55 protein-coding genes and 1 tRNA gene are annotated in these 52910 nt (G+C 64.4%); 12 read left to right on the top strand and 44 right to left on the bottom strand.

Annotated features, from left to right (window positions below):
* Nucleotides 1-197: 197 nt before the first annotated feature.
* From Q1J79_RS06670 to Q1J79_RS06635, 8 genes are all read right to left on the bottom strand, one after another.
* A complete protein-coding gene (locus Q1J79_RS06670; protein WP_300298260.1) occupies nt 198-1349 on the bottom strand; it encodes an aromatic ring-hydroxylating dioxygenase subunit alpha in 1152 nt (383 codons plus the stop codon).
* Between the two features lie 9 nt (nt 1350-1358).
* Entirely contained in the window at nt 1359-2018 is a 660-nt protein-coding gene (locus tag Q1J79_RS06665) for a TetR/AcrR family transcriptional regulator (protein ID WP_300298258.1), read from the bottom strand.
* 70 nt (nt 2019-2088) lie between these two features.
* Complete coding sequence (locus Q1J79_RS06660; protein WP_300298255.1) at nt 2089-3408, bottom strand: cytochrome P450; 1320 nt, start codon at nt 3406-3408, stop codon at nt 2089-2091.
* A complete protein-coding gene (locus Q1J79_RS06655; protein WP_300298252.1) occupies nt 3368-4153 on the bottom strand; it encodes a DUF502 domain-containing protein in 786 nt (261 codons plus the stop codon). Before Q1J79_RS06655 ends, Q1J79_RS06660 begins: the two co-directional genes overlap by 41 nt.
* A 5-nt stretch (nt 4154-4158) precedes the next feature.
* The gene (locus tag Q1J79_RS06650) at nt 4159-5037 is read right to left on the bottom strand and encodes an alpha/beta hydrolase (protein ID WP_300298250.1); all 879 of its coding nucleotides are present in this window, start codon (nt 5035-5037) and stop codon (nt 4159-4161) included.
* Between the two features lie 32 nt (nt 5038-5069).
* Complete coding sequence (locus tag Q1J79_RS06645; protein WP_300298248.1) at nt 5070-6731, bottom strand: glycosyltransferase family 39 protein; 1662 nt, start codon at nt 6729-6731, stop codon at nt 5070-5072.
* Nucleotides 6728-7051 carry a lipid-A-disaccharide synthase N-terminal domain-containing protein gene (locus Q1J79_RS06640; protein ID WP_300298245.1) on the bottom strand — a complete coding sequence of 108 codons (324 nt, stop codon included), beginning with the start codon at nt 7049-7051 and terminating at the stop codon, nt 6728-6730. Before Q1J79_RS06640 ends, Q1J79_RS06645 begins: the two co-directional genes overlap by 4 nt.
* Before the next feature lie 12 nt (nt 7052-7063).
* Entirely contained in the window at nt 7064-7864 is an 801-nt protein-coding gene (locus Q1J79_RS06635) for a glycosyltransferase family 2 protein (RefSeq protein WP_300298242.1), read from the bottom strand.
* Between the two features lie 209 nt (nt 7865-8073).
* Between Q1J79_RS06635 and Q1J79_RS06630 the strand changes: the two genes are divergently transcribed.
* A complete protein-coding gene (locus Q1J79_RS06630) occupies nt 8074-8832 on the top strand; it encodes a glucose 1-dehydrogenase (protein ID WP_300298239.1) in 759 nt (252 codons plus the stop codon).
* Between the two features lie 47 nt (nt 8833-8879).
* Complete coding sequence (locus Q1J79_RS06625; RefSeq protein ID WP_300298236.1) at nt 8880-9344, top strand: hypothetical protein; 465 nt, start codon at nt 8880-8882, stop codon at nt 9342-9344.
* Nucleotides 9345-9347: 3 nt separating this feature from the next.
* Here the strand turns inward: Q1J79_RS06625 and Q1J79_RS06620 are convergent, their stop codons facing one another.
* The 6 genes from Q1J79_RS06620 to Q1J79_RS06595 all read right to left on the bottom strand — a co-directional run bounded on the left by Q1J79_RS06620 (nt 9348) and on the right by Q1J79_RS06595 (nt 12174).
* Nucleotides 9348-9884, bottom strand: a complete 537-nt coding sequence (locus Q1J79_RS06620; RefSeq protein ID WP_300298233.1) for a hypothetical protein — start codon at nt 9882-9884, stop codon at nt 9348-9350.
* Nucleotides 9881-10081, bottom strand: coding sequence for a hypothetical protein (locus tag Q1J79_RS06615; RefSeq protein ID WP_300298230.1), 201 nt, complete (start codon nt 10079-10081; stop codon nt 9881-9883). Before Q1J79_RS06615 ends, Q1J79_RS06620 begins: the two co-directional genes overlap by 4 nt.
* A gap of 124 nt (nt 10082-10205) precedes the next feature.
* The gene (locus Q1J79_RS06610) at nt 10206-10541 is read right to left on the bottom strand and encodes a hypothetical protein (RefSeq protein WP_300298226.1); all 336 of its coding nucleotides are present in this window, start codon (nt 10539-10541) and stop codon (nt 10206-10208) included.
* An 18-nt stretch (nt 10542-10559) separates the two neighbouring features.
* Nucleotides 10560-11204 carry a hypothetical protein gene (locus tag Q1J79_RS06605; RefSeq protein WP_300298224.1) on the bottom strand — a complete coding sequence of 215 codons (645 nt, stop codon included), beginning with the start codon at nt 11202-11204 and terminating at the stop codon, nt 10560-10562.
* Nucleotides 11205-11324: 120 nt separating this feature from the next.
* Nucleotides 11325-11516 carry a hypothetical protein gene (locus Q1J79_RS06600; RefSeq protein ID WP_300298221.1) on the bottom strand — a complete coding sequence of 64 codons (192 nt, stop codon included), beginning with the start codon at nt 11514-11516 and terminating at the stop codon, nt 11325-11327.
* Between the two features lie 94 nt (nt 11517-11610).
* On the bottom strand, nt 11611-12174 hold the full coding sequence (locus Q1J79_RS06595) for a hypothetical protein (RefSeq protein WP_300298218.1): 564 nt from the start codon (nt 12172-12174) through the stop codon (nt 11611-11613).
* A gap of 38 nt (nt 12175-12212) precedes the next feature.
* On the opposite strand from Q1J79_RS06595, the gene Q1J79_RS06590 reads away from it, so the two are divergent.
* The 4 genes from Q1J79_RS06590 (at nt 12213) to Q1J79_RS06575 (ending at nt 14318) form a co-directional block, all read left to right on the top strand.
* Complete coding sequence (locus Q1J79_RS06590; RefSeq protein WP_300298216.1) at nt 12213-13124, top strand: tetratricopeptide repeat protein; 912 nt, start codon at nt 12213-12215, stop codon at nt 13122-13124.
* A gap of 149 nt (nt 13125-13273) precedes the next feature.
* Nucleotides 13274-13349 (top strand) — tRNA-Lys (locus Q1J79_RS06585).
* A gap of 82 nt (nt 13350-13431) precedes the next feature.
* Nucleotides 13432-13926 (top strand): PAS domain-containing protein, encoded by a 495-nt coding sequence (locus Q1J79_RS06580; RefSeq protein ID WP_300298213.1) that lies wholly within the window; start codon nt 13432-13434, stop codon nt 13924-13926.
* 122 nt (nt 13927-14048) lie between these two features.
* Nucleotides 14049-14318: a hypothetical protein gene (locus Q1J79_RS06575; protein ID WP_300298211.1), complete on the top strand. Its 270-nt coding sequence runs from the start codon at nt 14049-14051 to the stop codon at nt 14316-14318.
* 139 nt (nt 14319-14457) lie between these two features.
* Here Q1J79_RS06575 and tgt read toward each other — a convergent pair whose 3' ends face one another.
* The 16 genes from tgt to dusB form a co-directional block, all read right to left on the bottom strand.
* Nucleotides 14458-15582, bottom strand: coding sequence for a tRNA guanosine(34) transglycosylase Tgt (gene tgt, locus Q1J79_RS06570; protein WP_300298209.1), 1125 nt, complete (start codon nt 15580-15582; stop codon nt 14458-14460).
* Between the two features lie 18 nt (nt 15583-15600).
* Entirely contained in the window at nt 15601-16653 is a 1053-nt protein-coding gene (queA, locus tag Q1J79_RS06565; protein ID WP_300298206.1) for a tRNA preQ1(34) S-adenosylmethionine ribosyltransferase-isomerase QueA, read from the bottom strand.
* 30 nt (nt 16654-16683) lie between these two features.
* Entirely contained in the window at nt 16684-17166 is a 483-nt protein-coding gene (locus tag Q1J79_RS06560) for a peptidylprolyl isomerase (protein ID WP_300298204.1), read from the bottom strand.
* A gap of 16 nt (nt 17167-17182) precedes the next feature.
* Entirely contained in the window at nt 17183-17743 is a 561-nt protein-coding gene (locus tag Q1J79_RS06555) for a peptidylprolyl isomerase (RefSeq protein ID WP_300298201.1), read from the bottom strand.
* Nucleotide 17744: 1 nt separating this feature from the next.
* Nucleotides 17745-18266, bottom strand: a complete 522-nt coding sequence (gene coaD, locus Q1J79_RS06550) for a pantetheine-phosphate adenylyltransferase (RefSeq protein WP_300298198.1) — start codon at nt 18264-18266, stop codon at nt 17745-17747.
* Entirely contained in the window at nt 18266-21001 is a 2736-nt protein-coding gene (gyrA, locus tag Q1J79_RS06545) for a DNA gyrase subunit A (protein ID WP_300298195.1), read from the bottom strand. The genes coaD and gyrA overlap by 1 nt, the downstream gene beginning before the upstream one ends.
* 317 nt (nt 21002-21318) lie before the next feature.
* Nucleotides 21319-22149, bottom strand: a complete 831-nt coding sequence (locus Q1J79_RS06540) for an inositol monophosphatase family protein (RefSeq protein WP_300298192.1) — start codon at nt 22147-22149, stop codon at nt 21319-21321.
* The gene (gene hflX / locus Q1J79_RS06535) at nt 22146-23474 is read right to left on the bottom strand and encodes a GTPase HflX (RefSeq protein WP_300298189.1); all 1329 of its coding nucleotides are present in this window, start codon (nt 23472-23474) and stop codon (nt 22146-22148) included. The genes Q1J79_RS06540 and hflX overlap by 4 nt, the downstream gene beginning before the upstream one ends.
* A 65-nt stretch (nt 23475-23539) precedes the next feature.
* A complete protein-coding gene (gene hfq / locus Q1J79_RS06530; protein ID WP_300298186.1) occupies nt 23540-23815 on the bottom strand; it encodes an RNA chaperone Hfq in 276 nt (91 codons plus the stop codon).
* Nucleotides 23816-24033: 218 nt separating this feature from the next.
* Nucleotides 24034-24930 carry a D-amino-acid transaminase gene (locus Q1J79_RS06525; RefSeq protein WP_300298184.1) on the bottom strand — a complete coding sequence of 299 codons (897 nt, stop codon included), beginning with the start codon at nt 24928-24930 and terminating at the stop codon, nt 24034-24036.
* 28 nt (nt 24931-24958) lie between these two features.
* Nucleotides 24959-26335, bottom strand: coding sequence for a Trk system potassium transporter TrkA (gene trkA / locus Q1J79_RS06520; RefSeq protein WP_300298181.1), 1377 nt, complete (start codon nt 26333-26335; stop codon nt 24959-24961).
* Between the two features lie 18 nt (nt 26336-26353).
* On the bottom strand, nt 26354-27745 hold the full coding sequence (locus Q1J79_RS06515) for a sigma-54 dependent transcriptional regulator (protein ID WP_300298178.1): 1392 nt from the start codon (nt 27743-27745) through the stop codon (nt 26354-26356).
* Nucleotides 27735-30068: a PAS domain-containing sensor histidine kinase gene (locus tag Q1J79_RS06510; protein WP_300298175.1), complete on the bottom strand. Its 2334-nt coding sequence runs from the start codon at nt 30066-30068 to the stop codon at nt 27735-27737. Before Q1J79_RS06510 ends, Q1J79_RS06515 begins: the two co-directional genes overlap by 11 nt.
* A 75-nt stretch (nt 30069-30143) precedes the next feature.
* Complete coding sequence (gene ntrC / locus Q1J79_RS06505; protein WP_300298173.1) at nt 30144-31592, bottom strand: nitrogen regulation protein NR(I); 1449 nt, start codon at nt 31590-31592, stop codon at nt 30144-30146.
* The gene (locus Q1J79_RS06500) at nt 31589-32713 is read right to left on the bottom strand and encodes an ATP-binding protein (RefSeq protein ID WP_300298169.1); all 1125 of its coding nucleotides are present in this window, start codon (nt 32711-32713) and stop codon (nt 31589-31591) included. The genes ntrC and Q1J79_RS06500 overlap by 4 nt, the downstream gene beginning before the upstream one ends.
* Nucleotides 32713-33699 (bottom strand): tRNA dihydrouridine synthase DusB, encoded by a 987-nt coding sequence (gene dusB / locus Q1J79_RS06495; protein WP_300298166.1) that lies wholly within the window; start codon nt 33697-33699, stop codon nt 32713-32715. Before dusB ends, Q1J79_RS06500 begins: the two co-directional genes overlap by 1 nt.
* A 155-nt stretch (nt 33700-33854) precedes the next feature.
* Here dusB and Q1J79_RS06490 point away from each other — a divergent pair, with 155 nt between their 5' ends.
* The 3 genes from Q1J79_RS06490 to Q1J79_RS06480 are packed head-to-tail and all read left to right on the top strand — an operon-like array spanning nt 33855 to nt 35994.
* Nucleotides 33855-35024, top strand: coding sequence for a bifunctional 2-C-methyl-D-erythritol 4-phosphate cytidylyltransferase/2-C-methyl-D-erythritol 2,4-cyclodiphosphate synthase (locus tag Q1J79_RS06490; protein ID WP_300298163.1), 1170 nt, complete (start codon nt 33855-33857; stop codon nt 35022-35024).
* The gene (locus Q1J79_RS06485; protein ID WP_300298269.1) at nt 35024-35479 is read left to right on the top strand and encodes a phosphatidylglycerophosphatase A; all 456 of its coding nucleotides are present in this window, start codon (nt 35024-35026) and stop codon (nt 35477-35479) included. The genes Q1J79_RS06490 and Q1J79_RS06485 overlap by 1 nt, the downstream gene beginning before the upstream one ends.
* 5 nt (nt 35480-35484) lie before the next feature.
* The gene (locus Q1J79_RS06480) at nt 35485-35994 is read left to right on the top strand and encodes a CinA family protein (RefSeq protein WP_300298161.1); all 510 of its coding nucleotides are present in this window, start codon (nt 35485-35487) and stop codon (nt 35992-35994) included.
* Here the strand turns inward: Q1J79_RS06480 and Q1J79_RS06475 are convergent.
* The 9 genes from Q1J79_RS06475 to Q1J79_RS06435 form a co-directional block, all read right to left on the bottom strand.
* Nucleotides 35991-37430, bottom strand: a complete 1440-nt coding sequence (locus Q1J79_RS06475; protein ID WP_300298158.1) for a malonyl-CoA decarboxylase — start codon at nt 37428-37430, stop codon at nt 35991-35993. The two genes, Q1J79_RS06480 and Q1J79_RS06475, sit on opposite strands and share 4 nt — an antisense overlap.
* Before the next feature lie 42 nt (nt 37431-37472).
* Nucleotides 37473-37949: a type II toxin-antitoxin system RatA family toxin gene (locus tag Q1J79_RS06470; RefSeq protein WP_300298155.1), complete on the bottom strand. Its 477-nt coding sequence runs from the start codon at nt 37947-37949 to the stop codon at nt 37473-37475.
* 7 nt (nt 37950-37956) lie between these two features.
* Nucleotides 37957-38916 (bottom strand): lipoyl synthase, encoded by a 960-nt coding sequence (gene lipA, locus Q1J79_RS06465; RefSeq protein ID WP_300298152.1) that lies wholly within the window; start codon nt 38914-38916, stop codon nt 37957-37959.
* Between the two features lie 91 nt (nt 38917-39007).
* Nucleotides 39008-40429 (bottom strand): dihydrolipoyl dehydrogenase, encoded by a 1422-nt coding sequence (gene lpdA / locus Q1J79_RS06460; protein ID WP_300298149.1) that lies wholly within the window; start codon nt 40427-40429, stop codon nt 39008-39010.
* A gap of 11 nt (nt 40430-40440) precedes the next feature.
* Nucleotides 40441-41145: an SDR family oxidoreductase gene (locus tag Q1J79_RS06455; protein ID WP_300298147.1), complete on the bottom strand. Its 705-nt coding sequence runs from the start codon at nt 41143-41145 to the stop codon at nt 40441-40443.
* Between the two features lie 10 nt (nt 41146-41155).
* Nucleotides 41156-42448, bottom strand: a complete 1293-nt coding sequence (locus Q1J79_RS06450; RefSeq protein WP_300298144.1) for a pyruvate dehydrogenase complex dihydrolipoamide acetyltransferase — start codon at nt 42446-42448, stop codon at nt 41156-41158.
* A gap of 14 nt (nt 42449-42462) precedes the next feature.
* Nucleotides 42463-43818, bottom strand: a complete 1356-nt coding sequence (locus Q1J79_RS06445) for a pyruvate dehydrogenase complex E1 component subunit beta (RefSeq protein ID WP_300298141.1) — start codon at nt 43816-43818, stop codon at nt 42463-42465.
* 22 nt (nt 43819-43840) lie between these two features.
* Entirely contained in the window at nt 43841-44788 is a 948-nt protein-coding gene (pdhA, locus tag Q1J79_RS06440; protein WP_300298266.1) for a pyruvate dehydrogenase (acetyl-transferring) E1 component subunit alpha, read from the bottom strand.
* 221 nt (nt 44789-45009) lie between these two features.
* Entirely contained in the window at nt 45010-45321 is a 312-nt protein-coding gene (locus Q1J79_RS06435; RefSeq protein ID WP_300298138.1) for a septum formation initiator family protein, read from the bottom strand.
* 157 nt (nt 45322-45478) lie between these two features.
* Between Q1J79_RS06435 and Q1J79_RS06430 the strand changes: the two genes are divergently transcribed.
* The 3 genes from Q1J79_RS06430 to Q1J79_RS06420 are packed head-to-tail and all read left to right on the top strand — an operon-like array spanning nt 45479 to nt 47725.
* On the top strand, nt 45479-46117 hold the full coding sequence (locus Q1J79_RS06430; RefSeq protein ID WP_300298134.1) for a DUF1190 domain-containing protein: 639 nt from the start codon (nt 45479-45481) through the stop codon (nt 46115-46117).
* 14 nt (nt 46118-46131) lie between these two features.
* Entirely contained in the window at nt 46132-47262 is a 1131-nt protein-coding gene (locus tag Q1J79_RS06425) for a glutathionylspermidine synthase family protein (protein ID WP_300298131.1), read from the top strand.
* 37 nt (nt 47263-47299) lie between these two features.
* Nucleotides 47300-47725 carry a DUF350 domain-containing protein gene (locus tag Q1J79_RS06420; protein WP_300298128.1) on the top strand — a complete coding sequence of 142 codons (426 nt, stop codon included), beginning with the start codon at nt 47300-47302 and terminating at the stop codon, nt 47723-47725.
* A gap of 1 nt (nt 47726) precedes the next feature.
* On the opposite strand, the gene Q1J79_RS06415 is transcribed toward Q1J79_RS06420, so the two are convergent.
* From Q1J79_RS06415 to mtnA, 5 genes are all read right to left on the bottom strand, one after another.
* Nucleotides 47727-48065: a hypothetical protein gene (locus Q1J79_RS06415; protein ID WP_300298126.1), complete on the bottom strand. Its 339-nt coding sequence runs from the start codon at nt 48063-48065 to the stop codon at nt 47727-47729.
* The gene (eno, locus tag Q1J79_RS06410) at nt 48065-49342 is read right to left on the bottom strand and encodes a phosphopyruvate hydratase (RefSeq protein ID WP_300298123.1); all 1278 of its coding nucleotides are present in this window, start codon (nt 49340-49342) and stop codon (nt 48065-48067) included. The genes Q1J79_RS06415 and eno overlap by 1 nt, the downstream gene beginning before the upstream one ends.
* A gap of 186 nt (nt 49343-49528) precedes the next feature.
* Nucleotides 49529-50107 carry a septation protein A gene (locus Q1J79_RS06405; RefSeq protein ID WP_300298120.1) on the bottom strand — a complete coding sequence of 193 codons (579 nt, stop codon included), beginning with the start codon at nt 50105-50107 and terminating at the stop codon, nt 49529-49531.
* Between the two features lie 9 nt (nt 50108-50116).
* Nucleotides 50117-52171, bottom strand: coding sequence for a bifunctional aldolase/short-chain dehydrogenase (locus tag Q1J79_RS06400; protein WP_300298117.1), 2055 nt, complete (start codon nt 52169-52171; stop codon nt 50117-50119).
* 19 nt (nt 52172-52190) lie between these two features.
* Nucleotides 52191-52910: S-methyl-5-thioribose-1-phosphate isomerase (gene mtnA / locus Q1J79_RS06395; protein ID WP_300298115.1), on the bottom strand; the 720-nt coding region annotated here is incomplete at its 5' end.

Raw genomic sequence — 52910 nt, 5'->3', positions numbered from 1 at the left:
CGCCGAGCGCCGTGTTGATCAGCAGGAATGCCGGTATCTGCAGCAGGCCGATCAGGATGCCGGCCGCGTAGGGCGACCAGGCTTTTTCACGAAGCGAGTACATGTCCACCTCCCTGGCCGAATCAGGGCATCGGCCATCTGAAGGTATTTTATACACTAAATTTGTGTTTTAGCTTGACCTAAATCAAGCCGCCTGATCACCTTCCATGGCCGGCCGCCAGCACGCGGTCCATTTCCTCATGGAACCATGTGCAGCCCTGCTCAAAGCGGCCGAAGGTGACATGGCTGTTGGCGCCCGAGCGAAAGCCGGGCTGGATCGCCTGGGCCATCTGGAAATCCTCGTCCAGCGCATCCCAGAAAATCTTCACGTTCCTGTCCCAGTGTTGACGCGCCTTGTCGCTCTGCGGCGGTTCGGGGATCAGCGCGCCGCCCTGCACGATGCTGGCATCGGTGCCCTGCGGAAACACCGCCATCACCGTGGCATGGTCGGGCTGCACCAGGATGACCAGGTTGGGAAAGATGTAATAGAGCGGGTTGCCGTAGTCGCGCACCGACCTGCCCTCCAGTGGTTGCCCCTGCAGCTCGGTCGCGTTGCGTTTGGTGAAATACAGCCGCGCATGGCGGCCGAGCCGATCAGCCACCGCGACATTGTCGGCGAACATCGGCGCTATGGTGGCGCGATGCGCCTGGCGGACGTGATAGGTCTCCAGGCCGCCTTCCACCACCAGCTTCCAGTTGCCGGCGATGCCGATCTCGCGTTCGTCATAGAGCACATGGCTGCCGAGGCCAAAGCCTTCGAGATCGCCGCGCACCGAGGCGAAGAAGCCGTTGAAGTCGTAGCTGTCGCCAGGCTGCGGCACGACGAAGACGATGCCGAAGGCTTCCGCCACCGGCAGGCGAACCAGGCCGTGGGTCGCCTTGTCGAGCTGGGCGAAACCGGCCTCGTGCGGAATGCCGCGCAGGCTGCCAGCCAGATCATAGGTCCAGGCATGATAGGGGCAGGCCAACGCGCGCTGGCCGCAGGCTTCGCGCTGCCAGACCAGTTTCGCGCCGCGATGGCGGCAGACATTGAGGAAGGCATTCAGCCGGCCCTCGCGGTCGCGGGTCAGCAGGATCGGCAGGCCGAGCAGGTCATGCGTCACCACATCGCCGGGCCGGGCCAGCTTGGAGGAAAAGCTCACCGCGATGGGATGGCGCCGGAACAGCAGGTCCTGCTCGGCGGCCAGCCGAACCGGATCGGTGTAGCGCACCACATCGACACGGGCGATGTCGTCCGCCATGTCGGTGGTGCCGGCCGCGATGTTGCGCCGGGTGCGCTCAAGCCATTCGATCTGCTGGGCGGGCTGCATGGCGTTTCCCTATCTGCTTTTTCTTTTTGTTGCGGCCCTGAACCGCGCCGTGCCGGCGATGAACTGCCAGAGCTGCTCGGCCAGCCGCGCCTGCGTCGGCCGTTTCGGCGCGGCCAGAGCCTGCCCGATCGCCTGGCGCAGGCCACCCAGGATCATGGCGCCGAGCAGATGGGCGTCGAGTTCATCAGGAATCTCGCCGCGTTTTTGCGCGATCTCGATGTTGCGGGCGGCGAGTTCGATATGCCGGGCCAGCCGGGTGGCCTCCACGGCCGCAACTTCCGGCGTGCGGCTCAGCCGCGTGAGGATCAGCGAGGCCAGCGGTTCGGCATAATGGAAGGCGACCATGCGCTCCAGCCGCAGCTTCTCGCGCTCGCCCCAGCTGACGCCCGGCTTCGGATTCACGTCCATCACCGCGGCCTCGAAGCGGTCGTAGAAAGTCTCGACGACGGCAGCGATCAGGCCGGCCTTGGAGCCAAAATAGTGATAGCTCAGGCCTGCCGAGATGCCGGCGGCGCGCGCCACGTCGGCGATCTCGCATTCGCCCTGCCCGGCCAGCAGCACTTTTGCGGCGGCGGCGAGAATGCGCTGGCGGGTATCGCCGCCACGCGGAGTGGCGGGCAGTTCGGGCGGCAGCAGCTGGGCGGCAGAAACACGGAGACGCGGAGGCATGGCGACACCTTAATTGAATTCAATTCAATGTCGAGGGCAAAAATACCACCCTCCCCGTAGGGCGGGCGCCTCAGAATTCGACCGGATAGCTCAGATACCCCCGGAACCGCGCCCTGCCACCGCGCACCGGCTCGCCGCTGCGGCGATAGTTCGGGAAGCGCGCCAGCAGGCGACCGATGGCGATCAGTCCCTCGATACGCGCCAGCGACATGCCGGCACAGGCATGGATGCCGGCACCGAAGGCGAGATGGCGGTTCGGCTGGCGGCCGACATCCAGGCGGTCAGGATCTGGAAACTGCGCCGGGTCGCGGTTGGCCGCGCCGATGCACAGCGTGACCAGCGTACCGGGCTCAAATGTCACGCCGCCGACCTCCACCTCTTCCACCACGCGGCGGTTGCCGAGCTGGTTGGAGGATTCAAAGCGCAGGAATTCCTCCACCGCCGTTTTCATCAGGCCGGGATCGTCGATCAGGCGCTGCTTCTGGTCGGGCCAGTCCAGCAGCGCGGCAGCGCCATTGCCGATCAGGTTGGCCGTGGTTTCATGGCCGGCATTGAGCAGGAAGATGCAGTTCTGCACCAGTTCGTCGGCAGTCAGGCGCTCGCCATTCTCGCCACGGATCAGGCCGGCCAGCACGTCACCGAAACCATCGCTGCCGGCATTCGCATCCTGCTCGACGCGGCGGTGCCATTCGGCCAGATGGCCATCGAGATAGGCCTCGAATTCCAGCATGGCCCTGTTGCCGGCCGCCGCGCGCTCCGGCGTCAGCACCGGCTCCAGAGCGCCCAGGATGGCCAGCGACCAGTCGCGCAGCAGGTGGCGATCAGCCGGCGGCACTGCCAGCATGTCGCCGATGATCTCTACCGGCAGCGCGGCGGCGTAATCAGTCACCACATCCATGCCGCCCTGCTTCGCGGCGCGATCCAGCAGCCGGTCGACCAGGGCGGCGAAGCGCGCCTCCAGCAGTTTCAGCGCACGCGGCGTGAAGGCCGGCGCCAGCAGGCGGCGTACCCGCGTGTGCAGCGGCGGATCGTTGAATACCAGGCTGGTGGTGTGATGGCGATAGAGCGGCGTGTCGCCGAATTTCGGCTTGAACTCGATCTTCTTGTCGGAGCTGAACCGCCTGTTGTCGCGATAGACCGCCTGCAGGTCGTCGTAGCGGGTCAGAAAATAGCTGCCGTCCGGCATCCGCCGCACCGGATCGTAATGGCGCAGCAGGTGATAAAGGGGATAGGGATCGTCAAGAAAGCCCTGATCCAGCGCGCGCAGGTCGAAAGCCGCGACGGCCGCGCGTTGCGCCGCCTCGCCGGTCCCGGCAAAGCGGCCAAGATGCAGGGCATTCAGAGCGGCTTCAGGGCGTGAAGCCGCCGTTGCCATTCCCGGGTTGGACATTGCCGTTTCCTCCGTCGGCCGTCTTCGCGGCCGTTTTACCCGCCGCCAGTTCTGGCGGCACGATCACGCCGCAGGAAATGATCAGCTTCATCGCCTGGTCGACCGAGGTCGACAGGATCACGATATCCTTGCGGCGGTAATACACCATGTAGCCGCCGGTCGGGTTCGGCGTGGTCGGCACATAAACGGTGACCATGTCCTCGCCCAGATGCCGGGAGACCTCATCGCCCTGCACGTAATTGGTGACGAAGGCGACGGTCCAGGACCCCGGCGAGGGCCAGGGCACCAATGCGACCTGGCGGAAGGACTGGCCCGACTGGCTGAACACGGTTTCGAAAATCTGCTTCAGCGCCGAATAGAGGCCACGGATCACCGGCATGCGGGCGACCAGCCGTTCGCTCAGCCGCAGCAGGGTTCTGCCGAGCAGGTTGGTGGCGAGGAACCCGATCAGCGTGAGCAGCACGAGGGCGGCGATGACACCCAGGCCGGGCAGGCCATAAGGCAGGTCGTAGGGAATGAAGCGTTCCGGCTGATAGCCTTCCGGCACCAGGCCGCGCACATTGCGGTCAATCGCCTGGATGGTGATGACGACCAGATAGATGGTGAGGCCGATCGGCGCCGTGACGATGATGCCGGCGAGGAAATAGTTCCGCAGTCGCGCGAACAGGCTCAGCTTCGGCACCGGCGCGATGATCGGCGGCAACTCGTGTTGGGGCTGTTCACCGGGTGGCGGCGTCTCGTTCATCGCTGTCAACTCGCAAAGAAACGGCGCAGGGCCGCATAGGTTTCCCCGGGCGCTTCCTCGGGCAGGAAATGCCCGCTCGGCACCGCATGGCCTTCCACGCTGCCCGCGGCCTTGTCGCGCCAGGTGTCGAGCACATTGTAGGCCTTGTGCATCAGCCCCTTCTCGCCCCACAGCACCAGCAGTGGACAGCGGATGCGCTGGTCCTCGTCGGCGCGGTCATGCTCAAGGTCGATGCCGGCGGCGGCGCGATAGTCCTCGCAGGAGGCATGGATGGTGGCCGGATCGCTGAAGCAACGCAGGTATTCCGCCATCGCCTCGTCGTCGAATTTGTGGCCGGCGGCCGACCATTGGCCGGTCTTCTTGCGGAAATAGTATTCCGGATCGGCGCCGATCATGCGCTCGGGCATGTCGAAGGGCTGGATCAGGAAGAACCAGTGGTAATAGCCGGTGGCGACCTGCTGGTTGACGGTCTCGAACAGCGTGCGGGTCGGAATGATGTCCAGCACCGCCAGCTTTTCCACGCGCCCGGGGAAATCCAGCGCCAGGCGGTGCGACACGCGGCCGCCGCGGTCATGGCCGGCCAGCCGGAAGGTTTCGAACCCCAAAGTTGTCATCACCGTCGCCATGTCGGCGGCGGTGGCGCGTTTGGAATAGGAGGAATGGTCGGGCAGCGTGGCCGGCTTGGAACTGTCGCCATAGCCGCGCAGGTCGGCGCAGACCACGGTGAAATCCTCGGCCAGCTTTGGCGCGATCCGATGCCACATCGCGTGGGTCTGCGGATAGCCGTGCAACAGCAGCAAAGCCGGCCCCTTGCCGCCGATGCGCAGATTGATTTCGGCGCCGGCGCCGTTTACCCGCTTCTGCTCGAATCCCGGAAACAGCACGCCCTCGCCTCCTCTGCGGCCGACCCTGCCGGCTAGCGTGGCTGGCGGAAAAACTCCGGGTTGCCAGTCGGAGCCGCTGCATCCCAGATCACCATCATGCGACCACGCTTCTGTTGTGCGTATACCGGTTTGGGGGCGCTGTCGAGATGCTCCTCCCGGTAGCGCGCCACCACCCAGCCATTCGGGTGCGTCGCCAGCCAGGCGGGAATCGCCGCATAGTCGATTTCCTGCAGCGGCTTTTCCAGCCGGCCGAGAAACTGGTATTCGCCGTGATAATCGCCGGCATAGGCAATCGGCCGTCCCTCATCCTGCCCGCGCCTGATCACCGCGCCGGCTGGCGCCAGGTCATAGGCCGGCCGGGCCGGTATGAAACCGAACAGGTGCACGGCGAGGAACAGCAGCGTTGCCGGCACCACCATGGCGCCCAGCGATGCCAAAAAACTGCCGCGCCGGCCCAGCCACAACGCGGCAAGCAGCCCCAACAGCAGCAATGCTGCAATCTCGAGCAGGTTCTCCAGCGCCCAGTCAGGCAGGTCGAGCTTGGCCGCGAGTTTCGGCAGCGCCGCCATCCCGACCGGGAGAGCCAGTATGGCTGCCGCTAGCAGGACAAAAGCGGCCGCCAGCCACCAGGCATCGCGGGCTTTCGCCGGCGCGGCCCATTCGGCCGTCAGGCTGCGGGCCAGCACAAGCATGAAGGCCGGCGCCAGCGGCAGCAGGTAATGCGGCTGCTTGCCGCTGATCATGGAAAACACCAGCAGGCCGGTCAGGCTGGCCACCAGGCCAAAACGCAGGCCCGGCTCGGCCGCCCGGCGCCACAGCGCCAGCGCCCGCCAGGCCGGTGGCCACAGCGACCATGGGAACAGCAGCAGCGGCAGCAGCGGCAGATACCACCAGAAGGGCCGGCGATGGGCGAAGCTGTCGCGCACCCGGCCGGCCGTCTGGCCCCAGAGCAAAGCCTGCTTGTAGGCCGCGCCGCCGGCTTCGGCCGCCGGCAGGGCCCAGGCCAGGCCGATGGCAGCCCCGATCACCATCGAGAGCAGCACGCCGCCATACCAGCCGAGCCAGCCGGGTTTCGTCTCGCGCCGCATCCATAACGGCGCGAACAGGGCTGGCGGCAGGATGTAGACCAGGATCACCGGGCCCTTGCCCAGCACGCCCAGCCCGATGGCCAGGCCGGTGATCAGGATGCCGGTCCAGCGTTTGCGGTAATGCAGGTTGAGCGTCAGGCCGATCCAGCCCAGCACGGCGAAGAAGGCCATGATCAGGTCGAACATGCTGAGCGTGGCAAACAGCATCCACCAGGCCGCCGTCAGCAGCAGCAGGGGCGCGACATTGCCGGCAGCCCGGCCCTGTTCGCCCGGCCACAGCAGACGGCCAAGCCATGCCGTGAGCCCCAGGGCGCCCAAGCCAAACAGCGGGGCCACCAGCCGCGCCCAGGTCTCGCTCACGCCAAAGGCCAGCCAGCCGAGCCGGATGATCCAGAACAACAGAGGCGGCTTGTGGTGATAGGCCTCGCCATTCAGCAGCGGCACCAGCCAGTGATCGGCCAGATGCATCTCCCAGGCGACGGTGACATACCGCGTCTCGTCAATCGGCATCAGCGGCCGCGCATAAAGCGCGGCAGCGACCACGACAAGCCAGAGCAGCGCCGTGAAGGTGAAGGCGTTGCGGTTGCCCAGCGGCGACGCAGTCATACGGCGGCTTCCCGGCCTTCGCGCCGCGCCTTGTAGATCAGGTGAAGGTTGCGCAGATAGACCACCAGCCCGGACACCTGGCCGATGATGAACACCACGTTGGCGATATGGATGGCATAGGCCAGCAGAATGATGCCGCCGGCGATGCTGATGTACCAGAAGATCACCGGGATCTCGCTGCGCTTCACCCGCTCGGCATGCAGCCACTGGATGATGAACCGCGAGGCGAACACGGCCTGACCGAGAAAGCCGATGACAGCCCAGAAATTCAGGCTGTCCTCAAGGCGGTCCCAGTATTCGGCCAGCAATTGCGCAATCATGACACTCTTTCCTTACACAAGCGGGTCACTGCCGCCGCTGTCACGCCAGCGGCGCTTCAGCCACATCACGCCGGCCAGATCGACCAGACCGACTTTCAGCCGCCCCCAGGTGCCGTAATGCGAGACGCCGCCACGGCGATGCCGGTGATGCACCGGCACTGAGCGCACTTTGCCGCCGGCGCGCAGCACCAGGGCGGGCAGAAAACGATGCATGTGATCGAAGGCCGGCAGGCGCAGGAACAGGTCGCGGCGCAGCATCTTCAGGCCACAGCCGGTATCCGGCGTGGCGTCGCCCAGCAGGCGCGACCGCACCGCATTGGCAATCTTCGACGACAGTTTCTTCACCCAGCTGTCCTGCCGCCTCACCCGATGACCGGCGAGCAGCAATCCGGCGCCGCCATCCGGCGCTGCCTGCAAAGCCGCCCAAAGCGCCGGAATATCGGCAGGGTCGTTCTGGCCATCGCCGTCCAGGGTCACCAGTACGGCGCCACGGGCGGCATAGGCGCCGGTGACGACAGCCATCGACTGGCCGGCATTGCGGCGATGCCGCAGCGGTCGAAGTTCCGGCATCGCCGCCGTGCAACTGCGCAAAATCGCCGGCGTCTCGTCGGTCGAGCAGTCGTCCACCGCCAGGATCTCGAAGCTCATCCTGCCCCGCAGGGCGGCGCAGATTTCCTCCAGCAGGACCCGGATATTCGCCGCCTCATTATGCACGGGAATCACGACCGACAGGTCGCAGGCCTCGGCTGGTTGAGTCGGGGGGCTGGCCGAAGCGGAATTCTGCCCGGCAGGGATTGGGGAAACGCCATTCATGATGGGGGGTGTTTATGGCAGGGGGTCACGGAGGAGGCCAGTAAAATCGCGCAAGTTTGTTACTGGCGCAAGCTTACCGCCCGCTTTCAACCGGCCGAATTGTCGCCGGAAAGGCGATTTTCCGCCGTCTGCGAATCACTTGCGCGGGCTTGCTGCCGGGCTAGAGTGGCCCGGAACCGTTCAACATAGGCTTCCGGGAGGATTTGAGCATGCGTCTGGCGAACAAGGTGGCAATCGTGACCGGTGGTGGCTCGGGCTTTGGCGAAGGTATCGCCAAGCGATTCGCCCTGGAAGGCGCCGCCGTGGTAATCGGCGACCTGAACCTCGCGGCCGCCGAGAAAGTCGCTGGCGAAATCAACAAGGCCGGCCACAAGGCGCTGCCCGTGGCGGTCGATGTCTCCCAGAACAAACAGATGAAGAGCCTGGTCGACAAGGCGGTGGAGGCCTTCGGCGGTCTCGACATCATGGTCAACAATGCCGGCATGCCGCAGCGCAATGCGCCGTTGCTGGAAACCGACGAAGCCACCTTCGACAAGATCTTCGCCGTCAATGTGAAGAGCATCTACAACTCGGCCATGTATGCCGTGCCCGCGATGCGCAAGCGCGGCGCCGGCGCCTTCATCAACATCGCCTCCACCGCCGGCGTGCGGCCCCGCCCTGGCCTGGTCTGGTATAATGGCAGCAAGGGCGCGGTGATCACCCTGACAAAAGCAATGGCGGTGGAACTGGCGCCGGAACAGATTCGCGTCAACGCGTTGAACCCCGTGGCCGGCCTCACCCCGATGCTGAAGGAATTCATGGGCGGCCAGGAGACCGAGGAGATGAAGGCCAAGTTCGTCAGCACGATCCCGATCGGCCGCTTCTCGACGCCGCAGGATATCGCCAACGCAGCGCTCTATTTCGCCTCCGACGAGGCGAATTTCATCACCGGCGTCTGCATGGAGGTCGATGGCGGCCGATGCATATAACAAAATCCTTTCCGCTGATGGCGGCCCTGCTTCTGGCAGGGCCGGCCATGGCCCAGCAACAGGCCCCGGCTGCCCAGCCGCCAGCCAAGATGCAGGGCTCCACGCCGTCGACGCCCAGCACCACCGATCCGCGCGCGGCCGCCGAGCCCGAGACGCAGCCGATCAAGCCTAAAGCCGCGCCTAAACCGGCGGCGAAAAACCCCAATGCGCCGCGCAACCAGACCATGGCTTTCACCCTGCCCGATCTGGTGCCGATCGCGGAAATCCCGCGCGGCAAGGCGGTGATGCTGCAGGGCGTGGTGCTGTCGCCACAGGCCACCACCTTCGTGCTCAACGACGGCAATGCCAGCCAGGTGATCAATCTGGGGCCAAGCTGGCGCGAGTTGACAAAAGTGAAGGCTGGCGACCGCGTGCGCGTGATCGGCCAGATGGACCCCTATGGCTCGTCGGTATTCCGGGCCGGCAGCGTGGTGCTGGAAAACAACAAGATCGTGGTGGTGCCGAACGGGTGAGCGTTATTGTCCGGCCGCAGCACCCGCGCGTTTCTTCGGGCACAGCTTGAACGCCGTCTTCACCTGCCCCAGCACCGTCGTGCGCACATGCCGCATGAAGGCATCCCAATCGTTGAACGAGCCGACCAGATCGGCCAGCGCCATGCATTCCTGCGGCGCGAATTCGCTCATCTGGCGCGAAGCCAGCACCTCATTGGTCGCACGCTGCTCGGCATAGGGGTCGTCAGGATAGTTGAGTTTGTAAGCCTCTGACCGCAACTGCACGGCATCGCGGAACCGCTGCGCATTGGCCTGATCGAAAGCCCCCCAGAGCGGCAGGATGGTGGCATCATGTCCCAGTCGCGCGCAGTCGCGCGCATAGGCGCGGATGATCATGCCGGCACGCACAATCGCCTCGGCCTCCATTTGCGGTGGTGTCATGCAGATCCGCGGGGCCTGGGGACGGCGGCCCGGTCCCAGGCCGTCCTGGGCCAGGACCGGCAGCGCGACAGCCGCAACGACCAAAGCGGCGATGCCGCGCAACAGCAGCAGCGGTGTCACCGTTTATGCGTGATCGCCGCCACGAAGGTGGCTGCGGCATCGGCGGCCTGATCGACATGGGCAGACGGCACGGCGGGCATCTGGTCAAGCGCCTGACGCACGGCGAGAGCCTCCTGCGGCGGCAACCGCTTGAGTATCTCGGTCGTGCGCTCTGGCCCTGCCACGCGCAGGAAAGCCACCAGCTTTTCCCGGCTCATCCCTGTGTTCCATTCCCTGCCATGGCTGGCAGTATAACGTCGCAACGCCTTTAGCAGAACCGGATTAAAGACCGGTTATTCCGCGACCAGCCGCTGCCAGTCCCAGCTGCTCAGCCCCGGTTGCTCAACCCTTGGGCTTCGGCGCCGACTTCATCATGGCGAGATACATCGGCATCACCACGTTGGTGAAGCGGTTCTGGCCGTATTGCAGTTCATCCATCGCCGCCTTCACCATCTCGACGGTGGGATAATACGGCACGATCACGTAGCCATGCTTGCGCAGGGCCGCGATCACCGCATTGGCCTGCTTGGTGTAGTTCTCGAAAAAATAGCTTTTGTCGGCATCCTTGATGGCGTCCGAGATCACCTCGACGGCCGGGATCGGCTTGATCGCCTGCGGCCGCCAGTTATACCCCTCGGGTGGGCCATTGGGATTGTTGCGATCGTCGGAAGATGCCATGGCGTGTAAACCCGCTGCTCAATTGGCCGGCAGGCGCACGCCGTTCGGCCATTGCCGGCCGGTTTCCTTCAGTTCGGGCTGTTTGACCGGCGCGCCACGCTTGCTGTCAAGCTGGCGCACCGCGCTGGCCACCTTGTGCTCGACGGCCACTTCCGACGGCGCGCGCAGCCGCATCTTCACATAGGCTTCGCGCAGGGCTTCGGCAACCCGGCGTTCCAGAACGCTGCCCGGCCCGGTGATGCGGCGACGGATAATGATGTTCAGGGCATCAACATTCAGGCCAATGATGGCATGCAGCCGTGGCGTCGGACTGGTCAGGCCACCGCAGAGATTCTTCAGGTTGTCGGCATAAAGTGTGACCAGCGGATAACCGAACAGGCTGCCCTGCCCTTTCAGTTCCAGCGCCAGATCGTGAATCCATTCGTAGTACCGGGCGCGGCCAATGGAGTTGAACGCCGCCGATCCCCAGGCTTCCTTGATCGTCTGCATGGTGTCACGCGCGGCGCGTTCGAAATCCGCCTGGTTTTCGACAATCACCTTTTCGATCTGGCCGCGCAGTTCTGGCGTCAGGCGCAGATCCTGTCCGCGCTTGTAATTCACAGCCTTGCGCTTCAGATCACCCCGGTTGGCGATCAGCCGGCCGGCGGCGTGGGGATCGAACATCGCTTCCTCGCTCCGTGCAGGCCGAATCGGGCCGACCTGCCATGAAATCATCGTGGCAGGCGAAACAGTTAGCAACTGGGAAAGCGCAGGCCCGACCGGGTGAGCGGGGCGGGCCGGCCATCAGGCGTCGCGCTGGATGACCCGCAGGCGGTGATTGCAGATATCGATCTTGTCGGCCATGCGGGCGCGCCAGATCTGGTCGGCCTCCCGCTCGGTCTGGAACGGACCGTAGCGCTCCTCGGTACCCGCGATCGGCGCCGGGTCGGCCAAGTCCTTGAAAATACCGCCTTCAACGTAAAACACGGGCATCATCCTCATCCTCCGGCCTTCTTCCGGATGCAGGACATTATTCCGCAACTGCGAAGCAAAAAACAGGCCCCCGAAGGTTGTAATCTGGTAACGGACGCTACGGTTTCGGCCCGAACCGGGCCTTCAGGGCCATGGCGACCAGCCCCACCGGTCCGGTCCAGTCGCCGGGCCTCTCCTGCCGAAAACATTGCAAACTGGAGTAAAACGGACTGTCTGGCCGATCCAGGAACCAGTACCAGAGCAGCCCGTAACCCGGCGCCGGCAGCAGCAGCCAGACCGGCAGGCCCAGCGCCCCGGCCAGATGGGCGGCGGTGTTGCTGGTGGTGATCACCAGATCGAGGGCGGCATACTGGGCCGCGGCGGCATCCATGTCGCGCAGCGGATCGATGGCGGGATCGCGCCACAGGGCAATGTCCTGCCCGGCCTGCAGGGCCGTCCGTTCAGCAGTCGTGTCGCCGTATTGCAGGTCGACCCAGAACGCATCGACGGCGGCGAACAGCGGCGTGAAATCGTCGAGGCGCAGTGATTTCTGCGGGCCGAAATCGGCATTGGCGCTGCGCCAAGACAGGCCGATGCGGGGCCGTCCGCCGGCCATGGCGCCCATACGGCGGCGCTGGGCGTCGATGGCGGCCGGATCAGCCTGAAGGAATCCGGAAAGCATTGCGGCAGCTTAAGCATCCCCTCATGCTGGCGCCAGAGATGACACCACTTCCGCAAAACTCCGCCGCCGCGCTGACACAGGTCGGCCTTGCCGCCTTGCAGGCCGGCGATGTCGGGGCCGCGATATCGCACTTCGCCGGCGCCCGACGGCTGGCGCCGGCCGATGCCGGCCTGCTGCGCAGCCTGGCCATGCTGTACCGGCAGGACCGCCGCTGGGCCGAAGCCTGGTCGGCGGCGGAAACCGGCCTGCGGCTTTATCCTGCCGATGTCGGGTTTGCCGCGGCCCGCGCGGCCGCGCTGGGCAGCCTGCTGCTGCAACAGGGCGCCGCGGCGGAAGCTGGGCCCTGGCTGGAGCAGGCGCTGGCCCTGCATCCCGACTGGCCGGAAATGCTCAGCCAGGCTGCCGAAGCCGCTTACCGCTGCGGCGATATGCCCCTCGCCCGCGCCCGGCTGGATCGGGCCGTGACGCTGGAGCCAGACAACCGCAGCCTGCGCATGGCGCGGGCCACCATGCTGCTCAGCCTGGGCATCTGGCAACCCGGGCTGGATGACTATGAATACCGCCTGCGCCCCGATGCCAATCCGGAGGTCATCCGCACCGGCCTCACCGCGCCGCGCTGGCAGGGCGAGGATATGGGCGGACGGTGCCTGCTGGTGACGGCGGAGCAAGGAATCGGCGACCAGATCCGCTTCGCCAGCGACCTGCGTGATCTGCAGCCGCTCTGCGGAAAACTGGTTGTGGAATGCGAGGCGCGGCTGGCCCCCCTGCTGGCCCGCAGCTTGCCCGGAGCCGTCGTCGTTGCCAGCCGGCAGGAACGGGTCGGGCAACGACATGTCCTTGACTACGCCTGGCTGAAGGATCATGGGCCGGTGGATGCCTGGATCGAGATCGGCAGCCTGCCCCTCAGGCTGTTCGCGCGCGGCCTGCCGCCGGACCGCAGCCGGGTCTGAAACCCGGTCCGGCTGGCGCAACATCCTGATTTTTCGCGAGATCGAGTAGGTTGACGGGGACGGACGACCGACCTATGGTCGCCGCGCTTTCGGGCGCGGCATGCCCGCCCGAAGGATCACTGACAGACTCCTGTCTGACAGACCTCTGTGAGCCCGTAGCTCAGCTGGTAGAGCAAGCGACTTTTAATCGAGAGGTCCCGGGTTCGAATCCCGGCGGGCTCACCACTTCTGCCTCCCCACAACCAGCAATTCTTTCGCCCTCCGATTGCCCTTTCGGCTATGCTGACGGCAAACAGGAGGAAACTCCGTGAACCGGCAGATCGTCGAGAGCAGATTCCGCCTCGATCCCAGCCTGCGTTTCATCCGGCCCGAGCTGCATGAGCTGGCGGCTTTATGGGAGGAAAAACGCGCCGGCCGGATTGCGCCTGACCGCGCCGACCTCTCCCCCTTCGTGCTGCGCCCCTACCTGCCGCGCATCCTGATTTACGAAGTGGTGCGCACCGAAACGGGCCAGCGGTTCCGCATCCGGCTCTATGGCACGCTGATCAGCCAGTATTCCGGCCGCGACCCGACCGGCAGATTCGTCGACGAGATCATGAGCGAGCCGGCCTATGCCGATTTCAATCAGGGCCTGTCATGGATCGCCGATGAGAAAAAACCGCTCCGCGCGGTCGGCAGCTATTATTTCGTCGATCGCAGCTTCGTGCAGTTTGAGTCGATCACGATGCCGCTGACCGTGGATGGCGGCGAGCGGATCGAGCAGCTTCTCAATGTGACGTATTATGACGACGAGGCTGAATAACCGGCGTTCCCCCCGGTTCAGGCGCCCGCTCACGCCAGATTTTCCGACGGAAAACAGCTCCGCAGTGCTACACTGCCGCCATGCCTGATCGGAAACCGGAACAGACGGAAGCAGATCGGCAGATGGCCCGCGCGCTTCGCCGCTGGGAAGGCGAAGGCGGTCATCTGGCAACGGAGGCTGCCGGTCTGGTGCTGGGTGACGCCGAACGCAACATCCTGCAATGCCTGGGTGCGGCGGCCGTCCTGACCTGGAATGACCTGCCAATGCCAATCCAGCGCGCCCTGTTCCTGCGCGCCACCGCCGTCAGGGCTTCCTACGATCCGCTCGAACTGAAAACCCAGATCGCGCGGTTCCTGCATAATCACAAGGACGACGGCTCCGACGACGCCTGAGCAATGGCGACGCGCCTCCCTTCACGCAGGCGCGATCACCAATGCTGCACGAGGCGGAAGAGCAGAATTGCGACGCCGTAAGCGATGGCGGCGAAGATGGCAGCGATGCCGAAGACCTTCAGATGCCGCCGCAGCATGGCTAAAGCGGCTCGATGTCGCCGAGTGTCTGGCCTGCCTGGAAGTCGGCGGCGAAGGCCTGCAGCCGCCCTTCAGCGATGGCCGCGCGCATGCCGATCATCAGGTCCTGGTAATAGGTCAGGTTATGCTGGGTCATCAGCATGGCGCCGAGAATTTCGTCCGAGCGCACCAGATGATGCAGGTAGGCGCGGCTGTAGTCGCGGCAGGCGGGGCAACGGCAATGCTCGTCCAGTGGCCGGGGATCCTCGGCATGGCGGGCATTGCGGATGTTGATGCTGCCGCGCCGAGTGAAGGCCTGGCCGGTGCGGCCCGAGCGGGTCGGCATCACGCAGTCGAACATGTCGATGCCGCGCATCACGGCGCCCACGAGGTCAGACGGCTTGCCGACGCCCATCAGGTAGCGCGGACGATCGGCCGGCAGATGCGGCACGGTCACATCCAGCGTGGCAAACATCTCTTCCTGCGTTTCGCCCACCGCCAGGCCGCCAACGGCATAGCCGTCGAAGCCGATGCCCAGCAGGCCCTTGGCGGATTCTTCCCTCAGGGCAGCGTTCGTTCCACCCTGAACGATGCCAAACAGGCCATAACCCTCGCGTTGCCGGAACGCCGTCCTGCAGCGCTCGGCCCAACGGATGGAAAGCCGCATCGCTTCCGCTGCGCGCTGCTCGGTGGCGGGCAGCTTGACGCATTCGTCCAGTTGCATGGTGATGGTGGCATCCAGCAGATGCTGGATCTCAATCGAGCGTTCCGGCGTCAGCTCGTGGCGCGCGCCGTCAATATGCGACTGGAAGGTGACGCCCTGCTCGGTCACCTTGTTGAGCTGCGACAGCGACATCACCTGGAAGCCGCCGGAATCGGTCAGGATCGGGCCGGGCCAGTTCATGAACCTGTGCAGGCCGCCCAGCTTTGCCACGCGCTCGGCCGTCGGCCGCAGCATCAGATGATAGGTGTTGCCCAGGATGATCTGGGCGCCGGTCTCGCGCACGGCCTCCGGCGTCATCGCCTTCACGGTGGCGGCGGTGCCGACCGGCATGAAGGTCGGCGTGTCGATCACGCCATGGGCGGTTTCCAGGCGACCGCGGCGGGCGGCGCCGTCGCTGGCGCTGACGGAAAAACGGAGGGTCATTTTGGGCCAATTATCAAATTAGACTGGCTGTCTGAACAGCAGGCTTGTATCGCCGTAGGAATAGAAACGGAAGCCCTTCTCCACCGCGTGACGGTAGATGGCCCGCTGGTTTTCCAGCCCGACGAAAGCCGCCACCAGCATCAGCAGGGTGGATTTGGGCAGGTGGAAATTGGTCATCAGCCCGTCGGCGACGCGAAAGTCGAAGCCCGGGGTAATGAAAATATCGGTCTCGCCGGCAAACGGCTGGAGGCTGCCGGTGGCGCGTGCCGCCGTTTCCAGCAGGCGCAGCGAGGTGGTGCCGATGGCGATCACCCGGCCGCCGGCGGCCTTCGCCGCCTGCACCGCCGCCACGGTCTCCGGCGTCACCTGCCCCCATTCGGCATGCATTTTATGCTCTTCGACCCGCTCGGCCTTGACCGGCAGGAAGGTACCGGCGCCGACATGCAGGGTGACGCGGGCAAAGGCAATGCCGATATCCTTCAGCTGGCTGATCAGCCCGGGCGTGAAATGCAGGCCGGCGGTCGGCGCGGCCACCGCCCCGGCCTTTTCGGCAAACACGGTCTGGTAATCGCTGCGATCGCGCGCATCGGCGGGACGCTGGGCCGCGATATAGGGCGGCAACGGCATGGAGCCAGCCTTCTCAAGCGCCGCCAGCAGCTCGCCGTCGTCGCGGTCGAAGGCCAGCACGAGCTGGTCGCCCTCACGACCAACCGTCTCGGCAGCGATGCCGCCATCAAAGGCAATTACATCGCCGGGCTTGAGGCGCCGGGCCGGTTTCGCCATGGCAGTCCAGCGCCGGTTGCCCTGGCTTTTCAGCAGCAGGGCCTCGACCTTCACCTCGGCCGGGCCGCGCTCACGCCGGCCGAACAGCCGCGCGGGGATCACTTTGGTATCATTGAACACCAGCAGGTCGCGCGGCCGCAGCAACAGCGGCAGGTCGCGCACGACCCAGTCTTTCAGATCGATCCGCCCCTGGCTGAAATGCAGCAGCCGCGCCGCCTCGCGCGGCACTGCCGGCCGCTCGGCGATCAGCGCGGGCGGCAGGGTGAAGTCGAAGTCGGAAACCAGCATGGCTTTGCCCTCCCCATGGAGGGCCGAAGCTCAGGCGACGTCGGCAGCGACGCGCAGGGACACGATCTTGTCCGGATCGCTTACGCTGCCGTTGCGGGCCTGATCGCCACGCTTGATCGCGTCGACATGCTCCATGCCTTCCGTCACTTCTCCCCAGACCGTGTATTGCCGGTCGAGGAAACGGGCATCGGCGAAGCAGATGAAGAACTGGCTGTCGGCGCTGTTCGGATTCTGGGCCCGCGCCATCGAGCAGGTGCCGCGCTTATGCGGCGCATCGTTGAATTCGGCGTCCAGCTTCTGGCCCGAGCCGCCGGTGCCGTCGCCGCGCGGATCGCCGGTCTGGGCCATGAAACCCTCGATCACGCGATGGAATTTCAGGCCGTCGTAGAAATGCTGGCGCGCCAGCTCCTTGATGCGGGTAACATGATTGGGCGCCAGATCGGGACGCAGCATGATGGTCACACGACCATCCTTCAGCTCCAGATACAGGGTGTTTTCGATATCCGCGCTCATGGGAAACTCCTCGGAATTACTTGACGTCGGCTGCGACCCGCAGCCGGATGATCTTGTCTGGACCATCGACCTGCCCGCTGCCGGGCGCACCCTTCTTGATGCGGTCAACGGCTTCCATGCCGGACGTCACCTTGCCCCAGACGGTGTACTGGCCATCCAGGAAAGGCGCGTCCTCGAAGCAGATGAAGAACTGGCTGTCGGCGCTGTTCGGGCTCTGGGCCCGGGCCATCGACACGGTGCCGCGCTTATGCGGTTCGCGGTTGAATTCCGCATTCAGCTTCTGGCCCGAGCCGCCCATGCCGGTGCCGGTGGGATCGCCGGTCTGGGCCATGAAACCACGGATCACGCGATGGAACACGATGCCGTCATAAAAGCCTTTGCGCACCAGCTCCTTGATCCGGGCGACATGCTTGGGCGCCAGGTCGGGCCGCATGGCAATCACCACCCGGCCGCCATCCTTCAGCTCCATGATCAGGGTGTTTTCCGGATCATCGATGCGCTGGGCAAAGGCGGCAGACGGCAGAACCAGGGCGGCCGCCAGGGCCAGCGAGAGCACATGCCGGCGCAGTATCGTCATCTCAGGCATCGCCATTGGCCTTCAGCGCCGCCACCCGGGCGCGCATACGTTCAGCCACGCGAGGCGACACGAATGGGTTGATATCGCCCCCCAGCATGGCGATTTCCTTCACCAGGCGCGAGGCGATGAACTGGTGGTTATCGGAAGCCATCAGGAACACGGTCTCGATCTCGGCATTCAGGCGGGCATTCATGCCAACCATCTGGAACTCGTATTCGAAGTCAGACACCGCGCGCAGGCCGCGGATGATCATCACCGCGCCGATCTCCATGGCGAAATGCATCAGCAGGTTGGAGAACGGCTTGACCTCGAATTCGGTGGCGCCGGGCATCAGCGGCCCGATTTCCTCGCGCACCATCTCGACGCGCTCTTCCATCGAGAAGAACGGTCCCTTGCCGATATTGACGGCAACGCCGACCACCAGCTTGTCGACCAGCTTGCCGGCGCGCTTGATGATGTCGTAATGGCCCTTGGTTACCGGATCGAACGTGCCCGGGTACAACCCGATGCGCTGCTTGGTCATCACTCCTCCCCAGAGTCACCTGCATCGTCATTCGCGGACAAGCCATCATCCTGGCCCTCGTCCTGCGCGGGGCCACTTTCCGGCAAATGCGCGACCGACGCAACCTTCTCGCCCTCGCTCAGCTTGAAGATGATGACGCCCTGGGTATTGCGGCCGGCGATGCGGATGCCGTCGACCGGGCAGCGGATCACCTGCCCGCCATCGGTGACCAGCATGATCTGGTCGTCATGCTCGACCGGGAAGGCCGCGGTGACATTGCCGTTCTTCGGGGTGGTCTCGATATTGATGATGCCCGACCCGCCACGGCTGGTGATGCGGTATTCATAGGCCGAGCTGCGCTTGCCGTAGCCCTTTTCCGTTGCGGTAAGGATGAACTGCTCGGCCGCCTGCAGCTCGGTGATCCGCTCCATCGGCAGCTCGGAGACCAGTTCCACGCCGGTCTCGCCTTCGCGGATGCGCCGCTGGGCGGTGGCATATTTGAGATAGGCCTCGCGCTCTTCGGCCGAGGTCTCGATATGGCGCAGCACCGACATCGAGATGACGCGATCGCCTTCGGCCAGCTTCATGCCGCGCACGCCGGTGGAGGCACGGCTCTGGAAGGTGCGGACATCGGCGACCGGGAAGCGCACGCACTTGCCCTCGAAGGAGGCCAGCAGGATATCGTCCTGCTCGGTGCAGGGCAGCACGCCGACCAGGCTGTCATCGGCATCCTCGCCCTCGAACTTCATGGCGATCTTGCCATTGGCGTTGATGGTGACGAAATCGCTCAGGTCGTTGCGGCGGACATAGCCCTTGGCGGTGGCGAACATGACATGCAGGTCGCCCCAGCGCGCCTCGTCCTCGGGCAGCGGCAGCACCTGCGTGATCTTCTCGCCCTCCGCCAGCGGCAGCAGGTTGACGAAGGCCTTGCCACGCGACTGCGGCGTACCTTCCGGCAGGCGGTAGACCTTCAGCTTGTAGACGCGGCCGATGTTGGAGAAGAACAGCACCGGCGTGTGCGTGCTGGCGACCAGCACGCGGGTGACGAAATCCTCGTCCTTGGTACTCATGCCGGTGCGGCCTTTGCCACCGCGCTTCTGCAGGCGGTAGGTCGAGAGCGGCGTGCGCTTGACATAGCCGCCGAAGCTGACGGTGACCACCATGTCCTCGCGCTGGATCAGGTCCTCGTCGTCCTGCTCGAATTCCATCTCGGCGATCTGGGTCCGGCGCGGCACCGAGAATTTCTCGCGCATCGCCACCAGCTCGGCCCGCAGGATGCCCATCAGCTTCTCGCGGCTGCCAAGGACGGAGAGATATTCGTTGATCTCCTCGGCCAGGGTCTTCATCTCGTCGCCGATCTCGTCGCGCCCCAGCGCGGTCAGGCGCTGCAGGCGCAGGTCGAGGATGGCGCGCGCCTGGGTTTCCGACAGCCTGTACTTGCCGTCGATCACCTTGTGGCTGAGGTCGTCGATCAGGCCGATCATGTCGGCCACGTCGGCGGCCGGCCATTCGCGGGTCATCAGCTGTTCGCGGGCGGTCTGCGGATCGGGCGCGGCACGGATGGTGCGGATCACCTCGTCGATATTGGCGACCGCGATGGCGAGGCCAACCAAAACATGGGCGCGATCGCGCGCCTTGCCGAGCAGGAAGCGGGTGCGGCGGAGGATGACCTCCTCGCGGAAATTGATGAAGGCGCCAATCAGCTGCTTGATGTTGAGCAGTTCCGGCTTGCCGGCATTCAGCGCCAGCATGTTGACGCCAAAGGAGGTCTGCAGCGGCGTGAAGCGGTAAAGCTGGTTCAGCACCACGTCGGCCATGGCGTCGCGCTTGATCTCGATCACCACGCGCACGCCGTCGCGGTCAGACTCGTCGCGCAGGTCGGAAATGCCCTCGATCTTCTTCGACCGCACATGCTCGGCGATCTTCTCGATCATCGAGGCCTTGTTCACCTGATACGGGATCTCGGTGACGATGATGGCCTCGCGGTCCTTGCGGATTTCCTCGATATGCACCTTGCCGCGCACCACGACGGAGCCGCGGCCGGTCCACATCGCCGCCTTGGCGCCGGCGCGCCCCAGGATGATGCCGCCGGTGGGAAAATCGGGCGCCGGCAGGATTTCGAGCAGCTGCTCCAGGGTCACATCGGGATTGTCGACATAGGCGCAGCAGGCGTCGATCACCTCGCCCATGTTATGCGGCGGGATGTTGGTTGCCATGCCAACGGCGATGCCGTTGGCGCCATTGACCAGCAGATTGGGAAACTGCGCCGGCAGCACGGTGGGTTCCTTCGTGCTGTCGTCATAGTTCGGCTGGAAATCGATCGTGTCCTTGTCGATATCGGTGAGCAGCGCTTCCGCCGCCTTTTCCAGGCGGATTTCGGTATAACGCATGGCGGCAGCCTTATCGCCATCCATCGAGCCGAAATTGCCCTGGCCGTCGAGCAGCAGCTGGCTCATCGAGAAAGGCTGCGCCATGCGCACCATGGCGTCGTAAATCGACTGGTCGCCATGCGGATGGTATTTACCCATCACGTCACCAACCACGCGGGCCGATTTGCGGTAGGGTTTGTCGGACAGGTAACCATTCTCGTGCATCGAATAGAGGATGCGGCGATGCACGGGTTTCAGCCCGTCGCGCGCATCGGGCAGCGCGCGCGACACGATCACGCTCATGGCGTAACCGAGATACGAACGCTGCATCTCCTCTTCGATGGAGATGGGCTGAATGTCGTGCGGAAGCTGCGGCTGATCGGTCACGAAACGGGCGTCCGGAATAAGGGTTTGATGGGACGAATCGGGGCGCCCGAAAGGGCTGTTTCCAGCCCTGGAATCAGGCTCCGGAAACTACCATGGCGGGGGCTGCCGCAGCAATGCCGGGAGCCCCTCTTGCAGGGGGGAAATCAGGGGTCAAAAATACCGGTTTTCAGCCAATTCCACTGGTCTTCGCCGCAGGCTGCCACCAAGGGGCTGCCGCCCAGCGGATCGGCGGCCCGATAGTCCTGCCCATTCAACTGGCGGGCTACCCCGCCGGCCTCGGAAACCAGCAGGCAGCAAGCACGCTCGGGCGGGAAAGATCAGGCGTCGAAGATGCCGGTCTTGAGCCAGTCCCACTGCTCGGTGCCACAGGCGGCAACCAGGGGGCTGCCCCAGGGTTTGTCGGCGGCGCGATAAAGGCTGCCGTCCAGGCGTTTGGCCACGCCACCCGCCTCGGTGATCAGCAGGCAGCCGGCCGCGTGATCCCATGGCAGGGCGCGGTTATAGACCGCATAGTGGATATGGCCATCGGCGATGGCGAGGTATTCCTGACCGGCGCAGCGCAGGATCAGGACGCCGGCGGTCTTGTCGATGCGGTGACCGATGCGGGCGGCGAAATCGCGGTCGCCGTAGCGGATATTGGGCGCACCAGACAGATGCGCCAGCGAAGGTGGTTTCGGGGTGCTGAGCCGGCGCAGGCTGCCATCGGCCTCGCGCATCCAGGCGCCGGCGCCCTTTTCGGCCATAGCCGTGATGCCGCGCACCGGATCGTGAATCCAGCTCGCCACCGCGTCGCCATCCTGCACCAGGGACACCATCACGGCGAACAGGGCGTTGCCCACGGCGAAATTGGCGGTGCCGTCCACCGGATCGATCAGCCAGGCGGCGCCGGGCCGGCGCAGCGCATCCATGATCGTCTCGTCGGCGCTGGCGGCTTCCTCGCCCACCACGGTGGAGCCCGGAATCAGGGCCTGCAGCCGTGGCGCCAGGAAAGCCTCGGAATCCTTGTCGGCAATGGTGACCACGTCATGCGGCCCGGCTTTCTGGTCGATGTCGCCGGTCTTGAGCTGGCGGAAGCGCGGCATGATCGCCGTGCGGGCGGCCTCTTCCATCAACAGCCGCACCGCATCCATGTCGATCCTTGCGGTCATGCCCGTTGTCCTTCCTGCCGTTTGAGCCATTTTCCGGCTTCGGCCTGCGACAGCGCAACCGACAGCTTCAGATGACCATCCTGTTCCTGCATGTCGAGCACTTCGCCATGACGGTGCAGCCAGGCGACGGCGGCCCCGTCGCCGGCATCCAGCGTGACGGCAAGCTCGACCCGGTCACCGCCCAGCATGGCATCGATCCGTTGCAGCAATGTGTCACAGCCACTGCCATCCAGCGCCGAAATGACAATCGCGCCCTGCTGGCGCGCCGCCTGGTTCACCAGCGTCTCACGCGCTTCCGGATCAAGCTGGTCGGCCTTGTTCCAGGCTTCCAGCAGGCGATGGCCCGTCTCCTCTGTAACACCCAGCGAAGTCAGGACATCCCGCACATCGGCGGCCTGGGCCTCGCAGTCGGGATGCGACATGTCCCGCACATGCAGGATCAGGTCGGCCGAGATCACCTCTTCCAGGGTGGCGCGGAAAGCCGCCACCAGATGGGTCGGCAATTCCGAGATGAACCCCACGGTATCGCTGAGGATCACGTTCCGCCCGGATGGCAGCCGCACCGTGCGCATGGTGGGATCCAGCGTCGCGAACAGCAGATCCTTGGCCAGCACTTCAGCCTCGGTCAGCCGGTTGAACAGGGTGGATTTGCCGGCATTGGTATAGCCGACCAGCGCCACCACCGGATAGGGCACCTTCTGCCGTGCCCGACGATGCAGCGAACGGGTATTCACCACATGCTCGAGATCAAGCTTGATGCGGGCGATGCGTTCGCCGATCAGGCGACGATCGATTTCCAACTGGCTTTCGCCGGGACCGCCGAGGAAGCCGAAGCCGCCACGCTGGCGTTCCAGGTGGGTCCAGGACCGCACCAGGCGCGAACGCTGGTAATTCAGATGCGCCAGTTCGACCTGCAGGCGACCTTCCCTGGTGCGGGCGCGGGCGCCAAAAATCTCCAGAATGAGGCCGGTGCGATCGATCACCTTGGCCTCCAGGGCGCGCTCCAGGTTACGCTGCTGCACCGGCGTCACCGCCGCGTCGACGATCACGACATCGACCGGATTCTCGGCGATCCAGGCCGCCAGTTCCTCGGTCTTGCCGCTGCCGATCAGGGTCGAGGGCCGCCAGGACGACAGCCAGACGACCTCGGCATGCACGACCTGCAGATCGATGGCCGCCGCCAGTCCAACGGCCTCGGCCAGCCGGGCCTCGGGGCGCCGGCGCAAATCCGCAGCCGTCGCTTTCGGGCCGGGGGACTTCAGGGTGGGATGCAGGACGAGCGCACGCCGGGTGCGCTCGTCGCCGTTTTCAATGTGATCTGACATTACCGTCATATGGACCCTGTTCGCGGGATAACCAACCGGAACAGGGTCGTTAAGAGCAAAATAGCTTAGCCCTGCTCTCCCTGCGCCTGACCGGCGCCGCCACCCTGGGCGGCCGGGTCGAAGAGCTGGATCGGGCCGGACGGCATCACCGTGGAAATGGCATGCTTGTAGACCAGTTGCATGTGGCCATCGCGGCGCAGCAGCACCGAGAAATTGTCAAACCAGCTGATGATGCCCTGCAGCTTGACGCCATTTACGAGGAAGACGGTGACGGGGGTCTTGGTTTTGCGGATGTGGTTAAGGAAGACATCCTGGACGTTCTGAGGCTTGTCGGCGGCCATAGTTGTTGGACCTTTCTTTTCTTATCTTGTTGTCTTTGTTTTGTTTTTTATACAACCCGGCCAAGTCGCACCGAGCTGCATCCGCAGGGGCGGCGGCCGCAGCCCCACGCATCTGAGATTAAACCACTAATTCGCGAAAGTGGCAAAACAATGGCGCCTCGGGCTGCGGGCCTTTGCGCGTCAGCCAGACCACCTGTGACGGCCGTCACCGGCCATGATCAAGGCGCCAGGAAACCGGCCTCCCAGTCCGCCTTACCAGCCCCATGGCTCTGGGCATGGGCTTCATAGACAGCCCGCAGCCTGGCCGCCACCACGCCCGGGCCGCCATTGCCGATCGGCCGGTCATCCAGGCTGACCACCGGCATGACATAAGAGGTGGTCGAAGTGACGAAAGCTTCTTTCGCGGCCAGGGCTTCGGCAACCGTGAAAGCACGGTTCTCGATTGTCAGCCCTTCACGACGGGCAAGTTCCAGCACGGCGCTGCGCGTGATGCCGCCGAGGATGGCTGTGCTGAGCGCGCGGGTCACCAGCACGTTGTCCTTCGTCACGATCCAGGCGTTCGAGGAACTGCCTTCGGTGACATAACCCTCGCGATCGACCAGCCAGGCCTCATAAGCCCCCGCCTCTTTCGCCGCCTGCTTGGCCAATGCCGCCGGCAGCAGACCCACCGACTTGATGTCGCAGCGGCCCCACCGGATATCCGGCCGGGTGATCGCCGCCACCCCCTTCGCCGCATTGGCCGCCGCCCTGGTCATGTCGACGCTGCGGGCAATCGCCACCACGGTTGGCGGAATATCGACCGGAAAGGCGAATTCGCGCCGTGCCGCGCCACGGGTGATCTGCAGATAGATATTGCCCTGCTTCACGCGGTTGCGCCGAACCGTTTCAGTCAGCACAACGGTCAGCGCGGCCCTCGTCATCGGATGGCGGATGCGCAGTTCGTCCAGGCTGCGTTCCAGGCGCACCAGATGCCCCTCGGGATCGACCAGGCGGCCGTTAAGGATGGCAATCACCTCATAGACGCCGTCGGCGAACTGGAAGCCACGGTCCTCGACATGAACGGCGGCCTGGCCGTAGGGGACGTATTGGCCATTGACGTAAACAACGCGTGACATCGCGCGATACCTTCTTGTCTGCTGGGGATCAGAAGAATTCGAGGCGTACAGCGAACAGTTTCTCGACTTTTTTCACCGCATCGCGACGAACGAACAGAATAACCCGGTCGCCAGCCTCGATCTCGCTGTCGCCGCGGGCGATCATCACGGCTTCTCCGCGGATGATTGCCCCAATCATAATGCCATCCGGAAGATTCAGCTCGGCCAGCGGGCGGCCGACCAGGGCACTGGTCTCCACGGCCACGGCTTCCATCACTTCCGCAGCGCCATCCATCAGGGAATAGACGCCGCGGATGCGGCCGCGCCGCACGTGCTGCAGAATTGACGACACGGTCGTGGACCGGGGATTCACCACCACATCGACGCCCAGCGACCCAATCAGCGGCTCGTAGGCCGGATTATTGACGAGAGTGATGGCGCGCTGCGCCCCCGCCCGCTTGGCCAGGAGCGAGGTCAGGATGTTGACCTCATCATCATTCGTCAACGCGATAATCGCCTCAGCAGAGCCGATTTTCGCCTCGTTGAGGATATCCATATCAAGCGAATCGCCATTCAGCACGACAGCGTTCTTCAACTGGCCGGCGACAAACTCGGCGCGGTCCTTGTTCGCTTCCACCACCTTCAGCAGAACCGAAGGCTGCGCTGCCTCGATTTCGCGGGCCAGGAACACGCCGATATTGCCGCCGCCGCACAGGACAATCCGGCGCGCCTCGCGTTCCTCATGCCCGAACAGACGCATGCCGCGCTGGACATGATCTTTCAGGGCGCAGAAATAGATCTCATCACCGGCCTCCAGGCGATCATCGGCATCGGGGACCAGCAAGGCCCCATTGCGATTGATCCCGCAGATATTGATCGCCAGATCGGGAAACAACTCGGTAAGCTGCCGCAGAGGGGTGTTCAGCACCGGGCAATCATCATCCAGTCGAACGCCGATCAGACGCAACTTATCATCGGCGAACGGAATCATATCGAAAGCGCCCGGCGTCATGATGCGGCGATGGATCGCGCGTGCCACCTCGATCTCGGGTGAGATGATATAGTCAATTGAAATATGCTTGTCGTTGAACAGATCAGCCCATTCCGGCTTCAGGTAGCTCTGCGCCCGGATGCGGGCGATCTTGGTTGGCACGTTGAACAGGGCATGCGCCACTTCGCAGGCGACCATATTCACTTCGTCAGCGAAGGTGACCGCGATGAGCATGTCGGAATCGGCCGCGCCAGCCTGCTCAAGGACGTTGGGATGCGAGGCATGCCCCACTATGCCACGCAGATCGTAGCTTTCAGCTGCCTTGTTCGCGCGATCGGGCGAGACATCGATCATCGTCACTTCATTGCCTTCGGCAGCAAGCTGCCGCGCAATGGTGGTGCCGACCAGACCGGCGCCGCAGACAATCACTTTCATGGGGAATCTCCGCTCCCGCTATCCGTTACGGTCGAGATTGACGACGCCAAGTGCTTTCAGCTTGCGATGCAGGGCAGACCGTTCCATGCCGATGAAACTGGCCGTGCGCGAGACATTGCCGCCAAACCGGCTGATCTGCGCCAGGAGATACTCGCGCTCGAACATTTCACGCGCATCCCGCAACGACAGGCCCATAACCTCCGTGGTGGTCTCGGGCCGCAGCGCCACCGGCGGCGTGGCGCCAAGATCGGACGGCATCATGTCGGCATGAATGGCGCCCTTCTGGTCCGCAGGCAGCATGATCAGAAGCCGGGCGATGGCGTTACGCAGTTCGCGCACATTGCCAGGCCATTCCGCGGATTGCAGGGCAAGCAGGGCGTCTTCCGCCAGATCGCGCTCGGGCACTCCCTGGCGCTGGGCTTCGATACGGGCAAAATGCCGGGCCAACAAAGGAATGTCTTCACGACGGTCACGCAGGGCGGCGACTTTCAGCGGTACGACGTTCAGCCGGTGAAACAGATCCTGGCGGAACTGCCCCTGGCCGACACGCACGGCAAGATCATGCGCCGTGCCGGATATGATCCGCACGTCAACCTGCACGCGGGTCCGCCCGCCGACGCGCTCAAAACCCTGCTCGGTCAGCACACGCAGCAGCTTGGCCTGCGCCTCAGGAGACATTTCGGCCACTTCGTCGAGGAACAGCGTGCCGCCATGTGCCTCCTCCAGCACGCCAATACTGTGCTGGCGCTGGCCATTCACGGATTCCTCAACGCCGAAAAGCTGGGCTTCGATCCGGTCGGACATCATCGATGCCACGCTCAGTGTCACGAAAGGGCCGCCGGCCCGGCGCGAGCGTTGATGCAGGAGGCGCGCAACCAGTTCCTTGCCGGTACCGGCCGGGCCGCAGATCAGCACGCGGCTGTTGGTTGGCGCAACGCGCTCGATGGCCTGGCGAAGCGCCGCAATGGCGGACGAGGAACCGATCAGCTCCGCCACGGCGCCCGAACGCTGGCGAAGGTCTTCATTTTCGCGCTTCAGGCGCGCCTGCTCCAGCGCACGCTCGACCAGCAGCAGCAGGCGGTCGCTCTTGAACGGCTTTTCGATGTAATCGTAAGCGCCGCGCTTGATCGCCGATACGGCAGTTTCAATATTGCCATGGCCGGAAATCATGATCACCGGCACATTGGCGTGGTCGCGGATGATACGGTCGAGTATCTCCAGGCCATCCAGCTTGCTGCCCTGCAGCCAGATATCCAGGATCACCGCATTCGGCCGCCGCGCCTCAATCTCCCGGAGAGCACTGTCGGAATCAGAGGCCATGCGGGTTTCATAACCCTCGTCCTGCAGGATTCCGGCAATCAGGTTCCGGATGTCCGCCTCGTCGTCGACGATAAGAATGTCACGCGCCATGACTACCCGATCCCAGCTTCCGCCCCGCCTCCGCCTGGACGGTCGACTGTGCCGCCATGGCATCGCCAACAACGAGATGCGGCAGACGAATCCGCGCCAAACTACCACTTCCCGCCGCCGGATCAACGGTTGCGGCATCGATCAGCGTTATGCTGCCGCCATGCTCTTCGATGATTTTCTTCACGATAGCCAGTCCGAGGCCGGTACCCTTGCTGCGGGTCGTGACATAAGGCTCGAACAGACGGTCCCGGTTTTCCACCGGCAGGCCCCGCCCATTATCGAGCACGGTTACTTCCGCAATGCCGGCTTCCGCCATCAGGGAAACGACAATCCGGCCTGGAGGCAGGGCCTCGCCGGGCTGGCGTTCGCGGCCATCGATCGCATCAATGGCGTTCTGCAGGATATTCGTCAGCACCTGGGCGATTTGGCGCGCATCGCAACTTAAACGCACCGGCTCGGCGGGAACGATGCTTTCAAACCGGATGTCATTCCGGGCGACCTGCTGCATGAATACGCCCTGCCGCACCAGCTGCCCCAGGTCCTCTTCGCGGTATACTGGCCGCGGCATCCGGGCAAAAGTCGAGAATTCGTCAACCATACGCCCGATATCGCCAACCTGGCGAATGATCGTATCCGTGCATTGGGCAAAAATCTCCGGATCGGTCTGCACTTCCTTCATATATTTCCGCTTCAGACGCTCGGCCGAAAGCTGGATCGGAGTGAGCGGATTCTTGATCTCATGCGCGATCCGCCGCGCGATGTCAGCCCAGGCCGCATTGCGCTGCGCCGCCATAAGCTCGCTGACATCGTCAAACGTGGCCACATAGCCCAGCAACTCGTTGCCCGTCGATTCACGCGCGATCCGCACGAGCAGGGTGCGATTGCCGCCTGGCCGGGAAACAACAACCTGTCCCCGCTCCACTGCTTCGCTGGCATTGCTGGCCAGGCGATCAAACAACTCGGCCATTTCCGGCGCCACTTCGGCAAAAGGCCGGCCGACCATCTCCTCGTAGTCTTTCTGCAGCATGCTCTGCGCCGATGGATTCGGCAGGGTCACAAGCCCCTGCGGGTCGATGCCGATCACACCTGCCGACACGCCGCCCAGCACTGTTTCCGTGAAGCGGCGCCGCTCGTCGAGCTGGCGGTTGGCGGCGATCAGCTCAGCCTGCTGTGCCGCAAGCTGCCCGGTCATGCGGTTGAAAGTGCGCCCCAACGTGGCAATTTCATCGTCATCGGCACGCTCGGTAACGCGGGCGGTCAGGTCTCCGCTGCGTATGCGCTCCGCAGCCCCCACCACCTCGCCGATCGGCGTGACCAGACGGTTGGCGATCAGCAGCGCGAACCAGATCGCCGCCAGCAGCAGCAGCAGTGATATCAGCAGAAACAGGATGGCAAAATTGATCTCCAGCGCCGAGCGGGCCTGCTCCAGGCGGTTATACTGCAATGCCGCCATGCGGGTGCGCTCCAGTTCGCCCAGCACCTTGGCGTCGATGAAACGGCCCACATACAGGTAGGCATCCAGATAGGCGTCGAGGCGCACCAGGGCCCGCACCCGGTCATCCGTTTCAGCCGTGATGATGACCACCTGGCCTGCATTGGCATCCTGGATCGCCCGGGTTGGAATGCGATCGAATTCCATCAGCAGGCTGAGTTCATTCCGGGCCAGGATTTCACCGGTGGATGTAAACACAATCGCTTCGCCCAGGCCGCGCAGGCGCGACAGCTGCCGCACTGCCTGCTGGAACGCAGGGGGATTGCGGGTCAGACGCGGCGCTTCTCGGTTCAGATCCACGGCCATCGCCAGAAGATCGGCGCGAATTGTCTTGCGATGCTCCTGGATATAGGCCTCCGCAATCGCAACCGAGGCCTTGACCGCGGAGTTGACCCGCTCGCTGAACCAGGTTTGCAGGCCAAGATTGAAAAACAGCACGGCAAAGACGGTCATCATGACCGTTGGCAGCGCGGTAACGCCGGCGAACAGCATCACCATGCGGGCATGGAGGCGCGAACCGGCCGCACCGCGGCGCCGCTGCATCCAGAGCACGACCATGCGCCGCGCCACCAGACTGGTCAGTCCCAGGAGGACAACCAGATCGGTCAGCAGCAGAATCTGGACGTCGCGCGGGGTCAGTTCGCGATTGGCGCCGGGTGTCATGGCCAGGTAGGTCAGCGTACCCACCACCAGGGCGGCGACCGCCAGCGAGATTTCCAGATGACGGATCAGCCGGTGACGCCGGAACCAGTCCGCGGCACGCCGCAGCAGACGCAGGGCCCGGGGGCCGACCGGTTGCCCGCTGGCAGCAGGGATCGTCTCGTCGGTCATGACTCGTGAATCAGTCGCCTGGGCATGGCCGGATCATACCCCAGCCCGGCCCGGCTAGCACCAGTCCGGAAACGCCTACTTCAGGCCGCGAATCACCTGGATATTATGGTCGCGGATCTTTTTGCGCAGGGTGTTGCGGTTCAGCCCCAGCATATGGGCCGCCTTGATCTGGTTGCCGCGCGTGGCCGCCAGGCTGAGCGAAATCAGGGGGATTTCCAGCTCGCGCAGCATGCGATCATACAGGCCCGGCGGGGGCAGGTCGTCGCCCTGGGTGGCAAAATACTTGGTCAGGTGGCGCTCGATGGCGCCGGTCAGGGTTTCCTCCTCGCCCGGCTCGGCGGTGCGGGAAACCTGCGGCGGTTCGGTCAATTCGTTATCGATCACCTCGATGCCGATTACGTCCTCGGCATAGAGCGCAGCCAGGCGACGGACCAGATTTTCCAGTTCGCGCACATTGCCCGGCCAGCGATAGCGGCGGATGCGCTCCATCGCCTCGGGCGACACCGTTTTGATCGGCAGGCCCTGGGCCGCGGACTGGTTGAGGAAATGCCGCACCAGGTCGGGGATATCCTCGCTGCGCTCGCGCAAGGGCGGCAGACGCAGCGGCACCACGTTCAGGCGGTAGAACAGATCTTCGCGGAACAGCCCCTGGTTCACCGCCTGGCGCAGATCACGGTTGGTGGCGGCCACGATGCGTACGTCGGTGCGGATCGGCGTACGCCCGCCGACCGTGGTATATTCGCCCTGCTGCAATACGCGGAGCAAACGGGTCTGCGCCTCGATCGGCATGTCGCCGATCTCGTCGAGGAACAGCGTGCCGCCCTCGGCCTGCTCAAAACGGCCGGCATAGCGATTGGCGGCGCCGGTAAACGCACCCTTCTCGTGGCCGAACAGCTCGGATTCGATCAGTTCGCGCGGGATCGCGGCCATGTTGATGGCGACGAACGGTCCGTTGCGGCGCTTGCCGTAATCATGCAGGGCGCGGGCAACCAGTTCCTTGCCGGTGCCGGATTCGCCGTAGATCAGCACGGTGAGATCCGTGCCCATCAGGCGCGCCATCACGCGGTAGATTTCCTGCATGGCCGGCGAACGGCCGATCAGCGGCAGTTTTTCCTCGTCGGCAGCGGCCTCAGAGTCTTCCTGAGGGATGGCCTTGGGTTGGCTCATCGCCCGCTCGACGACGCGCAACAGCTCCTTCAGGTCAAACGGCTTGGGCAGGTAATCATAGGCGCCGCGCTCGGCCGCCTTCACGGCGGTCAGCAGGGTCTTTTGCGCGCTCATCACGATGATGGGCAGATCGGGCCGGATACGCTTGATCCGCGGCAGCAGGTCAAGACCATTCTCATCGGGCATCACCACGTCGGTGATGATCAGCTCGCCCTCGCCTTCGGAAGCCCAGCGCCACAGGGTGGCGGCATTTCCAGTCGAGCGCACCTGATAGCCGACCCGGCCCAGCGCCTGATCCAGCACGGTGCGGATCGAGCGGTCGTCGTCGGCGACAAGAATGGTGCCCTTGTGACTCATTCAGACTCTCCGGATGCTTCCACGGCCGGGTTGTGAACCGGCAAACGCGCACTGAAAACGGTTCGGCGCGGGCGGCTGTCGCACTCGATCACGCCGCCATGGTCGCCGATGATCTTGGCAACCAATGCAAGACCGAGGCCAGAGCCGCTGATCTTGGTTGTCACAAAAGGATCGAACAGATGCGGCCGTATCTCTTCCGGCACGCCGGGGCCGTTATCCTGAACGGAAACTTCCAGCGGCAGATGCAGCCTGTCGCGCGATCCCCGCACGGCGAGCCGGACGCCATGGCGATATGCCGTGGTCAGCACAATCTCGCCGCCTGTATCGTCGCCGATCGCCTCTGCTGCATTCTTCACCAGATTGAGGAAGACCTGCACCAATTGGTCGCGGTTGCCGTAAACCGGCGGCAGGGAGGGATCGTAGCGCTCGACGAAACGGATGTGCTTGCCAAAGCCTGCCTGCGCGACTTTGCGCACACGCTCCAGCACCTGATGGATGTTGACCGGACCACGTTCGATCGGTCGCTTGTCGGAAAACACTTCCATGCTGTCGACCAGGGCGCAGATGCGGTCGGTCTCATCGCAGATCAGGCGGGTCAATTCGCGATCCGCCGGACTGGCATTCAGCTCCAGCAGCTGCGCGGCGCCGCGAATGCCGCTTAATGGATTCTTCACTTCATGCGCAAGTATGGCGGCCATGCCGGTGACCGAGCGGGCAGCGCCACGATGAGTCAGCGCGCGGCCGATCTTGGCCGCCATGCTGCGCTCGTCGAAGCGCACGATGACATGATCAGGCGCTTCGGGAACCGGCGATATCTGCACATCCACCAGCCGTTCGCCAAGCCGTGGCGAGCCCAGGTCGACATCATATTCCGCTACGTTGTAGCGTTCGCGAAAGACCTGGGCGAAGAGTTGCAGCACTGGGCTGCCAAAGGGAACCAGGTCGCGCAGATTCTGCCGGCACAGCACGGCCGCTCCGGAGTCGAAAAACTGCTCGGCGGCGGGATTGGCATAGGTGATATCACCCTGCCGCCCCACCACAAGGATCGGGTTGGGAATGGCGCCCAGAACCTGGGCGGCATCGATTGGCGGCGCCATAAGCTGCTGGTCGGCAGACTGCATCAGGCCGCCATCCTGTCGAGTTGTGGTGCATAGAAATCCCGCACCGCCTGGCGCACCTGGGCCGGCTCGTCGATCTGCATGATGCGGGTGCGGAATTCGGCTGACCCCGGCAGGCCCTTGGAATACCAGGCGACATGCTTGCGGGCGATTTTCAGGCCGGTCCGCACGCCATAATGCTCCAGCATCGCGTCATAATGTTCGAGAACGGTGTCGCGCTGTTCATCCAGCGCCGGATCGGCCAGCCGCGTGCCGGATTTCAGGAATTCCATCACCTGCCGCAGGAACCACGGCCGACCATAGGCGCCACGACCGATCATCACGCCGTCGGCACCAGACTGCGTCAGCGCATCCTTTGCCTCTTCCAGCGTGGTGATATCGCCGTTGACGATCACCGGGATCGACACGGCCTTTTTCACCTCGCGCACGAAGGCCCAGTCGGCGCGGCCATTATACATCTGGTTCCGGGTCCGGCCGTGCACGGTGAGCATCCTGATGCCCTCGCCTTCGGCGATGCGGGCCAGCTCCGGCGCATTGCGGTTGGCCTCGTCCCAGCCCGTGCGCATTTTCAGCGTCACCGGGACCTTCACGGCCTTCACCGTCGCCGTCAGCAGGCCTTTGGCATGCTCCAGATCGCGCATCAGCGCGGAGCCGGCATGGCCGTTGACCACCTTTTTCACCGGGCAGCCCATGTTGATGTCGATGATTGCCGCGCCACGATCCTCGTTCAGCCGCGCGGCCTCGGCCATCACGTGCCCTTCACAGCCGGCAAGCTGTACCGACATGGGGAATTCTTCCGGCACGCTTTCGGCCATCTTCAGCGACTGCCGCGAGGCGCGCACCATCGCCTCCGAGGCAATCATCTCGGACACGACGAGGCCTGCTCCGCTGCGCTTGACCAAGCGGCGGAAAGGCAGGTCGGTGACCCCTGACATCGGTGCCAGGATGACGGGGTCTTCAATGGAGACGGGACCGATTTTTATGCTCATTTTTTGCACAAAGCCCTGGATGCCCAGTTGTTGTTCACTCTAGGCGGTTTCGTACTGCGCCGCAACATCATTCCGCGACCGGATCAAATCGCGGCCGGCCGGTCGGGCGACTGGCGAGCCTTTGCCGAGACCGGCCTGTCGGGTAGGGTGCGGCCATGACCACATGCGCCCTGATTGTCGCCGCCGGCCGCGGAAGCCGCGCGGGAGGAGGTAAACCGAAGCAATATCAATTGCTTGGTGGAAAGCCCCTGCTCCGTCACAGCATCGAGGCATGTCTGCGTCACGCGGCAATAGCACGGGTCGTGGTAGTGATCCACCCCGACGATATGGATGAATACCGCGCTGCGACAACAGGGCTGGAAAACCAGCCGAAGCTGGCTCCACCCTGCCTCGGCGGAGCCGCCCGGCAGGACAGCGTGCGTCTGGGGCTTGAAACACTTGCCCATGATCCACCCGACATGGTGCTGATCCATGACGCAGCCCGCCCGTTTCTGCGTCAGGATCGAGTCGATGTCCTGCTCGAAATGCTCAAACAAGCGCCAGGCGCCGTTCTGGCCATTCCGGTTGTCGATACCCTGAAACGGGAGGACAGCGGCATGGCGCATGGCGGCGTGGAGCGTCAGGGGCTGTGGCGCGCCCAGACGCCGCAGGCATTCCATTTCAGCGATATCCTGACCGCTCACCGCCAATGCGCCGGCCTTGCCCTGACCGACGACGCCGCCGTGGCCGAGCATGCCGGTCTTGGCGTGCGGCTGGTGCCCGGCAGCGAGGAGAATTTCAAGGTGACCGAGCCCGAGGATTTTGCCCGTGCCGAACGCCAGTTGCTGCTGCAGCTGGCCGATATCCGCACCGGCCAGGGTTTTGACGTGCATGCCTTCAGTGACGAACCGGGCCGCCGGCTGATGATCGGCGGCATCGAGATCGCCCATGACCGCGGGCTGGCCGGCCATTCCGATGCCGATGTGGCCCTGCATGCCCTGACCGACGCCATCCTCGGCGCGCTGGGCGATGGCGATATCGGCCAGCATTTCCCACCCAGCGATCCGCGCTGGAAGAATGCCGACTCCGCCGCTTTCCTGCGTCATGCCGCCGATATGGTGATCCAGCGTAACGGCATCATCGGCCATTGCGACGTCACCGTGATCTGCGAGGCGCCGAAAATCGGCCCGCATCGCGAAGCGATCCGCGCCCGCATCGCGGAAATCCTCGGCATCGCCATCGATCGCGTGAGCATGAAAGCGACAACAACGGAGAAGCTTGGCTTCACCGGCCGTCGCGAAGGCATCGCCGCGCAGGCCGTCGCCACCATCCGGTTGCCGGCGTGATGCGCAATATCGCCTTTCTGCTCTGCACCTGGTTCGGCCTCGGCAAGCTGCCGAAAACGCCCGGCACCTGGGGTTCGGCCGGTGCCCTGCCCTTCGCATGGCTGATGCAGGTATATGGCGGCCCCTGGCTGCTGGCGGCGGCAGTCATGCTGCTGGCTCTGCTGTCGCTGTGGGCCATCCGGGAATTTCTGTCGCACTGGCCCGGTGAGGATCCCGGCGAAATCGTGATCGACGAGGTGGCGGGCCAATGGCTGACGCTGGTTTTTGTGCCGGCCGATCCGCTGCTCTATCTGATCGGCTTCATCGCCTTCCGCTTTTTCGACATCACAAAAATCTGGCCGGCCTCATGGGCCGACCGCAACCTGCACGGCGCGCCCGGCGTTTTGATCGACGACTTGTTCGCCGGCCTCTATGGCATGGCGGTGATGCTGACGCTCGTGCATTTCTGGTGGTGACAACGATGGACGACACCCTGCTGCGCCTTGCCGAAGCCCTGCTGGCCGATTGCCGCAGGCACGGTGCCATGCTGGCCACGGCGGAATCCTGCACCGGCGGCCTGATCGCCGCGACGCTGACCGAAATCGCCGGCTCGTCCGCCGTATTCGAGCGCGGCTTCGTCACTTATTCCAACGCGGCGAAATCGGCCGCGCTGGGCGTGCCGGCCGAGATCATTGCCGGCCATGGCGCGGTGTCGGAAGCCGTGGCGCGCGCCATGGCGGAAGGTGCCCTGCGCAAAAGCGAGGCCGACATCGCCATTGCCTGCACCGGCATAGCCGGCCCCGGCGGCGGCAGTGTCGAGAAACCGGTTGGCCTGGTGCATATCGCCGTCGCCGGCACGGGGCAGGAAACCATGCACCAGCGCATGACCTACGGTGATATCGGCCGCGCGGCCGTGCGCGCCGCCACCGTGGAGGATGCCCTCACCCTGGCCGGCGAGATGCTGAAGCAGATGGTGGCTGCCGCCGATTAAAGATCGGCCAGCCGCCTGACTTCGCCGGATGCTGCGATGGTGCCGTCGCGCACGAAACGCTCATGGTTCTGGTCGATATCGTCCAGCCGGTAGAGGTAGTTCACCATCATGCCGGCCGACTGCTTCATGCCGTTTTTCGAGCGGTCGCCCAGCCAGTTCAGCCGATGCACCGTTGCGCCATTGCTCAAATGGAAACGCGCCACCGGGTCGCGCGGTTTGCCGGCCTTGTTCTGCGCGCTCAGCAGATAGCGGGCGCAGAGCCGCAGCAGCACGGGCCGCAGCGCATCGGCCAGCGCCGGATTGTCGGCCCAGGATCGGTCCTGCAGCAACCCGGGCAGCATGCCCTTGGAGAAACGCTGCCCCAGAATCTCGCGCAGGCTGTCGCGCGCTTTTGCCTCCACCATATCCGGCGTGCCGGCAGCAATGGTTTCTTCCAGCCAGGCGCGGAAACCCGGAATCGGCGACAGGGTGGAGAACTGCTTCAGATGCGGCAATTCGCGACTGAGGTCGTCGACGACGCGCTTGATCAGGAAATTGCCGAAGGAAATGCCGCGCAGGCCGGTCTGGGTGTTGGAAATCGAATAGAAAATCGCCGTATCCGCCTCGCGCGGATCGAGCACCGGCTGCGACTGGTCAAGCAATGCCTGCACATTGCCGGCAATGCCCTTGACCAGCGCCACCTCGACGAAGATCAGCGGCTCCAGCGGCATGCGTGGATGGAAGAAGGCATAGCAGCGCCGGTCGGCATCCAGCCGGTTGCGCAGATCATCCCAGCTTTCGATGGCATGCACCGCCTCATAGGCGATCAGCTTTTCCAGTAAAGCCGCCGGGCTGTTCCACGAGATGCGCTGCAGCTCAAGAAAACCGACATCGAACCAGGCGACGAACAGGTCTTCCAGGTCGGCCTCGACGATGGCGAGTTCCGGCGCTTCCTTATGGAAGCGCAAAGCATCGGCGCGCAGGTCGACCAGGAATTTCACGCCCTGCGGCAGGGCCGTGAACTGGGTCAGCAGCCGCTGCCGCGGCGGCGTCAGCGCCAGGCGCAGCCGACGCTCGGCCTTGTGCCGCGCCACGGGGTCGGCCGCTTTCTGCACATCTTCGATGGTCTTGTTCAGCACGGCGGGGTCGCCGCCAAAACCGCCGGCCAGCACCTGCAGGAAGCTGCGCTTGCCGGCGTCGTTCAGGCTGAGATAAAGCCGGCCGAGGGCAGCAGCACGGGCGCGGGCCGAAACCTCGCCGCCACGCGCTTCCAGACAATCGTTGAACAGGCTGCGCAGCCGCTCGATATCCTTGGCTTCCAGAATGCCGTCCCGGCCAAGCTGGGCTGTTTCGTCGCCGCCGGCAATGCCACGCCAGGCCCCGACCAGACCGCGCAGGCCGCGTTCCAGCAATGAACCGGACATCGAAAGATTGGGCAAGGCAGGCAGGGCAACCATCGGGCTCTCCGTTGTGGACCCGGATGGAACGTCCGGGACGTTTCAGAGTGCCGTTATCGTAGCACCTGGCGCCAGGGATAATCCATTCTCGCCGTAAAGCTGGCGCGCCCGGGTCTCGAAGGCGCCGACCATGCGTTTGACAGCTTCGTTAAACAGCAGCTCGATGGTCTTCTGCAGCAGTTTCGAGCGGAATTCGAAATCGACATAGAAGTCGATCTCGCAGCCCTGGCCGTGCGGCAGGAATATCCAGTGATTCTTGAGATACTTGAATGGGCCGTCGGTATATTCGACGTCGATCCGCATGGCTTCCGGATTCAGCGTCACGCGGGACGTGAAACGCTCGCGGAACATCTTGAAGCCGATGATCAGGTCGGCCACCATCAGCCGTTCGCTGCGTTCGCGGATGCGTGCGCCGATGCACCAGGGCAGGAATTTCGGATAATGCTCCACGCCGGCCACCAGCGCATAAAGCTGGTCCGGCGTGTAAGGCAGGATGCGTTTTTCGGCGTGGGTCGGCACGGCCCGGTCAGGCCCCGGCCCGCGCCGCCAGCTTCGCCGCGCGGTTCGCCTTCAGCCGGGCGAAATCCGCGCCGGCATGGTGCGACGACCGGGTCAGCGGCGACGCCGACACCATCAGGAAACCCTTGGCGCCAGCCAGCGTCTTGTAGGTCTCGAACTCGTCGGGCGTGACGAAGCTCTTGACCTCGGCATGCTTGCGGGTCGGCTGCAGGTATTGCCCGATGGTGAGGAAATCCACGTCGGCGGCGCGCAGGTCGTCCATCACCTGCATGATCTCGATCTTCTCCTCGCCCAGACCGACCATCAGGCCGGATTTGGTGAACATCGAAGGATCGAGCTCCTTCACCTTGGCCAGCAATTGCAGCGAACCGAAATAGCGCGCGCCGGGCCGGATGGTGGGATAAAGCCGCGGCACGGTCTCCAGATTGTGGTTGAACACGTCTGGCCTGGCCGCCACGACGGCCTCGATGGCGCCGGGCTTGCGGATGAAATCGGGCGTCAGGATCTCGATGGTGGTGCCGGGCGAGGCCTTACGGATTTCCTCGATGGTGCGCACGAACTGCGCAGCGCCGCCATCGGGCAGGTCGTCGCGGTCGACCGAGGTGATCACCACATGATGCAGGCCAAGCTGGCCCACCGCCTCGGCCACATGCTGCGGCTCGTCGGCATCCACCGCCAGCGGCTTGCCGGTGGCGACGTTGCAGAAGGAGCAGGCGCGGGTGCAGATCGCGCCGAGGATCATGAAGGTGGCGTGTTTCTGCTTCCAGCACTCGCCCAGGTTCGGGCAGGCGGCTTCCTCGCAGACAGTGTGCAGCTTCAGGTCGCGCATCAGCCGGCGCGTCTCGGCCGCCTCTTCCGAAGTCGGCGCCTTGACGCGAATCCAGTCCGGCTTGCGCAGCACGGGCGTATCCGGCTTATGCGCCTTCTCGGGATGGCGGACGGGAACGGGATGGATATTGACGGTCACGATTGCAAAACCTTCTGCCAACCTCTGGGATTGAGGTAGCGCGGGCCCAGTATACAGAAAAGGCCCCGCCCCCGCACCTGGCGGCAAAATACTAGTAATTCAGCGCCTTGCCGTAAGCGTCCAGCACCGATTCATGCATCATCTCGCTTAAGGTCGGATGCGGGAAGATGGCATGCATCAGCTCGGCCTCGGTGGTCTCCAGGGTTTTGGCGATGCCGAAGCCCTGGATCATCTCGGTCACTTCGGCGCCGATCATATGGGCACCCAGCAATTCGCCGGTCTTGGCGTCGAACACCGTCTTGACCAGGCCTTCCGGCTCGCCCAGCGCAATCGCCTTGCCGTTGGCGAGGAAGGGATAACGGCCGACGCGCACCTCATGCCCCTTGGCCTTGGCCGCCGCCTCGGTCAAGCCGACGCTGGCGATCTGCGGCGTGCAATAGGTGCAGCCCGGGATGTTGCTGACATTCAGCGGATGTACGTCCTTCACGCCGGCGATCTTCTCGACGCAGATCACGCCTTCATGGCCGGCCTTGTGCGCCAGCCAGGGTGGACCGGTCAGGTCGCCGATGGCATAGATGCCGGGCTCCGCCGTGCGGCTGTATTCATCAATGACCACATGGGTCTTCTCGACCTTCACCTTGGTGGTCTCCAGGCCAATATTCTCGACATTGCCGACAATGCCGACAGCGAGGATCACGCGCTCGACGGTGACCTGGCTTTCCTTGCCGGCCTTGTCCTTCAGCGTCGCCGTCACGCTGTCTGCACCCTTCTTGAGGGCCGTGACCGTCGTGCCGGTGAAAATCTTCATGCCCTGCTTCTCGAAGGCTTTCTTGGCGAGGCCGGAGATTTCCTCGTCCTCCACCGGCAGCACGCGGTCCATCACCTCGACCACGGTCACTTCGGCGCCGAGCGTGCGGTAGAAGCTGGCGAATTCGATGCCGATGGCGCCCGAGCCGATCACGAGAAGGCTTTTTGGCAGCGATTGCGGCACCATGGCTTCCTTGTAGGTCCAGACCAGCTTGCCGTCCGGCTCCAGGCCGGGCAGCGCGCGGGCGCGGGCGCCGGTGGCCAGAATGATGTGTTTGGCGGTCAGGTCGGCCACCGGCTTGCCGTCCTTGGTCACCTTCACCTTGCCCAAACCATCAGAAGACCGACCATTGAGCGTACCATGGCCGTCGAACACCGTGACCTTGTGTTTCTTCATCAGGAACTTGACGCCGTTCGAGAGCTGCGCCGCCACCTTGCGCGACCGCTCCACCACCTTGGCGGCGTTGATCGTCACCTTGCCCTCGACCGTGAAGCCAAAAGCCTCGGCATGCTTGATGTTGGAATAGATCTCGGCCGAGCGCAGCAAAGCCTTGGTCGGGATGCAGCCCCAGTTCAGGCAGATGCCGCCCAGATGCTCACGCTCGATGATCGCCGTCTTCATGCCGAGCTGGCTGGCGCGGATCGCCGTGGTGTAGCCGCCCGGGCCGCTGCCGACCACGATCAGGTCAAAACTGGTGTCAGACATGGTGGCTCTCCTCAAACCGAGCGCGTGATGCCGCCATCGACGCGCAGATTCTGGCCGGTGATGTAGCTGGCCTGTTCCGACAGCAGGAAAGCCACCGCATCGGCGATCTCGCGCACATGGCCATACCGCTTCATCGGGATGCGCGCGACGCGCTGTTCCTTGGCTGGCAGGCTGTCGATGAAGCCGGGCAGCACGTTGTTCATGCGGATGCCCTGCGCGGCATACTGGTCGGCATAGACTTTCGAGAAACTGGCCACGGCGGCGCGCACCGGCCCGGAGATCGGGAAATCGGCTTCCGGCTCGAAGGTGGCATAGGTGAGCAGGTTCACGAACGCGCCACCCGTCTTCTGCTTCAGCATGACAGGCGTCACCAGCCGCACCATGCGGATCACCGCCAGATGCACCAGTTCGAAGCCGGTGAGCCAGGCGGCATCGTCCAGCTCCAGCAGATTACCTTTGGGCGGATGGCCGGTGTTGTTCACCACCGCATCGATGCGGCCGTATGTGTCGAGCGTGAGGTCGACCAGCGCCTTGACGTCAGCGGCCTTGGCATTCGAGCCGGCGAGGCCAACGCCGCCGAGCGATTCCGCCAAGGTCCTGGCCGCGCCCGAGGGCGACATGGCCGCCACGCGATAACCATCGGCAGCCAGCTTCTTCAGCACCGCCGCGCCCATGCCCTTGCCGGCGCCGGTAACGATGGCAACCTTCTCAACCATCGTCACGGCCTCACAGCAGCATGGTCAGCGGGTCGTCGATGAAGCCCTTGAAGGCCTGCAGGAACTCGGCGCCGACCGCGCCATCGACGGCACGGTGATCGACCGAGAGCGTGCAGGTCATGATGGTGGCCGGCACGACCTGGCCTCCTCGAACCACCGGACGCTGTTCGCCGGCGCCGATGGCGAGGATGCAGCCCTGCGGCGGATTGATCACCGCCTCGAACTGCTTGATGCCGAACATGCCGAGATTGGAAATCGAGAAGGTGCCGCCCTGGTATTCGTCCGGCTTCAGCTTGCCATCGCGGGCGCGCGCCGCCAGATCCTTCATCTCGGCCGCGATCTGCGTCAGGCCCTTGCCCTCGGCCTGCTTGATGATCGGCGTGATCAGGCCATTCGGGGTGGCCACCGCCACCGAGATATCGGCATGCTCGTAATACAGCATGCCGCTGTCGTCATAGCTGGCATTGGCAGTCGGCACCTTCTTCAGCGCCAGCGCCACGGCGCGGATGATGAAGTCATTGACGCTGATCTTGGCTTCCGACTTGTCGTTCAGCCGCTTGCGCAGGGAGAGCAGCTCGTCGATCTCGGTGTCGATGGTGAGGTAGAAATGCGGCACCGTCTGCTTGGATTCGGTCAGGCGACGCGCGATGGTCTTGCGCATGCCCGACAGCGGCTCGACGCGATACGGCATCTTGAGCAGGTCGGCGAGCTGGCGCGCGCCCGGGCCGGCGGCAACCGGCGCGGCCGCGGCCTTCGCAGCCGGAGCCGCCGCACCTTTTGGCGCCTTCTCGACATCGGCCTTCACGATGCGGCCATGCGGGCCACTGCCCGTCACGGCTTTCAGGTCGATATTGTTCTGCGCGGCGATACGGCGGGCCAGCGGCGAGGCGAAAACGCGATCCCCGGTTTTCACCGGCGCCGTGGCCGGCTTCGGTGCGGCAGCGGCAGGAGCCGGCGCAGCCGTGGCAGCGGCCGGCGCCAGCGGCACGACCGGCGCGGCGGCAGCCGGCTTGGGCACAGGCTGGGCCACCGGAGCAGCCTTCACATCGCCGGCGGATTCGCCCTCTTCCAGCAGCACGGCAATCGGCGTGTTGACGGCGATACCCTCGGTGCCCTCGGGCACCAGGATTTTGCCGATCCGGCCTTCATCCACGGCCTCGAATTCCATGGTGGCCTTGTCGGTCTCGATCTCGGCCATGATGTCGCCGGCCTTGACCGTGTCGCCCTCCTTCACCAGCCATTTGCCGAGTTTGCCCTCGGTCATGGTCGGCGACAGGGCCGGCATCAGGATGTCTATCGGCATGACGCGACCTCCCCTCAGCGGTAGCAGACGGCTTTCGCCGCCGCCACGATTTCGGGAATGGTGACCAGGGCCAGCTTTTCCAGGTTGGCGGCATAGGGCATCGGCACATCCTTGCCGGTCACGCGCGTCACCGGCGCATCGAGATAGTCGAAGGCCTCTTCCATGAGCATGGCGGCGATCTCGGCGCCGATGCCCGATTGCGGGAAGCCCTCTTCCACGGTGACAATGCGGTTGGTCTTTTTCACCGACTCGACGATGGTGGCGCGATCCATCGGGCGGATGGTGCGCAGGTCGATCACCTCGGCCTGGATACCCTCTTCCGCCAGTTTCTCGGCGGCCGCCAGCGCATGGCCGACTGCAATCGAATAGCCGACCAGGGTGACATCCTTGCCGGCGCGGGCGATGCGCGCCTTGCCGATGGGCACGACATAGTCATCCAGCTTCGGCACCTCGAAGCTGCGGCCATAGAGGATTTCGTTTTCCAGGAACACGACCGGGTTCGGGTCGCGGATCGCGGCCTTGATCAGGCCCTTGAAGTCGGCCGCCGAATACGGCGCCACGACTTTCAGGCCCGGGATATGCGAATACCAGGCGGCGTAATCCTGGCTGTGCTGCGCCGCGACGCGGGCAGCGGCGCCGTTGGGGCCGCGGAACACGATGGGACAGCCCATCTGGCCACCAGACATGTAGAGCGTCTTGGCCGCCGAGTTGACGATCTGGTCGATCGCCTGCATCGAGAAATTGAAGGTCATGAACTCGACGATGGGACGCAGGCCGCCGAAAGCGGCGCCGATGCCGATGCCGGCAAAACCCTGCTCGGTGATCGGCGTATCGATCACGCGGTCGGGGCCGAATTCGTCCAGCATGCCCTGGCTGACCTTGTAGGCGCCCTGATACTGCGCGACTTCCTCGCCCATCAGATACACCTTCGGGTCGCGGCGCATCTCTTCCGACATGCCCTCGCGGATCGCCTCGCGCACCGTCATGGTGACGAACTGCGTGCCGGCCGGGATATCGGGATCGGCCAGGTCTTTGGTCACAGTCGGCGTCGCCACCGCGACCGCAGCCGGAGCCGCCGGCGCCTTCACTTCTGTCTTCGGTGCAGCTGGCGCGGCGCTCGCGGCCTCACCCTCGCCGCGCAGCATGGCGATCGGCGTGTTGACCGCGACGCCCTCGGTACCTTCGGGCACCAGGATCTTTTCGATCACGCCCTCGTCCACCGCCTCGAATTCCATCGTGGCCTTGTCGGTTTCGATCTCGGCCATGATGTCGCCGGCCTTCACCGTATCGCCTGCGCGGACGAACCACTTGGCCAGCTTGCCCTCGGTCATGGTCGGCGACAGGGCCGGCATCAGAATCTCAATCGTCATCGCTTAAATCCTCCCGGCCCGCTTATGCTTCGACATACACGTCGGTCCACAATTCCGACGGATCGGGCTCAGGACTCTCCTGCGCGAAATCGGCAGCTTTCTGCACGATATCCTTCACTTCCTTGTCGATGGCCTTCAGCGCCTCTTCATCGGCCAGGCTGTTGCCCAGCAGCATGCTGCGGACCTGGTCGATCGGGTCATGCTCGGCCCGCATCTTGTTGACCTCTTCCTTGCTGCGGTATTTCGCCGGGTCTGACATGGAATGGCCGCGATAGCGGTAGGTCATCATCTCCAGGATGATCGGTCCTTTTCCGGCACGGCAATGCGCCACGGCGTCCTCGCCGGCTTCCTTCACCGCCAGCACGTTCATGCCATCCACCTGCCGCCCGGGCACGCCAAAGCTTTCGCCGCGCTTGTATAACGCGGGCTGCGCCGAGGACCGCGCGATCGCGGTGCCCATGGCATACTGGTTGTTCTCGATCACGTAGATGACCGGCAGTTTCCACAACTCGGCCATATTGAAGCTTTCGTAGACCTGGCCCTGATTGGCAGAGCCGTCGCCGAAATAGCAGAAGGTGACGTTGTCGGTCTTGTTGTACTTCTGGGCAAAGGCCAGGCCGGTACCCAGCGGCACCTGGGCGCCGACGATGCCGTGGCCGCCGTAGAAATGCTTCTCGCGGCTGAACATGTGCATCGAGCCGCCCTTGCCTTTGGAATAGCCGCCGATGCGGCCCGTCAGCTCGGCCATCACGCCGCCGGCATCCATGCCGGTGGCCAGCATATGGCCATGGTCGCGATAGGAGGTGATGACGGCATCGCCCAGCTTGGCACAGGCCTGCAGGCCCACGACCACGGCTTCCTGGCCGATATAGAGGTGGCAGAAGCCGCCGATCAGGCCCATGCCGTAAAGCTGGCCGGCCTTCTCCTCGAACCGGCGGATCAGCAGCATGTCGCGGTAATAACGGAGCATCTCCTGGGCGGGCGGCAGTTTCGCCTTCTTGCCCGCGGCGGCTTCAGCCGCCTTGCCCGGTTTCGCCATGGTTTTCCTCCCGACTTCCCTTACGGCATTGATTGATCAATACCACTGACGGGGTCGGAAGATGGCGGCTAACTTTAGTTAAAACAAGGATTTTTCTAAAATTAACTTGATTTCAGTTAATTCGGGTAATTCCATTTCCTGCAACCCCGGACTCAACGTCCAAGAATTACCAGATCACCCGGCTGGACAAGCCCCAGGACACGCCGCCCCTGTTCATCCAGCATATCGGCATCCAGCTGATCAGCCTGCAGCAGGCCAACCCGGCGCTCGAGAATGCGGCGTTCGGCCGTCACTTCGGCCAGCGCCGCCTTGGTTTCCTGGATCTGCAGCACGAGGCGGGTATAGGCATTGATGCCATGCTCACCCTCCATGGCATGGTAGGCAAAATAGCCAATCGCCGCGAAGCAGATCACCGGAATGACGGCGGCAAGGGAATGACGGCGGATTTCGTGCAGGGCGCTCATTGTGATTCGAATCGAATCACATCCGAGTCGCGGGGTCAACGCGTTTCCGAGTCGCGACAGAGATTCTTCTCAGAGAGTCAACGAATTAGGCGAAATTGCCGGTTCAGGGCGATAGCTGCCCTTCCCTTGCCGGCATGGGACCATTATCTTCACGCCCATGCGCAAATCCCGTGTCATCCGTTTAGCCCTGCTCGGAACCGTCGGACTGGTCGGCCTCGCCGGCTGCGACGACACAGATCCCCTCGCCGGCCATGACGTGCTGCGCGACCAGAAGGAATGCGCCTCCCGCCCGGACCCGGATGGCTGCCGCATCGCCCTGGCTGACGCCCGCGCCCAGCATGTGCAGACGGCCCCCCGCTTCGCCAACCGCGAGGAATGCGAAACCCAGTTCGGGCTCGGCAACTGCGGCACCCCGCAGCAGATCCTCAGCGGTAACGACGCCTTCTCGGCCGCCCAGCCGGCCGGTGATGCGGCCCAGACCACGCAGCAGACCACGCCGACCGCGCCGCTGTCGGGCGAACAGGCCCAGCAGCAGGCTTCATCGGGCGGCGGCATGTTCATGCCGCTGCTGATGGGCTACATGATCGGCCGCAGCCTGGGTGGCCCCAGCCCCTGGAACACCCCCGGCGCCGCCCGGCCGCTGTATCGCGATCCGGGCAACACGGCCTATTCAGGCAGCAAGCCGCTCGGCCAGCTCAGCGCCAATCGCTTCCCTGATGCCCCCAAGGCAGCCCCGGGCTATGTCAGCCGCAGCGGTTTCGGGCGCACCGGCACCAGCTATTCCGCCGCCAGCTAGCGGGCATTCCCAGCATGGAGCGTCTTGCCGTCGAGCCCCGTCCCGACTGGCGCGAACGCGCCGAAAAGATCGGCTTCGCCTTTCACACCATCGATGGCGAGCCTTACTGGTGCGAGGATGCGGCCTACAGCTTCACGCCCGGACAGATCGACGAACTGGATGATGCCGCCCAGCGGCTGGAGGATATGTGCCTCGAACTGGTCGACGGCATCATCAGGCGCGGCGATTATGGCGCCTTCCGCCTGACCGACACCGCCATCGCCCTGATCGAGCAATCCTGGCAGCGCCAGGACAAGAACCTCTATGGCCGCTTCGATCTGGCCTGGAACGGCGCGGGCGCGCCGAAACTGCTCGAATACAATGCTGATACGCCGACGGCGCTGTATGAAGCCAGCGTGGTGCAGTGGGAGTGGCTCGACAGCTTCTGCAATCACTGCGACCAGTTCAACGGCATCCACGAAACCCTGATCGAGGCCTGGAAGCATTTTGGTCTCTGGGGCCATCGGGTGCATTTCACCTGCGTGCGCAATCACGAGGAGGATTTCGGCACCGTCGAATATCTGCGTGATACCGCCATCCAGGCCGGACTGGACACCGAGCGTCTGTATATCGACGAGATCGGCTGGAACGGCAAACGCTTCGTCGATCTGGCGGCCAAGCCGATCACCGTGCTGTTCAAGCTCTATCCCTGGGAATGGCTGCTGCAGGAGGATTTCGCCGCCAATATCCAGCCCTCCGGCATCCGCATGATCGAGCCGGCCTGGAAGATGCTGCTGTCCACCAAGGCGATCCTGCCGCTGCTGTGGCAGGCTTTCCCGGACCACGAGAACCTGCTGCCCGCCAGCTTTGACCGCGCCGATATCAGGGGCGCCTGCATCGCCAAGCCCTTCTGGGGCCGCGAAGGCGCCGGCATCAGCCGCCTGTCGGAAACCGGCGTCGTACTGGACAGCGTGCCGGTACAGGGCGATCCCGCCCCGGATTTCCAGATCTATCAGCAGGCCATCGAGATGCCCTGCTTCGACGGCTTCTATCCCGTCCTCGGCGTCTGGGTGATCGCCTCCCGCGCCTGCGGGCTTGGCATCCGCGAGGATCGCAGTCCGATCACCCGCAACACCAGCCGCTTCGTGCCGCACCTGTTCGAATAAGCATACGCAACAATCCATAAGGATTTTGGGGACATCGATGATCAGCACGACGCCGCCGAATTTCAGCCGCTATCTCGTGACGCTGCCCGACTTTGCGCTGTATTTCGTGTGCGCGCTGATCATGCTGATGCTGTTCCTGGCGATCTATACCCGCCTGACGCCGCAGCGCGAATGGCGCCTGATCAAGGATGGCAATGCCGCGGCCGCGATCTCGCTGGGCGGCGCCATGCTTGGCTTCGCCATGCCGCTGGGCAGCGCGATCATGAACTCGCAGAGCCTGATCGACATGCTGGTCTGGGGCGCCGTGGCGCTGCTGATTCAGTCCGTCACGTTCATCGCGGCGCGGATGCTGTTCCCGCGCCTGCCCGAGCGGATCAGCCGCGGCGAAACCGCCGCCGCCATCGTCACGGCAGCATTGTCGCTGACGGTGGGCCTGCTGAACGCTGCCAGCATGACCTACTGATTCAGCGGCATTTCACCAGGCGGCGGTCGGCCTCGATGGTTTCGTCGAAGGCGACGAGACGGCTGGGCGTGAGATCGAGAATGATCAGCGCCAGTTCGCGGTCGGGCTCGGCCTCGTCGACCAGGATGATGCGGTCGGCCCCGGTCTTGTAATTGCCATACCGCGCTTCGGCCTCGTCCAGCGTTGATTTGAAGCGGCCATCCGCCCCGAACTCGATGCTTTCGCTGGCGCAGCGCTCCTGGCTCACCGCCCATTTGCCCTGCACCGGCAACGAAGCCTGCGCGATGGCGGCGCCGGCAACCAGCGCCGCCGCCATCGCGATTGCCGCCGCGCGCCGCATCAGCGCTTCAGCGCCGCCAGGCCCGGATACTTCGCCGCCATATCGAGCTGTTCCTCGATGCGGATCAGCTGGTTGTATTTCGCCATGCGGTCGGAACGGGCCAGCGAGCCGGTCTTGATCTGGCCGCAATTGGTGGCCACCGCCAGGTCGGCGATGGTGTTGTCTTCGGTCTCGCCCGAGCGGTGCGACATCACGGCGCGATAACCGTTCTTGTGCGCCAGCTCCACCGCTTCCAGCGTCTCGGTCAGGGTGCCGATCTGGTTCACCTTCACCAGGATGGCGTTGCCGACGCCCTTGGCGATGCCGTCGGCCAGGCGCTTGGGGTTGGTGACGAACAGATCGTCGCCCACCAGCTGGCACTTGGCGCCGATGGCATCGGTCAGCAGCTTCCAGCCGGCCCAGTCGTCTTCCGCCATGCCGTCCTCGATGGAGACGATCGGATAGTCGCCGACCAGCTTCTGCCAGTATTGCACCATGCCGGCCGGATCGAGCTTCAGGTTCTCGCCGTCCAGGTGATACTTGCCGTCCTTGAAGAATTCGGTGCTGGCGGCATCCAGCGCGATCATCACGTCCGCGCCGGCCTTGTAGCCCGCCGCCTCGATGGCCTGCATGATGAAGTCCAGCGCGCCGCGGGTGCTCGGCAGGTTCGGGGCGAAGCCGCCCTCGTCGCCCACATTGGTGTTGTGGCCGGCATCCTTGAGCTTTTTCTTCAGGGTATGGAACACTTCCGCGCCCATGCGCACCGCATCGGCGATGCTGCCGGCAGCCACCGGCATGATCATGAATTCCTGCACGTCGATCGGATTGTCGGCATGGGCGCCGCCATTGATGATGTTCATCATCGGCACCGGCAGCACATGCGCCGCCGCGCCGCCGACATAGCGATACAGCGGCAGGTCGGCTTCCTGGGCCGCGGCCTTGGCGACGGCCAGGCTCACGCCAAGAATGGAATTCGCGCCGAGGCGGGATTTGTTCGGCGTGCCATCCAGCGCGATCATGGTGCGGTCGATCTTCAGCTGCTCGCTGGCCTCGAAACCGGCGATGGCATCGAAGATCTCGGTGTTGACGGCCTCGACGGCCTTCAGCACGCCCTTGCCCAGGTAGCGGCCCTTGTCGCCGTCGCGCAGTTCCACGGCTTCATGGGCGCCGGTCGAGGCGCCCGACGGCACGGCGGCGCGGCCGAAGGCGCCGCTTTCCAGGATCACGTCGACCTCGACGGTCGGGTTGCCGCGGGAATCGAGAATTTCGCGTGCCACAATGTCGGTGATGCCGCTCATGCCGGAGGTCCTCTTGAGGCTGGAAGGCAGGAAAAAGGTGGCCGAAGGGATAGCCCGGCGGCGCGGTTCGGGCAAGGCCCGAACCGTGGCCGGACGAGGGCAAAACTCCGGGAAAATCCGTCCCTTTCGCCCCTCCCCCTTGAAACAGCCGGTCCAGGCCCGGTCATGGCACCAGAAGGGGCCGCCTCAGTTTTCCCGCGAGTTCTGCCGCGAGCTCTCTCTGGGCCGATGGCGCAGGATCAGCGGCGTCTGCGCCATCATGAAGGCAACACTGAGGCCGATCAGGCCAAAGACCTTGAAGGCGACCCAGACATCCGTGCTCTGGGTGCGCCAGACCAGTTCGTTCAGGCCGGCCAGCACGGCGAAGAACAGGCCGAGCCGCAGGGAAAGCGTGCGCCAACCGGTCTTCGTCATCTGCAATGACGTGCCGAGCACGTATTGCAGCGGATACCGGTGGAAGGCATGGCCACCGAGCAAAACGGCGGCGAAAATGGCATTGATGATGGTGGGTTTCATCTTGATGAAGGTCTCATCCTGCAGCCACAGGGTCAGGCCGCCGAAGATGCCCACCACCACGGCGGTGACCAGCGGCATCACCGGCACGCGGCGCAGGAAAAACAGCGACAGCAGCAAACCCACAGCGGTCGCCGCCAGCAGCACGGCCGTTGCCGGCAGCAGCCCTGCCGCGCTGTAGGCGATGAAGAACAGCGCCAGCGGCCCGTATTCGGTGGCGGGCTTGAGCCAGCGCGGCGCGGTGCGGTGCATGAAGCGTCTTTACCGCAATGCGGCCGCGATGTTGCCGCCGTCCACCGTCGCCACGGCCGCCGTGGTCTTGGCCGCCACGGCAAGCTGCACGAAAGCCTGGGCGACGTCGGCGGCCTTCACTTCGCGTTTCAGCAGGTTGCCCGCCATGTAGTCCTTTTCCGACACGCCGCGCGCCTTGGAGCGCTTGGCCACCATCTCGTCGGTGAGAAGCCCCGAGCGGATGCGGTCGGCATTCACCGCCGAGGAACGGATGCCCTGGTCGCCGTAATCCAGCGCATACTGGCGCGACAGGAACAGCGTGGCCGCCTTGGGCAGGCCATAGGGGCCGAAATCGGGGCCCGGATTCACCGCCTGCTTGGAGGCATTGAACAGCAGGCAGCCGCCGGTCTTCTGCGCCAGCATGATCTTCACGGCCGCCTGCGCCACGTATTGATGGCTGAAGAAGTTCAGTTCGAACGACTTGCGCAGCAACGCGTCAGGTACCTCGCCGATCCGGCCGCCCCAGGCATTGCCGGCGTTTGAGATTACGATGTCGACGCCACCAAAATGCTGCACGACCCGGGCGAAGGCCGCCTGCACGGTTTCGGGTTTGGTCACGTCGCAGGCAATGCCGATGCCGCCCAGCTTCTTGGCCACTTCAGCGGCCTTGGCGCCATCGAGATCAAACACCGCCACTTCCGCGCCCTCGGCAGCGAAAGCTTTGGCCGTCGCCGCCCCGATGGCACCCGCGCCGCCGGTAATCACGACAACCTGGCGCGACAGCGGCTTCTCGCCACCCTTGCCCAGCTTGGCCTGTTCCAGCGACCAGTATTCGACGTCGAAGATGTCGCGTTCCCGGATGCTGGTGAACTTTCCAATCGCCTCGGCCCTGGTGATGATGCTCACCGCCATCTCGGCCACGTCGCCGGCGATCACCGCATCCTTGCGCGTCTTGCCCACGCCGACCAGACCAAGGCCCGGGATCAGCAGGGCGCGCGGCATCGGATCGAGCATGATCTTCTTCGGCTGCGCCTTGGCATTGTGGCGTTCGAAATACGCCTTGTACTTTTTGATATAGCCATCCACCGCCTTCTGCGCCGCCGCCTTGAAGGCATCGAGTTTGCCGACTTCCGGTGCCGGCAGCACCAGTGGCCAGGGCTTGGTGCGGATCACATGGTCGGGCGTAACCGTGCCGGCCTGGCTGTAGCGCATCACATCCTTGCCGCGCGCAAAGGCCTGGATCTCGGCGCTGTCGCGCAGGTTGAAGACCCAGCGCGTATAGGCGCCGTCATCACCAGCCGGAATGCTGAGCAGGCCACGCAGGATCGGCAGCACGTCTTCCGCCGTCGCCAGTTTCTTCGGCAGCACCTTGCCCGGTACGAACACCGTCTTTTTGCCCTTGGCCAGATGGCGCTCGGCCTTGGAAACGAATTCGATCATCAGATCATAGGCCTCCTTCGCCGTCTCGGCGAAGGTGAAGATGCCGTGCTTGAGCAGGATCAGGCCCTGGGCCTGCGGATTGGCCTTGAAGGCGGCCGCCGCTTTCTTGGCGAGGCCGAAGCCCGGCATTTCGTAATCGACCAGCGCGACGCGCTTTCCGTAGAGCTTGCGGCAGATTTCCGCACCATCCGGCTGGTCGGTGATGGCCAGCACGGCCGAGGCATGGGTGTGGTCGATGAACTTGTGCGGCAGGAAGGCGTGGAACAGCGTCTCGACCGAGGGGTTCGGCGAGGTGCTGTCCAGCAGGTTGCAGCGCTGGATGTTGACCATGTCCTCGTCGGTCAGGTTTTTCAGCGCGATCAGCTCCTGCAGCGGCTTCAGCTTCACGGCGGGGAGCCCCGGCGGTTCGATCACCGCCATGTCCCAGCCCGAGCCCTTCACGCACAGAACTTCGACTGGCTTGCCCAGCGGGTCGGGCATCGTGGTCTTCACCGAGGTATTGCCGCCGCCATGCTGCACCAGGTCCGGCACGCCACCGAGCAGACGCGTGGTATAGGTGCGCAAAGCCAGGTCCTCGTTCACGCCTTGGCGGGCGTAATGGGCAATGGCGGCCTTGGCGTCGCGATCGGACCAGAGATTCTTCATGGGGCAGTTCCTGCTGTAATCAGGCGAATTCGGGATAGAGCCTGGTGAGGCCCGACTCACTCGCGGCGCAGACGCCGCGTTCGGTGACCAGGCCGGTGACAAGGCGCGCGGGCGTGACGTCGAAGCCGAAATTGGCGGCCTTGGTGCCTTCGGGCGTGATGGTGACGGGCACCACCTCGCCCGTTGCCGTACGGCCACTCATCACCGTCACCTCTTCCTGCGCGCGTTCCTCGATGGGGATTTCCTTCACGCCGTCGCGGATCGTCCAGTCGATGGTGGAATGCGGCAGCGCGACGTAGAAGGGCACGCCGTTGTCCTTTGCCGCCAGCGCCTTGAGATACGTGCCGATCTTGTTGCACACATCGCCCTCGCGGGTGGTGCGGTCGGTGCCGACAATGCACATGTCGACGCTGCCATGCTGCATCAGGTGGCCGCCGGCATTGTCGACGATCACGGTATGCGGCACGCCGTGGCTGTTCAGCTCCCAGGCCGTAAGCGAGGCGCCCTGGTTGCGCGGCCGGGTCTCGTCGACCCAGACATGCACCGGAATGCCCTTGTCATGCGCCTTGTAGATCGGCGCGATCGCCGTACCCCAGTCCACGGTAGCCAGCCAGCCGGCGTTGCAATGGGTCAGGATGTTGATGGTCCGCTTGCGGCCGGCTTTTTCGTACAGGTCTTCGATGATCTTCAGGCCGTGGTCGCCGATGGCCGAGCAGGTGGCGACGTCGTCGTCGCAGAT

This window comes from Ferrovibrio sp., from assembly GCF_029255545.1.
GTDB lineage: Bacteria > Pseudomonadota > Alphaproteobacteria > Ferrovibrionales > Ferrovibrionaceae > Ferrovibrio.
The sequence above is the reverse complement of the archived record's forward strand: the minus strand, read 5'-3'. Positions and strand labels throughout refer to the sequence as shown.

Coding starts and splice junctions, on each gene's coding strand:
- Q1J79_RS06480 (WP_300298161.1), top strand. CDS start 35,485: ATGGACGACACCCTGCTGCGCCTTGCCGAAGCCCTGCTGGCCGATTGC.
- Q1J79_RS06575 (WP_300298211.1), top strand. CDS start 14,049: ATGGCCCGCGCGCTTCGCCGCTGGGAAGGCGAAGGCGGTCATCTGGCA.
- Q1J79_RS06610 (WP_300298226.1), bottom strand. CDS start 10,541: ATGGCATCTTCCGACGATCGCAACAATCCCAATGGCCCACCCGAGGGG.
- Q1J79_RS06630 (WP_300298239.1), top strand. CDS start 8,074: ATGCGTCTGGCGAACAAGGTGGCAATCGTGACCGGTGGTGGCTCGGGC.
- ntrC (WP_300298173.1), bottom strand. CDS start 31,592: ATGAGTCACAAGGGCACCATTCTTGTCGCCGACGACGACCGCTCGATC.
- Q1J79_RS06400 (WP_300298117.1), bottom strand. CDS start 52,171: ATGAAGAATCTCTGGTCCGATCGCGACGCCAAGGCCGCCATTGCCCAT.
- Q1J79_RS06445 (WP_300298141.1), bottom strand. CDS start 43,818: ATGACGATTGAGATTCTGATGCCGGCCCTGTCGCCGACCATGACCGAG.
- Q1J79_RS06525 (WP_300298184.1), bottom strand. CDS start 24,930: ATGTCACGCGTTGTTTACGTCAATGGCCAATACGTCCCCTACGGCCAG.
- Q1J79_RS06555 (WP_300298201.1), bottom strand. CDS start 17,743: ATGACGATACTGCGCCGGCATGTGCTCTCGCTGGCCCTGGCGGCCGCC.
- hflX (WP_300298189.1), bottom strand. CDS start 23,474: ATGTCAGATCACATTGAAAACGGCGACGAGCGCACCCGGCGTGCGCTC.
- Q1J79_RS06660 (WP_300298255.1), bottom strand. CDS start 3,408: ATGTCCAACCCGGGAATGGCAACGGCGGCTTCACGCCCTGAAGCCGCT.
- Q1J79_RS06405 (WP_300298120.1), bottom strand. CDS start 50,107: ATGCACCGCACCGCGCCGCGCTGGCTCAAGCCCGCCACCGAATACGGG.
- Q1J79_RS06490 (WP_300298163.1), top strand. CDS start 33,855: ATGACCACATGCGCCCTGATTGTCGCCGCCGGCCGCGGAAGCCGCGCG.
- Q1J79_RS06600 (WP_300298221.1), bottom strand. CDS start 11,516: ATGATGCCCGTGTTTTACGTTGAAGGCGGTATTTTCAAGGACTTGGCC.
- dusB (WP_300298166.1), bottom strand. CDS start 33,699: ATGAGCATAAAAATCGGTCCCGTCTCCATTGAAGACCCCGTCATCCTG.
- Q1J79_RS06540 (WP_300298192.1), bottom strand. CDS start 22,149: ATGACCGCAAGGATCGACATGGATGCGGTGCGGCTGTTGATGGAAGAG.
- Q1J79_RS06515 (WP_300298178.1), bottom strand. CDS start 27,745: ATGGCGCGTGACATTCTTATCGTCGACGACGAGGCGGACATCCGGAAC.
- tgt (WP_300298209.1), bottom strand. CDS start 15,582: ATGACCCTCCGTTTTTCCGTCAGCGCCAGCGACGGCGCCGCCCGCCGC.
- Q1J79_RS06665 (WP_300298258.1), bottom strand. CDS start 2,018: ATGCCTCCGCGTCTCCGTGTTTCTGCCGCCCAGCTGCTGCCGCCCGAA.
- Q1J79_RS06500 (WP_300298169.1), bottom strand. CDS start 32,713: ATGCAGTCTGCCGACCAGCAGCTTATGGCGCCGCCAATCGATGCCGCC.
- Q1J79_RS06415 (WP_300298126.1), bottom strand. CDS start 48,065: ATGCGGCGCGCGGCGGCAATCGCGATGGCGGCGGCGCTGGTTGCCGGC.
- pdhA (WP_300298266.1), bottom strand. CDS start 44,788: ATGCTCCGTTATTACCGCGACATGCTGCTGATCCGCCGGTTCGAGGAG.
- Q1J79_RS06625 (WP_300298236.1), top strand. CDS start 8,880: ATGGCCCAGCAACAGGCCCCGGCTGCCCAGCCGCCAGCCAAGATGCAG.
- Q1J79_RS06435 (WP_300298138.1), bottom strand. CDS start 45,321: ATGAGCGCCCTGCACGAAATCCGCCGTCATTCCCTTGCCGCCGTCATT.
- Q1J79_RS06645 (WP_300298248.1), bottom strand. CDS start 6,731: ATGACTGCGTCGCCGCTGGGCAACCGCAACGCCTTCACCTTCACGGCG.
- Q1J79_RS06475 (WP_300298158.1), bottom strand. CDS start 37,430: ATGGTTGCCCTGCCTGCCTTGCCCAATCTTTCGATGTCCGGTTCATTG.
- coaD (WP_300298198.1), bottom strand. CDS start 18,266: ATGACCAAGCAGCGCATCGGGTTGTACCCGGGCACGTTCGATCCGGTA.
- trkA (WP_300298181.1), bottom strand. CDS start 26,335: ATGAAAGTGATTGTCTGCGGCGCCGGTCTGGTCGGCACCACCATTGCG.
- Q1J79_RS06605 (WP_300298224.1), bottom strand. CDS start 11,204: ATGTTCGATCCCCACGCCGCCGGCCGGCTGATCGCCAACCGGGGTGAT.
- Q1J79_RS06485 (WP_300298269.1), top strand. CDS start 35,024: ATGCGCAATATCGCCTTTCTGCTCTGCACCTGGTTCGGCCTCGGCAAG.
- Q1J79_RS06455 (WP_300298147.1), bottom strand. CDS start 41,145: ATGGTTGAGAAGGTTGCCATCGTTACCGGCGCCGGCAAGGGCATGGGC.
- Q1J79_RS06670 (WP_300298260.1), bottom strand. CDS start 1,349: ATGCAGCCCGCCCAGCAGATCGAATGGCTTGAGCGCACCCGGCGCAAC.
- Q1J79_RS06595 (WP_300298218.1), bottom strand. CDS start 12,174: ATGCTTTCCGGATTCCTTCAGGCTGATCCGGCCGCCATCGACGCCCAG.
- hfq (WP_300298186.1), bottom strand. CDS start 23,815: ATGGCCGCCGACAAGCCTCAGAACGTCCAGGATGTCTTCCTTAACCAC.
- Q1J79_RS06510 (WP_300298175.1), bottom strand. CDS start 30,068: ATGACCGACGAGACGATCCCTGCTGCCAGCGGGCAACCGGTCGGCCCC.
- Q1J79_RS06450 (WP_300298144.1), bottom strand. CDS start 42,448: ATGCCGATAGACATCCTGATGCCGGCCCTGTCGCCGACCATGACCGAG.
- Q1J79_RS06425 (WP_300298131.1), top strand. CDS start 46,132: ATGGAGCGTCTTGCCGTCGAGCCCCGTCCCGACTGGCGCGAACGCGCC.
- Q1J79_RS06640 (WP_300298245.1), bottom strand. CDS start 7,051: ATGATTGCGCAATTGCTGGCCGAATACTGGGACCGCCTTGAGGACAGC.
- eno (WP_300298123.1), bottom strand. CDS start 49,342: ATGAGCGGCATCACCGACATTGTGGCACGCGAAATTCTCGATTCCCGC.
- queA (WP_300298206.1), bottom strand. CDS start 16,653: ATGCTGGTTTCCGACTTCGACTTCACCCTGCCGCCCGCGCTGATCGCC.
- Q1J79_RS06615 (WP_300298230.1), bottom strand. CDS start 10,081: ATGAGCCGGGAAAAGCTGGTGGCTTTCCTGCGCGTGGCAGGGCCAGAG.
- Q1J79_RS06590 (WP_300298216.1), top strand. CDS start 12,213: ATGACACCACTTCCGCAAAACTCCGCCGCCGCGCTGACACAGGTCGGC.
- Q1J79_RS06635 (WP_300298242.1), bottom strand. CDS start 7,864: ATGAATGGCGTTTCCCCAATCCCTGCCGGGCAGAATTCCGCTTCGGCC.
- Q1J79_RS06560 (WP_300298204.1), bottom strand. CDS start 17,166: ATGAGCGCGGATATCGAAAACACCCTGTATCTGGAGCTGAAGGATGGT.
- Q1J79_RS06420 (WP_300298128.1), top strand. CDS start 47,300: ATGATCAGCACGACGCCGCCGAATTTCAGCCGCTATCTCGTGACGCTG.
- Q1J79_RS06655 (WP_300298252.1), bottom strand. CDS start 4,153: ATGAACGAGACGCCGCCACCCGGTGAACAGCCCCAACACGAGTTGCCG.
- Q1J79_RS06430 (WP_300298134.1), top strand. CDS start 45,479: ATGCGCAAATCCCGTGTCATCCGTTTAGCCCTGCTCGGAACCGTCGGA.
- lpdA (WP_300298149.1), bottom strand. CDS start 40,429: ATGTCTGACACCAGTTTTGACCTGATCGTGGTCGGCAGCGGCCCGGGC.